The organism is Alteriqipengyuania triglochinis, assembly GCF_054655655.1.
The window spans coordinates 52830-110500 of the sequence record NZ_BAAHNC010000004.1 but is presented as its reverse complement, the minus strand read 5'-3'; the positions used below and the strand labels follow the sequence as shown (position 1 = coordinate 110500).

The following is a 57671-nucleotide window of genomic DNA, read 5'->3' as shown; positions in this document are numbered from 1 at the left end:
GCCAACTGGCAGCAAACGTACTTTCCGGTGCAGCCGACAGAAACGCACCGATCATATCTTTCTGTTCGAGAAAACGCGCGTACTCTTGGGCGACGATGATGTCGCCGAGAAGGGTATCCATCGAAAAGCCGCTCGCCGGACCGCTGTGGTTCGCCAGTCCCGCCCCGAGTGCCCGCTTGACGTAGATGTCGCCACCCACGATCGCTCCGTCGATATCTGCCAAGCCGAGAAAGGTGCCGTGAGCAATCAGCTTTTCCGCGCCGTTATTGCCGGAAAACTTAGCCGAAATCGCATCTTTGTCCGTCGTCGAATAGGGTCGGTAGACATAATCGCGCTTGCGCATGCCGTAATTGCCGGTCTGCACCGAGCCGGGATCGAGCAGCTTGCCCCCCGCCGCTTGAAGAACTGCGTTGAAATTGACCGAGACCGCTTCGGCAAGACCCTGCGCAGCCTGCTTGCTTCCGCCCTTTCGCGCATAGACGTTGGCGATCTGGAACCGGCCCTCGCTCTCGTTCCACACAACATCCGCGCCAGACCTCGGCGTTCCGCCGAAGATCGAACCGATCAGCCCCCCCAGCAGTGTATCGACGATCGTGACCACCGCGACGACGGCAACGGCGATGATCGGATTGGCTGCCGCAAAGGCAGCCGCGGCCTTTGCAACTGCTGCAAAACTGGCGGTGCCGATCGCGACGCCTTGCAGAGACGCAAGCGCTACGGTCGATGCAAAACCGGCGTAAATTCCTCCGACAGCTGAACCGATCTGTCCCCCGACCGTCTCGAAAGTCTTGATCTCCGAAGCGAGCTTGGACCCGATATAGGATCCCACGGCATTCGTGATCTGGGAGGCACTGCCGACACCATTGAAGATCGATACCGGATCGCTCGAGCCTACGTTTCCGGCGATGTTGGAGAGGATATTGTTGATCACCGCGCCACCGACCGAATTGGCGAGTTCGCCCGGGACCCCGTCCAGCCCTACCGCGTCGATCAGCTGCGCCGTCAGATAAGAGGACAGCGCCCCGACGCCCCCGCTGATCACGTTCTTGCCCAACGCGTCGACCAGCCCGTCGAGGCCGCCTCCGAGGAAATTGGTGGTGGTCGTGGTCGACCCGAAAATTTCCTTGTCTACGAATTCGCCCAGTGCGCCCAGCCCCGTCTTGAGTACCGCAGACGCACCGATCTGCCCGAACGGGTCATCCGTCAGCCGCCGGCCAAGCACTGCCCCCAGCGCGATTCCGAGCTGACCGCCATCGATGGTGGTGAGGCCCTCGACAATTCCTTCTGCGTACTCGAACAGTGCGTCGAATGGGGCAAACTCCATTCCGCCCACGACAATTGGCGGAATTTTACCCTCGAATTCCTTTCCGACCCGTATTAAATCCTTTGTGCCATCCCCATTCAAATCGACGAAGTCTTTTTTATCCACCTCATAGTGCGACATATCTGACCCCCACGGGCCATTCGCGGTAACATCGTAGTCGTCAGGTTGTCGGCGAAGCTTTACGAAGCCTTGGGCTTTTAAATCTTGCAAAATATTGGCAGGGATCGAAAAGGAGGAATCGCTCTGCCGTCTTAAAAACGCGGCTTCCACACCCTTGTTTACCGCATCGATGCGCTTGTTCTCATACTGCTCCGCAGCAGTCACCAAGAGTCCGGTCTGGTCGTGGTTGAACAGTGTCTCGATGTCTGAGCGACTTACGCCCACCGCGCCCGAGTCGTATTCGACCCCATTCAGGGTAAATTTATCGCCCCCTCCCCGAGATGAAATATACTCATCAAGCTCTGCGAGCGTTGATAAAAAATCATATCCAGCACGGTAAGAAGGGTCATCTAAGATAACGTCACGGGTTACTGGCTTTAGTAGCGTACCCCACGTATCGCCTGGACCTACTACAAACTCATGAGCCCCAAAGACACCATGGGAAAGTTCGTGAAAAAAGCTCCCAAGCCGCTCTGCATTATTGACGCCAGAACCTGTCGCGACGAATGATTCAAGTTCGCTATCAACGAGAGGGCCTAGCTCGCCGTTGACCAGATCCACGTTGGACTGACCGCCTGCACCATCGTTAGAGGATTTTCCTGCGTCGAAAACCGGAATGACTTGATACCCACGTCCGGTGATAGCATCAAAAATTTCCAGTACAGCCCGCAGTCCGACAATTGGCAGATTATTTTGCGCCCCATAAGCTATAAGAGCGAAGGCAGTGTCTAGTTTAGCCGCTTCATTTGAGCTAAATCCTATTAGCTCTATTTTTGGGATAGCATACAAGGATCCATTATATGTCAGCTCGCCAAAATCGTACGATCTGATACTTATAGTCTCAGAAGGATTATCACCATCCTCCTTTTTATATCTCCGAGTCGTTCTGTTCGTAGGGTAGTTATAGTATTGGTTCTTTTTATTATTGACCGCATTCAACCCCCCGAGTTCTCGAATGTAATCGTAAGCTTCACGATAAGGTATGTCGGTTCTATCTGGATCGTACAGTCGCCTAGGATCCGCAATAACGACGATCTCACCGCTCGGTACATCAGTCCCATGCCCGCTTTGAGACGTGTTTTCTTGGCCGTCCTGCTCACTCATCCCATACACTCCGAACGAATTCGCCGCACTTCTCGGCGGTATCTAAAATGCTGTAATCTTTACCGAAACGAAATTTCGATAGATCCGGATTCGACAGATCGCCGATTTCAGCCATGCGGCCGTAAACGGCCTGGTCTGTGCCCTCGACAAGGTCGATGACCTCGCCGTCCGCAGTTTCGAACCTGTGTGCTATGATGATCGCGCACACTGGGAAATCGACGATCATCGAATGATCCAGCGGCACTCCCAAGCACTCGTCGAATGTATTGCAAACCGGCGACAACCGCTCCGAACGATAGGAGAGGTAGCGCATGTCGCCTGTCAGCTCGCGCTGCGCGCCCGGACCGACAAGCCGCCCTTCGAGAGCGACATCGTCGCAGTGTACGAGCGTATCGCCACCCATCACGGCCGCAAGATGCCGCTCCCAGAGCGTGCACAGAGTCCCGTCGGGCAGCAGCTTCTTGCCGGAGCGCGGATCGATGTAGCCAACGATACGCTGCCCGGTCAGAAACAGCGCAAGCGAGCGCGATCCGCGGTATTTCAACGCAGCGCTGTCGATCAGAAACGCGCTTGCCGGAACCTGATATGTCGGGTCGAAATTCCGCTCGCCCCCGGGGGCCTCGAAGGCGGGAGTGGCCTCGCTGCCCGCCGACCGGGTTGCTCGCTCCGCATCGCTCGCCGGCAGAGCCACCGACGCGGTTCCTCCGTTCGCCGTACCACTGCAGCCGAGCAGGAGGACCGCCATCATTGCCGACGCCAAGGCGCTCGCAAATCGACTGTGGCGCGGACAAGGCGACCTCACAGCACGCCATCCCTCATTCGCAGAAGTGCATCCGCATTGCGAAACCGGCAGATCGCCTTCAGCCCGTCGATGTCCTCAAGATCTCGCAGATACCGCCTGCTCAAGCTGCCACAGACACGATGCAGGAACCGGCAGTTTGACTGGCCGCAAGCGATATCGCCGTGAGCGTTGGAGAAGAGCCGCTGCGGTGCGAACAGTTCGACGGCAATCTGATCGAGGTAATTGATGCCCGCACCGTTCAGCGGCGCACGTATTGCGCGTGAACGCACGAAATCCAGCTGCGCCTTCGCCGTGTTCGAAGCCACCGGATCACCTATGACCGAGACCAGTGCATCGAGCAGCCCGTTCGCATCGCGTTCGGCCTGCGAGTCCCCCGTGACCTTCCCGGCACCGGAGGCCATGATGCATTGCAGTTCGATTTCGCTTTCATTCGATGCGCGCCAATCCGCCGGGATGTCTCGCCGCCTGCGAGGGCCCACGGCACCGTCCAGATATCCGCCCTTCAGATCGACCGCCTGTTCGGCCACCCACTCGGCACAGGGATTGCCGTACAGCGCGATCTTGCGCAGTGCATCGCGAAGTTCGGCTCGCCCGGCATCGTCGAGCGCGGCGCCGGTTCGATCCGGGCCGGTATAGACCGTCTGCGCCTCAACTCCGTTCGATGTCGGCACATAAATGGTCTGCGCAGGCCCATCACCCATAGGCGAGCATGCACTGGCGACCATTACTGCACTCGGTAGCCACGAATGCTTGGCCAACCTGTGGAACAGAGTTCGCCAGGATGGAGCAGCATTGCGAATATTGCGCGCACGCCCCTCGCACATCTGCCCGATCGGAGTGCCTCGGCGCTTCGCGTTCGACGCTAGCCCAGCCCGGCACGACAGCGACACTGGCGACAGCCCGCCGCGATTTCGAAGGCGCGCGAACATCGGCCGGAGACCGATAGCAGGCAGGAATTCGTGATAGAAAACCACCCTCATCGCACGAGACTACCTCAGCACTTCCTCACAACCCGATGGTCGGAAGAACTTCAAACGGGAGACGCACTTTCAAGGGTGAGTCGCAAATGCTTGACTACTGCTTTTTGCCAATAGCAACAATACACTATTTGCAGAGGAGTATCGTTTTCAACGCTCTCGCCCGGACTCGCTTACCGCCTGACGTATCGGGGACAGCAAATACTGAATGATCCGCCGCCGCCCGGTCTTGATCTCGGCCTGCACGGACATGCCGGGCTGCACCTGATCGCATAGCGGATGGCGCGCGGCGTCGCCCGCGCCGCAGGCCAGTTTGATCCGCGCGGCATAGACCAGCCCCGGCTGCACCGGCCGACCGTCGGCACCGCGCACGCTGCCCGCGGGTTGCTGGCTCTGGTCGATCGCGTCGCGGCTGATGTCGGCCACGGTCCCCTCGATCAGGCCGTAGTCGGTGAAGTTGAACGCCTCCAGCTTCACCGCCACCCGCTGGCCGGTCTTTACGAAGCCGATATCCTTGTTCTGTACGAAGGCCTCGACCGAGACACCGCCGTTGCAGTTCGCCGCACTGCTCGCATCGCCCGACCTGCACGGGACGATAACCATCAGCGGCTGCGCGGCCTGCACTACGCCGCCGACGGTGGTCACCGCGAGTTGCTGGACCACGCCATCCACGGGCGCGCGCAGTTCCTGGTATTGCCGTCGCCGCTCGGCCTTGCGCAGTTCCTCGCCGGCAAGGCCGGCACGATCGCTCGCCTCCGCCAGATCGGTGACTGCAGTCTTGCCGAAGCTGGCGCGCAACGCCCGCAGTTCGGCGTCCAGGCGGCCGATCGAGGCCTCGGCCTGGTCGCGGTTGGCGCGCTGGACTTCGATGTTGCGGATATGCTCGGCGCGAAGTTGTTCATATTCGAGCAGCTGGAGCTTCGAATAGAACCCCCTCTCCGCCAGTTCCGCGCGCGCGCCCAGCTGCCGGTCGATAAAGGGCAGCGCCTCTTCGAGCTTGGCGATCTCTGCATCGGATGCGGCCAGCCGCGCGCGGTTCTCGGCCCGCTGCTGGCGCAAGCCGGCGGCCTGCGCTTCGTATTGGGCGATGGCGCTGTCGATGAAGGCCTGCTGGGTTCGAGCGATATCGGGCGAGGTGCCCTGCGGCGCGTCGAAGCGCGTCGGGCCGCCTTCTAGATGGGCAATCAGGGCATCGTTGCGCGCCTCGATGATCCGTGCCGATTGCAGCGACTGCGCGCTCTGTGCCTCGTCCGCACTCGCCAGGGTGGGGTCGAGCTCGATCAAGAGGTCCCCTTTCCTGACGAACTGGCCATTGGTCACATGGATCGCGCGCACCGCGCCAATCTCTATCGGTTGAACCAGCTTCACATTGCCACCCGGCACGGTCTTCCCCGCCGCAGTCGCCACGACGTCGACCTTGCCGAAGACCGCCCAGATCAGCGCCAGGACGAACAGCCCGCAGGTGAGGAGCAACAGCCACCGCATCCCCGGACTGGGCGGCTTTTCCATGATTTCGAGCGCGGCGGGCAGAAACTCGTGTTCGTCCTTCGCCTTGAAGGTCCTGTCCGCCTCGTTCTGCGAGCGCCACGCCTCCCGAAGCACCCGAGCATGCTTCGACAACGTAGGGAAGCGGTCCGTCAGCCAGCCCATCACGCACGCTCCCGAATGCCGGTCTGCTTGGCGTGGAGCTGCGCATAGCGCCCGCCTGCCTGCAACAGTTCCTCGTGGGTGCCGATCTCCGTAATCTCACCCGCCTCCACGGTAATTATGCGGTGGCACGGGCGCACGGCGGAAAGGCGGTGGGCGATGATCATCACCGTACGCCCCTGTGCGATCCGGCCGAGATTGTTCTGGATGATCTCCTCACTTTCGGCATCGAGCGCGCTCGTCGCTTCGTCGAGGATCAGGATGCGCGGATCGGTGATGAGCGCGCGCGCGATCGCGAGCCGCTGCCGCTGTCCGCCCGAAAGGTTCGCTCCGCGCTCCTCGATCAGGGTATCGTAGCCATGAGAGAGGGTCAGGATGAACTCGTGTGCGCCCGCCAGTTGTGCGGCGGCAATCACCTTGTCCATCGAGAGGGTGGGATTGGACAGAGCGATATTCTCGCGCACGGAGCGGTTGAACAAGATGTTTTCCTGCAGCACGACGCCGACCTGGCGCCGCAGCCAAGCCGGATCGACCAGCGAAAGATCGGTCCCGTCTACCAGCACACGGCCCTGTTCGGGCACGTAAAGGCGCTGGACGAGCTTGGTGAGGGTCGACTTCCCGCTGCCCGAGGGCCCGACGATGCCGAGCATCTCGCCCGGCCGTATGTCGAGGCTGACCCCGCGCAGAGCTTCGGGTGCGTCCGGCCGATAGCGAAAGCGAACCTTGTCGAACCCGATACGCCCCTCGATAGGCGGCAGGCTGGCCCGGTTGGGATTGTGTTCCGGCTCGGCGGGCGCGTTGAGGATGTCCCCCAGCCGATCGACCGAGATACGGACCTGCTGAAAGTCCTGCCAGAGCTGCGACAATCGCAGGATCGGCTGCGCGACCCGTCCGGCCAGCATGTTGAACGCGACCAGCGCGCCGACCGATAGATCGCCAGAGATCACAGCTTTGGCGCCGAAAAACAGGATCGCGACCGTGGTCAATTTGCTGACCAGCTGGATCAAATGGCTGCCCCAGGTAGACAGTACGGTCACGTCCCACCCGGTCTTGATGTAGCCTGCGAACTGCTTCTCCCACCGGTCGCGCATGCGCGGCTCCACCGCCATCGACTTGAGCGTACCGATCCCTGTGACTGTCTCGACCAGGAATGCCTGGTTCTCCGCCCCGCGTTTGAACTTCTCGTCGAGCCGGGCCCGCAGCGGAGGGGTGATCAGGAACGAGATGAGGACATAGACCGGAATCGTCAGTGCCACGATCAGCGTGAGCAGCGGCGAATAGAGGTACATCACCGCGAAGAAGACGATGGTGAAGAACAGGTCGATCACCACCGTCACCGCGTTGGAAGTCAGGAAGTTGCGGATATTCTCCAGCTCGCGCACGCGGGCCACGCTGTCTCCCACCCGCCGCGCTTCGAAATAGCTGAGCGGCAAGGCGACCAGATGACGGAACAGACTGGCGGAAAGTTCCGCATCGACGCGGTTGGATGTGTGCGCGAAGAGCCAGTTCCTGAGCCCCGACAGGATCGTCTCGAAGATCAGCATTGCTGTCAGCCCGATCGCCAGAACTTCCAGCGTGGTCATCGCCTGGTTCACCAGGACCTTGTCGATAACCAGCTGGAAAAAGATCGGCGTCGCAAGCCCGACCAGCTGAAGAAAGAAGCTGCCGATCAGCACATCGCGCAAGGGCCTGCGATACTTGACCAGCGCCGGGATAAACCAGCTGATATCGAACGCGCGCTTCTGCCCTGCGATATGTTCTCGGCTGGTCATCAAAAGCAAGTCTGCCTGGTCGTCAGAAAGCTCGAACCGCTGCTCCACTTCTTGGGCGGACCATATTTCCGGGCGCTGGCCGCCGGCCTTGAGCACCATGTAGCGCACGCCAGCGTCGCCCGTGTCGTCGGTTTTTAAAAGGATAGCGGTCCCGCCATCCGAGAGCCCAACCAGGGCGGGCAGCGGCAATTTCGACAAATCCGATATCGCAGCTTGCTTGCGCCTGGCGCTAAGCCCCAGCTTCTTTGCAATACGGATCAGATCATCGAAGTCGTACGGACGATCTCCCTGCCCTCGGTCATGATGAATTTGAGCCGGTTCTGCAGGTACGCCGAGGAACTGCGCCAACAGCACAAAGCTAGCCAGAGCCTCGTCAACGGAACCCATCCCGGATTCAGCGCGCGAATTGTCCATTTGAATTTGCGACCCCGGCCATGACAACATGCATGGTGAGCGCTTGGGTTTAATGGGTTAATTCAGAGGGAACAAGGGATTACTTGCCAGACAAGCATTCGGGCAGTTCCTTGCGCCACCCACCAGTATTCCGGTACTTCGTGACAGCCCGTTTAAACGTGGAGGATAAACCCTCGGCCCAATCAGGGTTGTCGATACGTCCCGACACGAAGGCCGGCGCGGGCGCGCTCAGAAATCCACTTGCGCCCGCATTGCCAGCGTGTCGCTCGCAAAGCGGTTGCGGCCGAGCGCAACGGCTACAGGGCCGTTTTCGTAGATGAGATGCCCGTAATTCACCAGGAAACGGACATTGCCCTCCGGGTTCCAGGTCAGGCCGAGTGCTACCAGATCCTGCGTCCCGCCCAACACGGCGCCGTCGTTCAGATCCAGCCGGTCGTAGCGCAGATTCACCTGCAAGGCGCCGGCACCGCCCTCACTGAGAGAGCGTGCCGGTTTCGTGCGCGCGAACGTCCCGGCTTTGTAACCCCGCGTCTCGCCGGTCAGAAAATATCCCGCCTCGACATAGCCGCCGAAGAACGTCGGATCCTCGCCGCTGGCGCGATCTGCCGTCAACCAGTGCGCCTCGCCCACGGCGTGGAACGGGCCGCGGATGACGGCCAGTTCGGCACCGAAGCTCGTTTCGCTTTCGATCGCCAGTGCCGGTGTCGCCACAAAGCGCCTGTCGGTGAGATGGAGAAACGGACGCTGACGATAACGCACGGCGCGCTCGCCGCTCAGATCGCGATGATGGAAGGACGCGCCGAAGTGCAGTTGCGACGCGCCCAGCAGCGGGGCGTAGACCAGACGCGCATCCGCGCTGACCGCATCTTCATCGTCCGACAGATCGGCGGTGTTGGCGGAGAAGACGCCGCCGCTCGCGATCACCGCGCCGCTTTTATAGGTCATCGATGCGCCCACCCGGCGTTCGAAGCCGAAGGCATCGGTAAACGCCGCACGTTCCATGAAAGAGGTGAAGCGCGAACTGGTCAGCTCTTCCAGCGACTGGAAGCTGTTATGCTGCCCCAGCTTGATGGAGACGCTCTTGCCGACCGTCCAGTTGATATAGGCGTCGGCCAGTTCGACATCGGAATTGGCCATATCGACTTCCAGACGATAGCCGAAATCGCGGCCGACCTTGCCCTCGGCGCCGAGCCGCGCGCGACGTATTTCGGTTCCGAAGCCCAGTCCCGCATCGTCTGTCCCGTCGGGCCGACCGATCCAGCCGGCATCCAGCTGCAGCCGCCCGCGCGGTTCGAAGGTGACGGCGGGGGTGGCTCCGGCCCGCTCCGGCGACGGCAGATCGGCAGCCTGTCCGGCCCTTGCAGGGGCGTTTGCGGCGATCAGGGCGTCGACCTGCGCGCGCAGCGTTTCCACCTCCGCCCGCAGCTCCTCGATTGTCGCGTCCCTTTGCGAGTCCGCCGCTGCCGCCGGGCCGGGTTGGGCCGCTGCGACGCCAGGGACGAGCAGCAGCGCGCCGCCGGCGATCAGAACTGACTTTTTCATGTGCTTGGCTCTAGTTTCGTCCGGTGCCGGACTTAAAAGGATGCCCATTCGTCACTGCCGGTCGACCGTGCTGCGGGGATTGCGGCGGCGGGCAGCGACTTGACCTGCTGCGGCAGGATCGACGTCGCCGCAGGCCGGGGCGAGGCAGCGGAGGCATCGTCGCCGACGCGGAACGTCGCGGCGCGACTGGCAAGCGAGGTCACTTCCTCGTCGAGACTGCGTGCTGCTGCCGACATCTCCTCCACCATCGCGGCGTTGCGCTGGGTCGAATTGTCCATTTCCTCGACGGCGGTCGATACTTCGCCGATGGTCGAGGCCTGCGCCTGGTTGGCCGCAGCCAGGGATCTCAGCAGCTCTTCCACTCCGCTGACGTCGCTGGTGATATTGGCCAGCGCATCGTCGACCTTGCGGACAGCCCCCACCGCCGTGTCGACTTCCGACTGGGTAAGGGTCAGCTGTTCGCGCGCACGACGGGCTTCCTCTTCCGCGCGCATCGCCAGCGCCGAGACCAGGTCTGCAACGACGGCGAAGCCGCGGCCCGCTTCACCCGCTCGACCGGCTTCGACTGCGGCGTTCATCGCCAGCACCCGCGTCTGGAACGCGATCTTGTCGAGCCCTTCGATCACGGTATCGATACCCTCGGCGTTCTCGGCCACGCGGCCCATCGCGCGCACCGCCAGATCCACGACCTCGCGGCCCTGCCCGACCGTGCCCATCGCCTGTCCCGCCCGGGCAACCGTATCGGCTGCCGACCCGGCGCTCTCGCTCAGGCGCTGGTTCATTTGCGTGATCGCTGCCGAAGTCTCCTCGAGGCTTGCTGCATCGCTCTGCGTGCGTACCGCGAGGTCGCTCGACGCGCTGGCGATCTCCGACGATCCGCTGCGGATTTGCGCCGCGCCAGAGATGACCGCACCGATCAGTTCGCGAAGGCTGTCCAGTGCAGCGTTGTAATTGTGGCGCAGCGCGGCGTAGGCCGGGGGGAACTCGGCCTTGATCGACCCGGTCAGGTCACCCTCGGCAAGGCTGCCGAGATGCTTGCCCAGCGTATCCACCACTTCCTTCTGTTCTATATTCGCGCGCCGCTTTTCCGCTTCGGCGGCTTCCTGTGCCAGCGCATTGTCGCGGAACACCAGCACTGCGCGTGCCATGTCGCCCACTTCGTCGCCGCGCTTGTCGCCGGGGACCTGGATGTCGTTGTTGCCCGCCGCGAGATCGCCCATCACCTCGCGCAGTCGCGCCAGCGGACGCGATATGCTCATCCGCGCCAGAGGGATGGCAATGCCCAGCCCGACTGCCACTGCGATCAGGCTGTAGATCAGCAGCATCCGCGCATCGCGCTTCACGCCCGCTTCGATCTCGGCGGTACGCGCGTCGCCTTTTTCGACCCGTGCGTAGGTGGTTTCGGAAACGGTATCGGTGAAGTTATCGAGCTGCTCGCCCGCTGCCGTCAGCGCCACGCGGGCTTCGGCGACACGCCCTGCATTGGCGAGCTTCAGGACGTCGCTGGCAAGCCCGTGCGTCTCATCGAAATAGCCGCGCATCTGGGGCACGCTGTCGGCGAAGGTTGGATCGGTTTCCAGCGCATCGGACAGGTTGTTGCCGCCGCGTTCGTATGCCGTGGCCAAGGATTCCTGCAATTTCCGGCTTTCCGCCGATCCGGGTTCGAAAGCCAGCGACTGGGCGGCGATGTAAACCAGTTCGATCGCGCGGCGGTTTGCGCGGGCGATGTCCGTCGTGCCCGGCAGGGTTCGCTCGACCAGGCCGTTATAGCTCTCGCTGACGCCCTTCGCGGTGTTGTTGCCGACAAGGGCGATGCCGAGCAGCAGCGCGCCGAGGAACAGCAGCAGCGCCGCGACCTTCGTCGCGATATTCAGGTTTTCGATGAGCCGCATGGAATTTTCGGACCTTCTTCCAGATGGATTTGGTCCAATTTAGAGAGTTTTATGCGGCCGCGCGGCAGGAAGGCGCCTTTTTTCGGATCGCCAGTGCCGGAAGGTGCGAGTGCGGCGCTCCTCAAATGGTACAGCAGCGGCTCGCCGCAGGATCGCAATTGCGATGTTTCTGGGGGCTAGCGTGGTTCGAACGTTGAGACGCTTCGACCAGAGAAACGGAAGGCAGTTCTACCCCAAGGTCGCCGCTGAACCTCGCCAGGATGATGGCAAGCCGTCGTTCGACGCGGGCGGACGTGTGCGTGCGATTGCCCAAGCAGGCCGGACAAGATCGATCCGAACCATTGAGATCGCAAATGCCGGACCAAGTCGCTAGAGGCTCCCCCTTCTATCGAGCAATTCGGACAGCAGTACATGGCACGCAAACATTCCAAGGCTGGTGCCTATTATGAGGAACCACCTCGCGAGGATGACGAGGAGAGGGCTGCACCTGTCCCGTGCTGGCTCTGCGGCCGTCCTCTCGGCAAGAATATCGTCTTGCACCATCCCGTGCCCAAGAGCCGCGGTGGGCGCGATGTCGTGCCGATGCACCCGATCTGCCAGCAAACGCTGATCGCCAATTTCAGCAATGCGGAACTGCAGCGCCACGCGCTCGACGTCGAGGCGATCCTGCTCAATCCCGACATGCGCAAATTCGTGGACTGGGTCGCCAAGAAGGATCCCGATTTCCACGCCAGCACGGCCAAGAAGAAGCGCTGATCTTCGGCCGCGCAACCCAATATTCTACGGACAAATGACCATGACCACGCCGATCGACGCCAGCGCCCGACCGATTTGTGTCGCCGCATTATACCGCTTCGCCTCCCTCGCGCAGTTCGAGGAATTGCGCGAACCGCTGAAGCGCTTGTGCGACGAACAGGGCATCAAGGGCACGCTGCTGCTGGCGAGCGAAGGTATCAATGGCACGATTGCAGGTTCGCGGGCCGGGATAGACCAGGTTCTCGATCATATTCGCGGCTGGCCCGATTGCGCCGAACTCGATGTGAAGTTCTCGAGCGCGACCACCATGCCGTTCCACCGCATGAAGGTGCGCCTGAAGCAGGAAATCGTCACCCTGGGGCAGCCCGGCATCGATCCGGCCGCCAATGCGGGCACCTATGTCGATCCACAAGACTGGAACGCGCTGATCGACGATCCCGATACGATCGTGATCGATACGCGGAACGACTACGAAGTTTCGATCGGCTCTTTCGCAGGGTCGATCAATCCGATGACCGGCACCTTCCGGGATTTTCCGGAATGGTTCACACGCGAGCGCGAACGCATGCTCGGATCCGAAAAGCCGCCCAGGGTCGCGATGTTCTGCACCGGCGGCATCCGCTGCGAAAAGGCGTCCGCATTCCTGAAGAAGGAGGGGCTGGAAGACGTGTTCCACCTCAAGGGCGGTATCCTTGCTTATCTGGAGGCGGTTCCCGAGGAAGAGAGCCGGTGGCAGGGCGAATGCTTCGTGTTCGACCAGCGCGTGGCGGTCGGACACGCACTTTCTGACGGCACTCATGAATTGTGCTTCGCGTGTCGTCGCCCGGTCAGCCCGGCGGACAAGCAATCGCCGCTATACGAAGCTGGCGTCAGTTGTGCGGCCTGCCATAGTGAGAGGGACGACGATCGACGCGCGTCCTACCGCGAACGCCATCGGCAGGAAATACGCGCCGCAGAGCAAGGTCGCGCCCATATCGGGGCGGTGTTCGCGGCGACAGGGAGGGACGATGTCGACTGAGCGCATACTCTACAGTTTCCGCCGCTGTCCTTACGCGATCCGCGCAAGGCTTGCACTGGCGATCAGCGAAACACCTTACGAACTGCGCGAAGTACGTCTGTCGCGAAAGCCGGCTGCGATGCTTGAGGCTTCCCCCAAGGGCACGGTCCCGGTCCTCGTCCTCGCCGATGGCAGCGTCATCGACGAGAGTTCCCAGATCATGCGCTGGGCGCTCGACCGGAACGATCCCGAGGGGTGGCTGGAACGGAACGAAGACGCCCTGATCGAACGCAATGATGGGCCGTTCAAACACGATCTCGACCGATACAAATATCCGGAGCGCCATGACTCAGACGCTCAGGAGCACCGGCAGCGGGGGATGGAATTCCTGAGCCTGCTCAACACCCGCCTATCTGAACACGCGCACCTGTGCGGTTCACAGCGCGGGCTGGCCGACGCAGCGATCATGCCCTTCGTGCGTCAATTCGCAGGAGTGGATTCGGAGTGGTTTGCGGCCCAACCGATACCGCATTTGCAAAAATGGCTGGCCGACCAGCTGTCATCACCGCTGTTTTCGCAAGTAATGCTTCGCGTCGATGCCTGGTCGCCTGGAGACCCCGCCGTGGTGGTTTCGGGCGTCGTCCCCGGCCAGCCGGAAGGCTAGGATTGGTCAGGCTGAGCCGCAACTTGCGCGGCACGCATCAGCCGCAGGACGTTGCCGCCGGTCATCTTGCCGATATCTTCACGCGAATAGCCCGCTTCGAGCAATCGCCCGGTCACGACCGGCAGCGATGAAATCTCCATCAGCCCTTCGATCCCGCCGCCGCCATCCCAGTCGGCGCCGAAGCAGACATGGTCGACGCCTGCGACATCGATCATGTGCAATAGCGCTTCCATGTAGCGGTCGAGGTCTATGTCCCAGAGCGGCTGCGTCTTGTCGAGTTCGCGCCATTTGCGGATGAGCTCGCGCTGCTCGGCGGCGGACATGCTCGCGATGTCCTCGTACTGGTCGAACAGCTCGCCGCGTTCGCCGTCGAGGTTGATCTCGCTCATGAAAATCGTCGACATGCAGATCGCCCCGCCCTGCGCGGCAAGCTTGCGGATGCGCCCGTCGTCGAGATTGCGCGGATGGTCATACGCCCAGCGCGGCGATGTGTGCGAGAGGATGATCGGCGTGCGCGACAACTCGAGCAGTTGGTCGAACACCGCATCGGAGGCGTGGCTGGCGTCGATCACCATGCCCAGCCGGTTCATCTGAGCCACCCACTGCTTGCCGAGCGGGCTCAATCCGTTCCACTTTGCTTCACCGGTGGAGGAATCGGCCAGCTGGTTGGTCGAGGAATGCACCGGCCCGGCCATCCGCACGCCGCGATCGTAGAACTCCTTCAGCAGGCCCGGATCCTCGCCCAGCGGGTAGCTGTTCTCGATCGACTTGAACGCGATCAGCTTGCCCTGCGCCGTCAGCCTCTCCGCCTCGGCCACGGTGGTTGCGGGACGGATGAGATCGGGGAACTTGGCGAGCTCGCGGTCGATCAGGTCCGATCGGGTCCGCGCATGGTCGAGCGCGTCGGCATAGCCCTTCGCCGTCAGCGGGCCCTGCTCGGTATAGATGACGAAGAAGCCGCCATCGAGATTGCCCGCTGCCATCCGGCCGAGATCGACCTGAGCGATGTCGTTCTGCTCGGTATGCGCTTCGGAGAAGTCCCACCCTTCGCGCCCGAAATTGAGCGCAGTGTCGAGGTGCGTATCCAGCACCAGCAGGTCGCGATGGACCGCCATCGGATCAACGTCGTCCGCAGGCACGGTAGCGCATGCGGTGAGTGCCGTCGCGCAAAGTGCTGTGATGAGTGTGCGCTTGATCATTCCTGGTTCTCCTTGACCGGACGAAGGTCCAGATCGCGATAGTCGTAGCTGAAATCGGCCAACGACGAGGCCGCCTCCATCGCCACGCGTTCGACATTGCCGCGCGCGTCGAGCCCGAAGGTCACCAGCGCAGGTTCGAGCGAGGGATCGGTCAATTCGGTCCTGAAGGTATCGTACTGGTAGTGGACCAGCCGCCCTTCCATGCGCGGATTGGTGGTGAAGTCGATCCACAGGCCACCATCGCGCTCACTCACCACGACATCGCCGTACCACGGATCGCGATAGGTGGCGGCGTAGCTGGCGACGGGGAGCGAGGGGCCAACATCGGCGGGCTGTTCGTCACGCTGCGCAAGGAACGTCCTCCCCCCTTCGAGCCGCTGCGCAACGAAAGCGTCCCATTTGGCGGGCCAGTTATTGGCCGGAAGGCCGAGGTAGTGGTCCAGCAATTCGTAAAAGAGCCCGCGCCGCAGCGCCGCCTCTTCGGAATTGATCATGATCGCGATGCCGACATCCTGATCGGGCAACAGCGCGACGAAGGTTATCGCGCCGAACACCCCGCCGCCGTGCCAGATCAGCCGCGCGCCGCGATAGTCCTGCACCTGCCAGCCGAGGGCATAGGCGGTGTAATTGGGATTGGCCGGGGCCAGATCGCCGGGCCAATCCTCGTTCGGCATCGGCGTGACCGGCGTCCACATCTCCTCGGCGGCGGCTTCGCTGAACAGCCTGCCACCGCCCGGCATTGCACCATGCGCGAGCTGGATCTTGAGCCATTGCGCCATGTCGGTCGCACTCATCGCGAGGCCACCGGCGGGCATCGCGTTGCGCCCCAGTTCATCCCGCTCGTCAAGGACGACGTTCGGCCCCAGCCCGCGCAGCGCTTCGGTCGTGCGAGCGTGCGGCCTTGCCCGGTTTTCCACGGCGTAGCGCGTGTCGTAGTCCGATGTAGAATCGACCATGCCGCCCGCGCGCAGCACGTCCTCCAGAACATACTGCTCCCACGTCCTGCCGGTGATCTCGTCGATCAGCTGTCCCGCCACGATGTAGAGAATGTTGTCGTAGGCGTAGGACGAGCGGAAGCTGGTTGCAGGCTCGATATAGCGAAGGCGCTCGACCGTTTCCTTGCGCGACAGATTGGAGCGGGGAACGAACAGAAGATCGCCCGCACCCAGCCCCAGTCCGCTGCGGTGAACCAGCAGGTCGCGCACGGTCATCTCGGCGGTGACCCACGGGTCTTTCATCCGGAACCACGGCATGTGGTCGATCACCTTGTCGTCCCACGACAGCCGCCCTTCATCGACCAGCGTGGCGAGCGCGGCGACCGTAAAAGCCTTGCCGGTCGATCCGGTCGCGAAGATCGTGTGCGCATCGACCGGGGCACTCTCGCCCAGCTCGCGAACGCCCCACCCTTGTGCGAGCGTGGTCTGTCCCTGCTCGACAATGGCGATCGCGATGCCCGGCGCGCCCGACTCTTCGCGCAACGCCTCGACGCGCTGCTCGAAACCCTCGGGCGGCGCGGCTTGCGCGGCCGGCGCGAAAGCGAGGAGGATCAGGGCTGCAGCGTATGGAATCGTCCTAGACATGGTCTGCTCCGGTTGCTGGAGTTCGTGGGCCCCGGGCGGACCAGAGCCGGTAGGCCCCGATGGTCAGCAGCGGCAGGATGAAAGTGGCGAGGAAGACCCACGCCATGATGCGGTATCCTTGAGCGATCAGGTCGACGAGGCCGATCGCACTGGCGACGAACATGCACCCGGCAAGCACACACAGCGTCAGGGTGACGCGGAACCGCGGCGACACCGGGCGCTCCGGATCGTCCCTGCGCCGCCACGCGACCGCCCGCTCGTTCAGGGCGTGGATCACCCCCACGCCGCTTTCCAGCAGCGCGCCGAACACCATGATCTGAAACACGAAGCGGAAGGCCGGGCTGCCGAGCCGCTGGAGGACGTAGTCCGAAGGCAGCGTCTCACCCAGAATGGCGGGATAGAAGCCGAGCATCGCGATGAGAAACGCCAGCGCAGGCAGCATCGCCATCGGCCCCGCGATCAGCCCGGCGACCAATGCCTGACGCCGGGACGTCAGGTGACGCAGCACTGGCAGGATCATGATCGCGGCGACGATATTGTAGACGCCGTAGGTAAGGCCGTTGACCGGCCAGCCGGGCTCGACCGCGGCCCCCGCAAATGCATCATCCATCCGTCCCCCGACCCGGCTGAGCGCCAAGACGAGGAAGATGGCATAGACGAGGTAGAGGAACACCGAGACGTACTTGAACATCATCTCGACCGCCCGCTCTCCCAACCCGGTGACCAGCGCGATCAACGCCGCAAGCGCCAGCGTGCCGACCAGAGTGGGAAAACCGAACAGGCTCGCCCCGACCTCGCCGGCAGCAGCGCCGAAAACGGCCAGCAGCAGCACCGAGAACAGCAGGAAGCAGATCTCGAAGATAATCGCGCCCCGGCCCAGCAGGCGGGCTGTAAAGGCGCGGTAGTCGTAGGATCGGGTGTGGTGCGCGAAGGCGAAGGTCAGCGCGGAAACCACCGCCCAGATCGCCGTCGCCAGCGCCATCGCGAGAAAGGCACCCCGCGGGCCCTGGCTGAGGAAATACTCGACCAGCTCGCGGCCCGTGGCATAGCCGCCACCGATGATGACCCCTTTCAGAGCGAAAGCGGGCAGGAGGTAACGCTGGAAAAACGTCCCCCTGCCCGCTTCGCGCTTACCCGTCATACCAGGCAGCTGTCGATCAGGCGCTCGAAGCCCCGCCCGCCGCGGATCGGATCGGCCACCGGCATTCCGTGCAGCCGCTCCGAATGTTGGGCGAGCACCTTCTCGGCCTCATCCTCCGAAAAGCTCGAGGTGTTCATGCTGATCCCGGCGCAGCGGATCGCGGGATTGGTGAGCGAGCCCAGCCGGATGGTGAGGTCGATCACTTCCTCCACGGTGGGAAGCTTGTACCCTTGCAGCCCGATGATCGTCTCCCGGGTGGGGTCGTGACAGACGACGAAGACGTCGGGCTGGGTGCCGTGCAGCAGGCCGAGCGAGACCGCGGCATAGGCCGGGTTGAACAGCGATCCCTGCCCCTCGATCACGTCCCAGTGGTCGGGCGACGCATCGGGGGACAGCACTTCGGCGGCACCGGATTCGAAGTCGGATACGACAGCGTCCATGGGGATGCCGCTGCCCGAAATCATGATGCCCGTCTGGCCGGTCGCGCGGAAATCGACGTCCTGCCCCCGCTCACGGAAGGCGCGGGAAATCGCGAGCGCGGTGTATTTCTTCCCCAGCGCGCAGTCGGTGCCCACGGTCAGTAGCCGCTTGCCCGATCTCTTGCGCCCCGTCCCGACCGGAAGATCAGGCGGCGGGCGGCGGATATCGATCAGTCGGCGGCCGGTTCGCTTCGCGGTTTCCTCGAGCAGGGGGATCGAGCTCAGCGGAGTATGAAGGCCACTCACCACATGGAGGCCGGCCTCGAGCGCTTCGGCCAACGCGCCGCGCCAGCTTTCCGGGATCACCCCACCCTGATTGGCGACGCCGATGACCACCGATTTGGCCCCAGCGCGGACGGCCTGTTCCGGGCTCATCCGTTCCAGCCCCGCAGTTACCGTCGCGCCTTCCACCGCCAGCTCGCCGACGCACAGTTCCGGTGCCCAGTCGACCAAGCCGAACGCGGTCTTGGCGAAGCTCTTCTCCGTCGTGTCTCCCAGAAACAGCAGATAGGGCTTCGGAAGCACCGTCGCCTGCGCCTGGGGTGGGATCGGTGCGTTCATTGCGCCCGGCCGATCAGAATTCGGCACCGACCGTCACACCGAAGGTGCGCGGTCTGATGGGAGCGGCAGACAGGGTCGTGCCTGGGCGCAGCAGGAAGCTGCCCAGGCTCGTCAGGCCGCGCGAATCGGTGACGTTGCGCACATAGGCATTGATGCTGAAACGCTCCAGCTGCACGCCTGCGCGCAGATCCGCCGTGGCATAGCCGTCCAGCTGCAGGCGGTCGCCGAAAGTCGCCTGATAGTTCGGATCGAAATTGCCCGCCCGATCGCTGATCAGCGTGACATTGCCGCCCACGAAAGCCGTCGCTTCGCCCCCGATCGACCATTCGTAATCGGCCGCCAGATTGGCCGTCCACTCGGGGGCATAGGGCAGGCGGTCGCCCGCAAAGCCGCCATTGCCATCCGGCAGATCTTCATCGAGGCTTGCGTCATTATAAGCAACGCCGGCCACGACCTCGAAGCCGCGCGTCGGCCGTACGGTGGCCGTGATTTCGGCGCCCTTGCTGGTCGCGGTGTCTCCATTGCCGTCCGCGCTCACCGGGCCGATCGCGGTGTTGTAGGTGACCAGCACCTGGATGTCGCTCCAGTCCAGATAGTAGACGGAGGCGTCGAGCGAGAATTCGCGGCCGGGCGTCTCCGCCCTCACGCCTGCCTCGTAGCTGATCAGCGTATCGGCGTTGAACTGGGTCGGAAAGTTCGGGCCGGCCCCCGGCGGCACCACGTTCGGCCCGCCGGGGCGATAGCCCTTCGCCACCCGGGCATAGAGCGTGGTGAAATCGGAAATCTCGAACCGCGGTGCGACCGACCAGGTAAAGACGTCCTCGGACGAATTGCCCGCAACGATCTCCGGCACCTCGTCGGGCGTCGCGCCGGACAGGACCAGCAGCGAGCCATTGAGAACCTGCGACGTATCCTGCTCGTTATGGCTGTAGCGCGCGCCTGCCGTGATATCGAACCGGTCAGACAGGTACAGGGTTACACTGCCGAACGCGGCATATTCCTCGTACTCGGAATCCAGCGTTGCCGTCAGGAAATCGTCGTAGACGAGCCCCGGCGCGACTTCGAGCGTGGGATCGAGCAGGCGCGGATCCTCGAGCGGGAAAGGCATGTACGCCTGGAGAAGAAGCCCCGTCTCCTTCGTGTAATACCCCCCAACCAGCCATTCGAAGCTGTCGCTGGCCGCAGAATCCAGCCGCAGCTCCTGCGTGAACTTTTCCTGCGACGCCGATGATGGGAATACGACCCCCAACGGCCCGGCGTCGGGATAGAGCGCGCCGAAGATGGCGTCCGCAATGCCCGGCAACTGGTAGGTGACATCATAGGCCTCGCTCTGGTCGAGCGTTCCGTAGCTGGTCACCGATGTGAGCGAGGCAGCCCCGAAATCCCAGCCGATCGTGCCGCTGTAAAGGCGGTAGTCGACGTCATTCCTTTCGGGGAAATACTCGGTGCGAACCAGACGCCCATCGAGCTGATCGCCGGTCGCCGGATCCTGCGCGATGGGATCGTGCGTGACCGGATCGACGTCGAAAGCGGCCTGCGAATTCGCACGGATATTCTGCGCCAGCGCGGTCAGGCGGACCGAAAGGTTCGCAGTCGGCTCGAACAATAGCGATGCCCTGCCGCCGTAGCTTTCGAAATCATTGGCGTCCTCGCGGTCGATCCCGATCGTGTCGATGAAACCGCCCGACTTGCGATAGTAGCCGCTGGCACGAAGGGCCAGGCTGTTGCCGAGAGGGACGTTGACCACGGCATTGCCGCTATAGCCTTCGCTGCCGCCATCGGTGAGTTCGAACCCGGCGCGAACCCGCGCCTCGAATTCGCCAAGCTTGGGCTTCACGGTGACGAATTTGACGAGTCCGCCGAGCGAGTTGGCGCCGTAGAGCGTCCCCTGCGGGCCGCGCAGGACTTCGACCCGTTCGATGTCGAAGGTGTCGATGTCGCCTGCCAGCACCGCGCCGTTGCTCTGCCCCGTGCTGGGGCTGAAGGGCGTTTCGTCGACATAGATCGCGGCCGTCGGGCTGGCTCCGCCGGTGTTTACGCCGCGCAGGATGACGCGGGTCTGGCCGGGATTGGACTGCTCGAGGCTAAGGCCCGGAACCTGCGCCGCATAATCGACGAAGCTGGTCGCCTGCTGCTGCTCCAGCTTGTCCCCGCCGAGAACGGAAATCGACTGCGGGATCTGCGCAAGGGTCTGCTCACGCTTCTGCGCGGTAACGATGATGACGTCGCGACTGTGCGTGGCGGTTTCATCCTCGCCCGCGTCCGCTTCCTGCGCATGGGCGGCAACGCCCGATGCCAGCATGGCGATGACCAGCGCACTGCTGCCGAACCGCAAAGACCTCATGATGATTTCCTCCCGCCCCTGTAAGGAGCCCCTCGTGTTGCAGCCGGACTGGAGACCCGGAACTTTCACAATAAGACACTATTGTCCTGATTGGAGAATTGTCAACCTGATAGAGATGCCTCGTCCGGGTAGCCCCATATCTGCGCGGGGCAGGCGATCCGGCCAGCGGAATACTCGACCGAAGGACTGCGATCCTTCTGCAGGAAGGTCGGGCCATCGAGATCGACGATCTGGCACAGCTGCCCCACGAGGTAGGACGGCGCCATCGACAGGCTGGTGCCCATCATGTTGCCGACCATCACATCGAGGCCGAGCGCCCTGGCCCTGCGCGCGATGGCGAGGCCTTCGGTCAGGCCCCCGCATTTATCGAGCTTGATGTTCACGACATCGAACCGCCCTGGCAGATCCTCGGTATCCGCGAGGGTCAGCGCACTTTCGTCCGCGGCGATCGGGATCGGACTTTCGAAACCGTCGAGATCGCTCTCGCGCCCGCGCCGAAGCGGCTGTTCGAGCAAGCTCACGCCCACTGCTTGAAGTTCGGGCAGAAGCCGGGCGAGCGCGGCAATGTCGTAGCCCTGGTTGGCATCCACCCCCAGCCACGCATCGGGCCGCGCCTGCCTGATCGCCTTGAGCCGCGCGACATCATCGCTCAGGCCACCGGTCAGCTTGACCTTGACCGGTGCGTCGGGGTCCAGGGCAAGCGAAGCCCGCGCCATCGCCTCGGGCTCGTCTGCGCCAAGGGTCAGCGTGGAGAGCAGCGGGCGGGGCGCATCTAGTCCGGCGATCCGCCACACCGGCCGGCCTGAAAGCTTGGCCTCCAGATCCCACAGCGCGCAGTCGATCGCGTTGCGCGCGCCGCCGGGAGGCATGAGCGATTGCAATTCCTCCCGCGTCGCCCCCGCCTCGACGGCCACGCGCGCCGCCTCGGCCTGGCGGACCATGTTGTCGACATCGTCACCCAGATAATAGGCGCCAGCACCTTCGCCCCTCCCCTCCCGATCGGCCTCTTTCACCGATGCGACGAGTACTGCGGTCTTGTCGAACACATGGCCCGAGATGCGAAACGGCTTCTTGTAGGCAAACTCCTCGATCGATAGCGCGAGCGTTCTGCTGCGTTGCTCCGGCGAACGCATCAGTAGGCCATGCTATAGCCATAGAGGTGCTGGGTAACGGTGACCCAGCACAGGATCGCCCCGGCAAACACCAGCAGGACCGCGCCAAGCTTCATCGTCCAGGCGCGGTGGCCCCTGAAGCACAGGACAAGGTGCCAGATCGCGGTCCCCAGCAACCCGAAGGCCGCGATCGGCGTCAAGGTGCGCAGCAGGTTGAGCAGCCAGTCGAGATCGCCACCCAGCGCGCCGCTGTCCGCAGAGAACGCCTGCACCAGCATGACCCACCCGAGCACCACGGCAAGCACCAGCCAGCAAAAGGCGCGCGTCACCCGATAGGCGAGCAGCGGCCGCCCGGTCAGCGCGAACTCGGCCTTGTACCTGCGCCGCACGATCGCACGGATCGGCCAGGCCAGCGCGGCAATCGCTACAATGGCCAGCGCGATCAGGAGCGCGGGCACCAGCCACGCGGGATTGGTCCCGGCGGGCGCGGGGGTCAGCACCATGAACGGGGAAACCACGTCCATGCTGACGCGCACGACCTTGCCGTCCTTCACCTCGGCCGCGAGGCGCTCTCCCGAGTTGAGGTCACGCCACAGGAACGGCTCCACCTCCACCCAGTCGCGCGTCCCGGCAGAGACGAGATCGAGACTTGGCATGCTGATCTTGCCTTCGGGACCGACGGAGATCTTTGTCGCCCCGATCAGCCCGAGCATTCTCAGCCAGCTGTTGAAGAATCCCCTGCTGGAAACATAGGTGCCGGCCAGCATCTGCGCGTGTTCGCGCGCGGTCTCTTCGTCGATCGGCGTCACGTCCGCAGGGTCTTTGGCGGCAGGGAAATAGCGGTCGGCGAATTCATGGATGATCGTGCCGCGCAGACCATAGGCCGACGCATCCTTGCCCGCGCTGTTCATCGAGATGAACAGGCCGACGTCGGTACCGGGGAACATCCACAGATCGCTATGGAAGAAGTCGGTATCGCCGCCGTGGCCGATGCTGCGCTGGCCATTGATACGCTGTTCGTAGAAGCCCAGCGCCATGGTGTTCAACGGGCCGAGGCCCGGCGCGCGGAAGTCGTGCATCTGCTTCGCCGTCTCGGGCTTGAGCAGCGGGCCGCCGTTTTCGAGATGCGCGATCATGAACTTCGCCATGTCCGCCCCGCTGACCGAAAAACTGCCCGCCGGTTCCGGGATGACGATCTCGAAAGGCTCGGACGCGCCGTACATCTTCTGGTAGCCGCCCGACGCGAAAGGCCTGAGCCGATCGGGCAGCGGCTGCCGCGCACTGGCATAGCTCATGCCGAGCGGCCGGAAGATCTTCGCTTCGATATAGGAATGGTAGGGCGTGCCGCTGACCCGCTGCACGATGTAGCCTGCCAGCGCGGTCGCGTAGTTCGAATAGGCAGGCGTCGTGCCCGGTGCGAACACGCGCGCGGGCAAGGCCTTGCGCACATACTGGTCGAGCGGCAGCAGATCGTCCGGGTCGCTGGAGATCAGGTAGCGCACCGATTCCTCGAAGCCCGCAGTGTGCGTCATGATCTGGCGCAGCGTAATCGGCTTGCCTTCGTAGGGAGGAATTTCGAAGTCGAGATATTCGTTTACGTCGGTATCGAGATCCAGCCGCCCCGCCTCCACCTGCTGCATGACCGCGGTCCAGGTAAACAGCTTGGAGATCGAACCGATGCGAAACAGCGTGGCGTCGGGGTCGACCGGCTTGCGCTGGGCGAGGTCGGCATAGCCATAGCCCTTGTTCGCCAGCACCTCGCCGTCCTTCACGACGGTCACCACCGCGCCCGGGATGTCGCCATCGGCCAAGGCATAGGGCATGAGCCCGTCGAGCCAGGCACCGACATCCTCGGAGGTCATCGGGACGGCTTGCCGACTGGTGGACGCGGCAGGCGCACGCGTCTCCGGCGCATCCGCCAGAGCCGCCTTTGGAGCCAGCCCCAGCAGCGGCGCCAGACCGAGCAGCGCCAGCACCATCGCGAGCTTCTTGAACATTTCCCGTCCCCTTCTTCGACCATTGCCCGTCTTGCGAGCAGGCGCGTGTCGTTTTACGCTATAACAATAGCAGTCCTCGTCGGGACATAATGATCCTGATTGGAAAATTGTCAAATGAAGAGATCGAAACGCCATGGTGGCCCCGAGTAAGCGCCCGACCCTCGCCGACGTCATCAGGGGCATTCGCACGCGAAACGGCTGGACGCTCAAGCAGATGAGCGACAAGTGCGGCATTCCCGTCTCGACCCTCTCCAAGGTCGAACATGGTCGCCTGACGCTGACCTACGACAAGCTTCAGCAGGTCAGCGACCGGCTCGACTTGCGCATGTCGGACCTGTTCGCGGAAGAGAATGACGATTCGGCCGCGATGGTGACCGGCAGGCGCTCGATCGGCACGATCGAGAACGCGGTCCAGGTCACGACCGACAATTACGACTACCACTACCTGTGCACCGACCTGCGCCAGAAGCGGATGATCCCGATCATCACGCGCATACGCGCGCAAAGCGCGAAAGAGTTCGGCGACCTGGTCAGGCACCACGGCGAGGAATTTATCTACGTGATCGAAGGCGCGATCGAGGTCCATTCAGAGTTCTACGACCCGGTGACCCTGAAGCAGGGTGAGAGCATCTATCTCGACTCCTCGATGGGCCATGCCTACGTGACCGCCGCGAACTGCGAAGAGGCCGTGGTGTTGGGCGTATGCTCGAGCTCGGACGAAGGCCTGCTCGATTCCCTCATGAATTTGCGTACGGGTGAGGGCGACTAGACTGGCATTTTCGACCAATGGGCATCCAGGCCCGGTCCGCACTCCCGCCGTTCTTCCGCATCATCTGGGCACGCACTCGTCGCGCGTTGCCAAGGCTGGAGAACCCCAATCCCTCAGCCGTCGGCATCCTTCTGGCCGTATTGCCGGAAGGCGCCGATGATCCGCTCCATCTCAGCTTCCTCAAGCAGCTTCGGTCCACCCAGCGCGAGGGTTCCGCAATAGACGGCGGCCTGCTCCTCGATCTCTTCGGCGATCGCCATGGCGAGCGGGAGCGCAGGGGCCAGCGCGATCAGGCCGTGGTTGGCCATCAGGCAGGCATAGCGCCCGTCGAGCGTCTCGGCGACGCCCGCAGCAAGTTCCTCGCTGCCGAAGGTTGCATAGGGCGCCACGGGCACGCTGGCCGCCCCACTCACCGCGACCATGTAATGGAGGGGCGGAATTTCGCGGTGAGCACAGGCAAGGATCGTCGAATAGCGCGCGTGGCAATGGACGATCGCGTTCGCATCGGCGCGACGCCGGTACAGCCCCATATGCATCCGCCACTCGCTCGACGGGCGGGCCGATCCTTGCGCAACGCTGCCATCGCCGTCGACGAAAACCATCAGCTCGGGCGTCAGGCGATCCGGCGTCACGCCAGAAGGCGTCACGAACATGCCCGAGCCGAACCGCATCGAAATATTGCCCGAGGTCCCGCGGTTGAGCCCTCGCGCATCGAGTATGCGCATCGCATCGACCAGCTGCTGGCGGGCTTCGTCTTCGGTCATCGGCTTTGGTCCTTCACCGGCGTTTCGCGCATGAATGCAAGCGTGGTGTCGTAATCTTCAAGCACGCCGAGCGTGCCCACGCCAAGCGCGACCTGCGCCGCGGTCGCCATGCCGAAACGCAGCGCCTCCGCCTGATCAAGGCCGCGGGCGCGACCCGCGATATATCCGGCGCACAGGCTGTCGCCGCAACTGGTCGTATCGACCGGATCGATCCGGTGCGCGGGCGCATGGATCTGTTCATCGGGCAAGACGAGCAGCGCGCCATCGCCGCCCAGCTTGACGAGGCAGCCTTTCGCGCCGCGCGCCATGAAGCGGCGCGCGCCTTCGACCGGATCCTCCGTCCCCGCAAGTTCGCGCATTTCGGCAAGGCTGGGCATGAACAGGTCGACATGCGGCAGCAGCGTGTCGAGATCGGTCTGCGCAGCGTCCGTCGGTGCGATCAGGTCGCACGTGGTGAACACGCCGCGCGCCTGCGCCTCCCGCAGGTACTCCGCGCCCTTCCCCATGGTGCCGGGAAAGCCCACGCCAGCCCAGTGGACGTTGCGGGTGCGGTCGAGCGCGGCCAGTTCCGCTTCGTCCACGGGCGCGAACACGCTGGCCCCCATCATGTGCCAGTTGGGCCGATCGCCATTGGGCCGGATCGGAAGGACCGTGGTCGATGTCGGCCAGTTTGGATCGACCGCGAGCATGCTCGTATCGACCCCAGCCCCGTGCAGCATCGAACGCACGATCTGCCCCTGCGGATCGTCGCCGACGGCCGAAGAGAGCGCGGTGCTCAGGCCCAATGCCTGCGCGACGTAGACTGTGCCCCCCGCCGTGCCGGCTGGCGAGAGGGCGATCTTCTCGACGATCTGCCCCGCTTCGCCTTCAGGCAAGGACTCCACCGGACGAACCGTGATGTCTAGCGTCGTGAGGCCGACGCACAGCAGGTCGATCGGCGCGGCCATTATGCCGATGCCGCGGCCATTGCGGTCATCAGCGGGTGCGGCGGAATCTCGTCCAGCTTGCCCGCCAACGTGGCGAAGGCGTCCTCGGCCGCGGCGATGGTGTCCTCGATATCGCCCTCGGTCATCGCTGCGCACAGGAACATGTTGTGCCAGGGATGCAAGTAGAACCCACGGGCGAGCATGTCCTGCGTCCACGCATAGCCGACGCTGAAATCGGCATCGTCGGCGAACATGATCTGCGGCATCTGGACCGGGCCCGACTGGCGCAGGGTGAAGCCGTGCTTCTGCGCTGCGGCGTCCAGGCCCTCGCGCAGGCGTGTACCGAGGCGCTCGGAGTGTTCGAGATAGTCGCTTTCACGAATGATCCGCAGCGTCTCGATCGCGGCAGCCATAGGCACTGCCGAAAGCCAGAACGAGCCCGTCGCATAGATCGACCCCGCGCCTTCGCGGCAGCTGTTCGAACCGAGCAGCGCCGAGATCGGGTGGCCGTTGGCGAAGCACTTGCCCCATGCGCTGAGGTCCGGCTGAACGCCCAGCGCGCTCCAGCTGCTGCCGCGCGCGAGGCGGAATCCGGCGCGCACCTCGTCGACGATCAGCATCGCGCCGGTCTCGTCGCACAATTCGCGCGCGCGGCGGGCGTAGGCAGGCTCGGGCTCTTCCTGATCGATGAAGGCGTCGTGCTTGAAAGGAGAGGCGAAGATCGCGGCCAGATCGTCCCCCGCCTCGGCCACTGCGGCCTCGAGGCTGGCGACATCGTTATAGTCGTAGGCCTTCAGGTGCGCGCGGTCTTCGGCCACGGTGCCGGCCGGGATCGGCGTGCACCAGGGGGCGGCCCCGTGATACGCGCCCTTGGCGACCAGTACGGTGCGCTTGCCGGTCTGCGCCCGCGCGCTGCTCATCGCCATCGTGGTGGCGTCGGTGCCGTTCTTGCAGAACATGGCCCAGTCGGCATGGTCGACCATCGCAACCATGGTTTCGGCAAGCTCGACCAGCAGGGGTGAAGGCCCGGTCAGCACATCGCCGATCTCGGCCTGCGCCCGCGCCGCCGCCTCGACCCGCTCGTCCTTGTAGCCCAGCAGGTTGGGGCCGTAGGCGCACATGAAGTCGAGATAGCGATTGCCATCGACATCCCAGATATGCGCCCCCTCACCCTTCTCGAAGAACTGGGGGAAGCCTGCTGGCATGATCCGCACCGACTGGTGGCCATACATGCCGTTGGGAATGACTTTCAGCGCACGCTCACGCAGCGCGGCATCCTTCGTTCGGTTCATAACCGTCTCACTTGCCAATCAGAATTTGAGGACGGCCTGCACGCCATAGGTAGACGGATCATTGTAGTTGATCTGGTCCATGGTCACGACAGGCGAGATGTAGGTGATGTATCGAGTGCCGGTGACGTTCTTGCCCCACAGCGCCAGCTCGAGCTTTTCGTCAGCCGACAGCCAAGAGAAGCGCACGTTCGCAGTGCCGTAGGGCTCCACGCGATTGGCCCGAGCGTTGTCGGGGGTGAGGAAGGTTTCCGACTGGAAACTGCCGTCCGCGCGCAACTGCAGGGCGCTCCCGCCCGCCAGCGGCTGGGTGACCGAAAACCCGGTCGAGATCGAGAAATCGGGCGCGTTGACCAGATCGTTGCCGGAATAGTCCTCCGCCGCCAGCGCGATGAAGTCCTTGTACTCCGCATGGAGGAAGCTGGCGTTGACGAAGGCGTTGAAATAGCGCGAGGGCTGCGCCCGCAATTCTACTTCCAGGCCATAGATCTCGGCATTGCCCGCATTGAGCTTGCGCTGCACCGGGAGCACGCCGGAGGTGTCGAAGACGAATACCTGGAGATCGCGGTAGTCGTAGTAGAAAGCTGCGGCGTTGAAGCGCAGCTTGCGGCCCAGCAGATCGCTCTTGAAGCCCGCCTCGTAAGCGTAGAGCGTTTCGGAATCGAACGGCTGCAACTGCGCGGGATCGCTGGACGAACCGCCCGCGAAGCCGCCGCTGTTGTAGCCTTTGGACGAGGACGCATATATCATCACGTCGTCGCTCGCCTTGAACGACAGCGCGGCGCGCCACGACAGGTCCCTGAACGTCTCCGACCCCTCGAAATCGAGCACCGGCACGACGACCACGTCGTCGAAAAATGCCTCATAATCGAAGTCGATGCTGTCGACCGAATAACGCAGACCACCGGTCAGCGTCAGCCGGTCGGTCAGCTCGACATCGGCCTGTGCGAAAGCAGCCCAGCTCTCGGTCTTCTGGGTGTAGGGATAGGCGTAATTGCCGATCGAATTGACGGGATCGAGCGTACCCAGGAGATCGTCGGGATCGCGAAGGACGCGCAGGATATCGAACGAACTGTCCGTCACCAGCTTGTCGTGGAAATAGAAGCCGCCGAGGATCCAGTTGACCGGGCCACTGTCGTTCGACTGGAGCCGCACTTCCTGGCTGTATTGCTCGGGCCGGTCGATATAGGTCGCCGTCAGCACATCGTTCGGGCTGGCGTCGGTATCTTCCAGCGTGTTGCGGCGGACCTGCTCGTAGGCCGAAATCGAGGTGAGCGTAACGTCGCCGATATCGATCTTGCCGGTCAGCGACGCGCCGAACACATCGACGCGTTCCTGCCCTTCGATATTGTAGTCGCCCGCATCGATGTCGCCATCAGTGTCGGCATAACCCAGCCCGTCCAGCGGCACTCCGTCGACGACGATCGGATTGCCTTCCAGATCGATGCCCGAACCACGGTGCTGGAATTGCCGTGCGTCGCCGCGGTTCTGACCACCGTGAACGATCGCGCGGACGAGGACATCCGGGCTAGGCGTGAAATCGACGATCGCGCGCCCCGCCCACATGTCGAGCGCGTTCAGCTTGTTGCCGGTCACCCGATTGAGCAGCCAGCCGTCGCGCCGCAGGTAGGTGCCGGCAACGCGGGCCTTCAGCACATCGCCGATGATCGGACCGCCCACGCCCGCTTCGGCCTGCACCTCGTTGAAGCGGCCATAGGAGATCGCGGCATTGGCGCTGAACTCATCGGTCGGCTTGCGCGAGGAAAAGCGGATCGCGCCTGCGGTGGTGTTGCGGCCGTAGAGTGTCCCTTGCGGACCCTTGAGAACCTCTATGCCCTCGCTGTCGAACACGTTGAACAGCTTGCCCGCATTCGCACCGAGGAACACGTCATCGACATAGACGCCCACTGCGCCCGTCGTGTTCGAGTTGAAGTCGCCGATGCCCACGCCGCGCAGGAACAGCGATGTCGTGGTCGAGGATGTCCCCGCCTGAACCGACAGGCCCGGCACGAGAATCGTCAGATCACGCGGATCGCGGATGCCGACTTCGGTCAGTTCGTCGCCGCCGATGGCAGTGACGCTGATCGGAACGTCCTGAATGTCCTGCTCGCGGCGCTGCGCGGTCACGACGATGACATTGAGACCGCCCTCGTCGCCGCCCCTCGCAGCCTCCGGCTCGCCGGAAGCCGCATCACCCGCTTCTTGGGCAACCGCAGCGGCAGGCATCAGAGCCAGCATCGAGACCGACAGGACTGCAAAGGTACGCTTCATCGACTCCCCTCCCCAGGAATAATCCGATATTTGTCCGGTTTAGAGAGCAAGGCGGCGCGGATGAGTCAAGGGCGTTCGGTTTTTGGCCCGAATAACCGGATAAACGATTGCTTTTTAGCCAGACGTGCGGAAGGATGCGAGCAACAGGAGCGCAGATGAGCACCAGCGAAACAACCCGAGCGGAAATCCGCCGACCCTCGCAAAAACGCAGCCAGGCGCGGTTCGAGGCGATCCTCGACGGGGCCGAGAGGCTGCTCGAGAATTTGCCGCCTTCCGCAATCAGCATCCACGCAATCGCTGCAGAAGTCGGGATTTCGCCGCCGTCGATCTACCACTTCTTCCCCGAGCCGCAGCTGGTATTCAGTGCCCTGGCGGAGCGGTATCTGAAGCGCTTCGAAGCGAGCGTGCTCAACGAGGCACCGAAGGATGTAGAGAGCTGGCAGGAGCTTCAGACGCTGCAGTACCGCGCCGGGCAGAAATGGTTCAACGAGCACCCCGCCGCGCGCCAGGTTCTGCTCGAAGGTCCGGCCTGGTCGTCGGACATCCGCCTGCAGGATCTCGACAGCAACCTCGTCACCGCAGGCCGCAGCATCGAGCTGATGACGCAGACCTTCGTCATGCCCGAAATCCCCGACCTGCATGACCGGCTGGTCGAGATCATCGTGATCAACGATGCGATCTGGTCGCTGTCGATCCACCGCTACGGCCTGATTACCGACGCGATGGAAGAACAGGCGCGCCGGGCGCGGATCGCCTATTCGCGAACGTTTCTGCCGGAGTACCTGCCCCTACGAGCAGACCGGAAGACGCCGAGTTGACCGCCGCGCTCGATCCGGTGACCCGCAGGACGCTGGCCACCTCGATCCTGATCGGGGCCTGCGCCCTGCTCGTTCTCGGCGTGCATCCGATCCTGCTCGGCGCGATGGTGGAAGAGGGGCGGATTGCCGAGGCACAGGTCGGCAATCTCGTCACGATCGAGATGATCGCGATCGTGGTCGGCTCGCTCGCCGGCATCTGGCTGCTCCGCAAGATGGGGCCACGCGTGGTCGTTGGCGGGACGGCGATCGCCCTCACCGCCATCAACCTCTTCATGACCGAGCTTTCGGGCATGGCGGTGATTGCGACCTGTCGCGGGCTCGCGGGCTTGAGCGAGGGCGTTCTGGTTGCCTCCACGCTCGTCGCGATCTCCCGCGTGGCGCGGGTCGAGCGGGCCAGCGCCATTTTCCTCGCGGTCCAGACATTGATGCAGGCGATCGCGGCGGCCTCCCTCCCCTTCATGGCGCTGGGAAGTTCGCGCACCGGGACCGCCCTGCTAGTCCTTGCCTTCGTCGGCGGGATTGCGACGCTCTGCGCCCTGGCCCTTCCGCGAGAGCTACGACCAGCTCCGTCGAACGGCGAGCATGGCGCGCTCACGCCCGCAAGCCTGGCTGCCCTTGTGGGTGCAGGCCTGTTCCTTGGCGCGATCGTTTCGGTGTGGAGCTATTTCGGCCTCTGGCTGCTCGGCAATGGATATCCTCCCACGTTCGAGGGTACGGCGATATCGCTGTGCCTCGTCGCGCAGGTGGTGGGCGCGCTCACCGCCGCGCAGTTCGGTGAGCGATTGCCGAACCGCCGGACTATTATCGCCTGCGCTCTCGCTGCGGCAGTCTCTGCGATGCTGTTCCTGATGGTCGGCGATGACTCGGTGGCAATTCTGGCGGTCAGCGTCGCGTTCGGCTTCTTCTGGCTGTTCACCCTCCCGTTCTTTGCGGGATGGCTGATCGAAATCGACCCCTCGCGCCGGGCGGTGCTCTACATCACCGCCTTTCAGCTGGGCGGAGCCGCGCTGATGCCATCGCTCGCGGGAATTGCCGTCGGCAGATTCTCGGTCGATGCAGCAATGGTTTTCAGCGCCGGCGTATTTCTCGTCCTGGCCGCGCTGGCGTTCCTCAATAGAGCCTCGCATCCGTCAGATCGCCCTTGCTGAATTTCGAATAGAGGCGGGACGAGGTCGGGTCAGAGGACGATAAGGCCTCCTTCGGCTGGCCCGGTGCCCCATTCACAAGGAGCCCGCTCCGCCGATTTTCACTATTGGTCGACTTCCTCCGGTACGCGAGGGCCGTCTTCGAAGGCGTCCCAGATATCGAACCGGAAGGTCGGCTGCGGGCGCTCGTTCCGGATTTCGAAGATCAGGGCTTCGGTGGCCGGCGCTCCCTGCGGGCGGCGAACCGACACGATGGCCCTGTGCGTTCCCACAGAAAGCCCCTCCGGAATACGAAAGCGCCACAGGTGCGAACTTTGGGCGGCAGCGGCCCCCTCTGGTCGTGGCGGCGCCGGGGTAAATCGGTCCAGACGCCCCTGGATGTACCCTTGATTGGTAGCGATGCCGGACTGGCTCTGTATTGCGGCGCGGGCGACATTAAGTTGTCGCTGGAGCGCGAAGGGGTCGGAGAACTCAGGGCCGGTGCGGGCGGCTTCCCCCCGCCCCTCCTGCGTCCTCGTCATCGCTTCCGGCTCGCCACCGTCGATCGATATCATGGCGCTCGTATCGCTATCGCCAAGCCAGATATTGGCGGTGAGCCAGCTACCCGCCTCGATATCCGCAGGCGTCAGCAGTTTGACATCCGGCAGGTCCTGCACGCTCAGGGGCGGGACCTCGTCGTTCCTGTAAGCCTCCGAATCCCGCCATGCGAGCAGCCTTTCGGCCCATTCGCGATATGGGGGCGTGTTTATCGACAGCCACATCGCCTTGTCGGCTGGCTGCCCCGACGCAAGATAGTCGAGGCTGTAATCGGTCCCGCGGACCTCCATGTCGATATAGCCACGCGGCGATCCGTCGCCCTGCAGGCTCATCGGGATGCCCGAGATATCGAAGTCGCCGCCCCACCATGCGCCTGCGACAGCGCCCGCCACGACATGACGGAAGGGGATAGTCTCGACGCCGACCGATTCCTTCCACCCGGCGAAGGAATCGCCCGGAGCAAGATTTTCCAGCGTGTGGCTGTGCCCGGACAGATCGAGCGCCTTGCGGCCCTGCAGGAGCGCGTGCAGCTGTGCGGCGTTATCGGTCTGATGCTGCCAGCTCTCGCGATTGTCGAAGCCGACCAGCGGGATGTGATGGCCGATGACGATGAGGCGGTCCTGCGGCGTGCGCTCCAGCAGGTTCGCGACGAAGGTCATCTGGTCGTCGGTGAAGCGGCCATTATACGTCTTGCGCGGATCCTCGCCGCAGAAATCGCGCCCGAAGTCCCGGTAATCCGCGAGCCCGCAGGGATAGATCACGTTGTCGAGCCCGATGAAGACGACATCGCCGATTTCGAACGCGAAGGTGGCAGAGCCATATTCCCGGCGCCAGGTGTCCGAACTGTCGCTGTCGCGATCCGCATCGGAATCGTAGTCGTGATTGCCTTGCACCCACCACTGTGGAATCTCCGCCGCGCCCATTACATCCGCCAGACGCGGGATGAGCCCCAGATCGTCGCCCACCAAGTCGCCCAGAGCGAAAATGCAGGCGGGCGGATTCTCGCGTCCCTTGAGTTCCTGCACGATCGTATCGCGGGCATAGCCAACTTCCCGGCTTGCGGTGACCTGAGTATCGCCCAAAATCGCGCAATTGAAATTGGCGCCGACGGGGCTTTCGATCAGCGGAAAATTGATCGCGGCAGGCAAAGGGCCGGTCGGGGCCAGCCCGCCGAAGCGCAGCGGCTTCGGGGACCCTGCGGGCTTATGCTGGTATGCGAATTGCGGGACAAAGTTCTCGTCGGTCGGAACCTGCCAGCCCGAGGGCTGGATCACGAATAGGCTCATGTCGTCGAGCACCGGCAAATCATATCGGCCCGCGTCGTCGGTGACTGCGATGTCCCGGCCGTTGGAGACTTTCACGCCCGCAATGCCGCTTTCGTCGCGATCGAGCTTCCCGTTGCGATTTGCATCCTCGAACACGCGCCCGGTTGCCTCGCGAGGGGCTGGGGAGGAGCCCGAGACGACATCGATCCCAGCGAAATAGGGCGGCTCCGGCGACTGGGCCGACGCCCCCGCACACGACTGCGCGATTATTACTGCACTGCCACTCGCAAGCACATGGCGTACGCGCCGGCCGATCGTCTCTCTACCCATGTAGCCACCCACAAAATCAACAGAAAACGCACACATTACGGAAGTCGGAGCGATGCCCGCCATCCCGAGTCGAGACAGAGTCTCGCCGTGCCGCCCACGACTCAATCGGCTCTATTGCCGGATTTTATTGCGAATTTATGGCAGCCCATGCCGGCAATGAGTCGCTCAAGACGAACCTCATGCGTCGCCAGCCCCTCAGATGGATGACCGCTCACCCCAACGCTGATGTTGGATAATTGTCCGACTGTCACAAAAAGTGCACGCATCGCCACTAGCGGCCTCTCGCGGACCAGGAGTTGCCGGACGGAGGCAGGCTGCCGGGTCCTCACGGACAGTTCAGCCAGGGGACAATCGATGACCAAGTTCATGAAAACGAAGCGGCACGCCGCCGTCTGTCGCGCCGCATTTTTGCTCGGCGCCTCTTTGCCGGTAATGATCGGCGTAACAGCCGAAGCGCATGCCCAGGACTACACCAATGTTTCCGCGTCCGGTCGCGTGGCCGACGAAAGTGGCATGCCGATCGCGGGTGCCACGGTCACGCTTACATCGAGCGACCGCGGCGTCGTTCGCACCGCCACCACTAGCGATACAGGTGCCTACACGATCACGCAGATCGCCCCGGGAGACTATGATATCACGGTCACCGCTCCTGGTTTTGCGCGCTATGAGGAAGCAGGCGTCTCCCTTACCCGCAGTAGCGGTGCGGCGAACAGCTTCACGCTGGTCCCCCTGCCTGAAAGCGACGAGACGACCATCGTCGTAAAGGGAACACGCCAGGCAATTACCGACTTCGAAGACGCGACAACCGGCGCGACGATCAACCTGGCCGAGATCGATCAGCGCGTCCCGATAGCGCGTTCGTTGCAGGACATCATCCTGATGTCCCCCGGCACTGTCCGCGGCTCTTCGGGCGCCAACGGCGGGTTTGCCGATCAGGTGGCGATCAGCGGGGCATCCTTCATCGAGAACGCCTATTACGTAAACGGCCTCAATATCACCAACTTCCGCATGGGCCTGCAGCCGGTCGAAGTGCCCTACGACTTCTACGAAACGGTCGAAGTGAAGACGGGTGGCATGCCCGCAGAGTTCGGTCGCGCGACCGGCGGCGTAGTCAGCGCCGTGACCAAGTCCGGCAGTAACGATTTCCACGCCAGCGTGCTCGGTACGTGGGAACCGCAAGATATGCGCGAATCCTCACCCGCAACCTACTCCACCAACAACGAAGATGCGACGCAGGACCGCCACGAAATCGTCATGCAGGGCAGCGGTCCGATCATCCGCGATCGGCTGTTCGTCTACGGTCTCTATACGGTCCGCAAGTTCGACCGGCTGACGCCCGACGAAGACCAGGACAATGCCACGCGGGTCGAAAATGACAGCCCATTTTGGGGGGGCAAGGTCGACGGTTACGTGACCGACGACCACCATCTCGAATTCACGTATTTCGACACCAGCAACGAAACACGCACCCGCAGCATCGAGTACGATCGGGAGACTGGGGAGGAAGGCGCTGAAACCGGCGGCACCAATTCGCGCGGAGGGGGCACCAACTATGTTGCGCGCTATACTGGAACCTTCGCTCCGTGGCTGACCGTCTCGGGCGCCTACGGGGTGAACAAGCTGCGCGACGGCACGCTTCCGCTGGATACCGATAACGAGCGCGTTCTTGATTATCGCGAAAACGATGCCGGGATCGATATCGGTTTGAACAAGGTCACCGATGCTTACGGCTACACGACGGACGAGCGCGAGTTCTTCCGCGGCGACATCGACCTGACCTTCGAAGCCGCCGGGTTCCATCACCTGCGGCTGGGCTACGACCACGAAACCGATACTTCGGAGCAGGTCCACCAGACGATGGGACAGGGCTTCTTCAAGATATATACCGCCAACACCGACATGGCGGAACGGCTGGGGATCGCCGAGGGCACCGACTATTACACGACGCGCGTCTATCGCAACAACGGCGTCAGCACGGTCAAGAACGAGGCGTTCTATATCGAGGACGACTGGTCGCTTCTGGACGACCGGCTGCGTCTGCAGCTGGGCCTGCGCAACGACCGCTTCTCCAACCAGGGCGTGAACGGCGAATCCTATTACGAAAGCGGCAACCAGTGGGCACCGCGCGTGGGCGCCTCGTACGACCTTTTCGGCGACGGACGGACCAAGCTCTACGGGTTCTATGGCAAGTATTTCCTGCCCCTTGCCGGCGACATCAATCTCAACGTCATGGGCGGGCGCGTTACCTATACCCGGTACAACCTGCTCAACGGGCTCGATGCCGCCAAGGGAACGCCACTGGAAGGCGCGCCGATCACCGGTGCCGAGGGCTTTGGCGCCTGCCCCGATACCGGCACAATCAATTGCGAGGTCCAGGCCGATGGCTCGCCGTCAGATCCCTCAGGTGCGATTGCGGAAAACCTCTCGCCGCAATCGTCGAACGAATTCATCATCGGGGCCGAGCATCGCTTCAGCAACCGCATCAAGGTGGGCGCCTATTTCACCCATCGCGAACTGGACAACGTGATCGAGGATCTTACGGTCGATTTCGGCGCGCGCGCCTATTGTATCGAACAGGGCTTTTCCGAGAGCGACTGCACCGCCGCCTATCCGGGCGGGAGCAACTGGGTAATCGCCAATCCCGGACGCGATATCACCGTGCAGATCAATCCGCTGCCCGACGGCTCCACCCCCACGGTGACGCTGGCCGCCGAAGACTTGCTCTACGACGAGCCGAAGCGGAACTACAACGCGGTGACCTTGACTTTCGACCGCGAGTTCGACGGCGCATGGGGCCTGTCCGGCACGTATACTTGGGCGATGGACAAGGGCAATTACGAGGGCGGCATCCGCTCCGAAAACGGCCAGCTGGCGGTCAACCGCGTGTCCGATTTCGATTCGCCCGGGTTCCAGAACGGATCCTACGGCTACCTGCCCAACGACAGGCGCCATACCGTGAAACTGTACGGCAGCTATCGCCCGTTCGAGTTCCTCGACCTGGGCGTCAATTCGCTGGTGCAGTCGCCGCGCAGCTATAGCTGTATCGGCACGGTGCCGCAGGAGGTGGACCCCTATGCCCACGGCTATCACGGCTACAGCTACTATTGTAACGGCGAGCTCGTCCCGCGCGGCAGTGCCTTCAAGGGAGACTGGCTGTACCAGTTCGACGTTAGCGCGGTTGCCCGCCTTCCGCTCGATGGGCTCGACGCATCCTTGCGGTTCGATGTGTTCAATCTATTCAACAGCAAGTCGGTGACCGCATATAACGAGTTCGGCCAGTTGGGGAACGATGCCCCCAATTCCAACTACAGGAAACCCGAAGCCTACCAGACGCCGCGGTATGTGCGTTTGCAGTTCCGGCTTGGGTTCTGACCCTTGCAGCAACTCCCGCCCGCAGCCTGCACGCGGCGGGCGGGAGTCTATTACCTCGCAATTTTTCAATCGGAGATTGCGGGAAACCCCGCAGGTTTGCTTAACCCGACGACCGAGGAGAGCCAGAGTTGAAACGATCCGCCCGCCAACGTGAAATCGTCGCGATGCTGCGCAGCGGGATCACGCTGTCGGTCACAGGCCTCGCCGAGGAACTGGCAGTTTCGGACGAGACCATCCGGCGTGAGCTTCGCGTGCTGGAAGAACAGGGCGCGATCCTGCGTGAGCATGGCGGTGCCCGCCTCGCTGCACCGACGCTGGAGGGTCCGCTGAACCAGCGGATGGAGGAAAACTCCGATGCAAAGATTCGCATCGCACGTGCTGCGGCGGACTTCGTCTCCGATGGCGATATCGTGTTCATCGATTCCGGCACGACCTCCTGCTATATCGCGCGCCAGCTGGTGGATCGCCGATCGCTTACGGTGATTACGAATTCGCTCCAGGTCGCGTCCGATCTCGGCGGGATCAACAACAACCGCCTGTTTCTCGCCGCTGGCGAGATGGATTACGAATACCGCGCCTTTTCTGACGCCTCGGCTCAGGAATATATATCGGGCTTCACCCCCCACCTTTCGATCCTCTCGGTCGGCGGGATCAGCCTCGATCGGGGTTTGTCGGACTTTCACCCCGGCGAGGCTGCGGTAAGCCGGATCGCCTATGCCACCTCGCAGAAAGTCCTCCTGGCCGCGGATTCATCGAAATTCGGCCGTCATGGCCTGATCCGCACGGCACCACTTTCGAGCGTCGATGTCTTGGTGACGGAAAAGCCACTCGATCCAGAGTTCGATCAGGCCTTCGCTCACGCGGAGGTGGTGGTCGCATAATCGCGGCCGCTCGTGGCGATCGCGAACAGCAGGGCCACCAACGCCACACCCGCCCCTGCACACGCGATCAGGCTATGGAGCAACCAGAAGCCGGTGCTTTGTCCGGCATCGAAGAACCTGCCTGCAAACCCGACCCACAGACTTGCGAAGAAGCCATGCAGGTAGAACAATCCCACCCACAGCCCGACCTGCCGGTCCGGCGCGAAGCTCGTGACCAGGCTTAATCCCGAAGGCCAGACGAGAACGATCCCCAGGTCGATCAGCGCGAGATAGAGCACCACCCAGATCAGCGGCGTATCCGGCCCTGACGCTGCTTCGGCCCAGGCGAGCACCGAATAGCCGGCAGCGCACGCGACGCAGCCCAACGCGATCTGCGACAGCGCCCCGATTTCGATGCCTCGCCGCTGCAAGGCTCGAAAACCGGCCTGCGTTGCGAAGATGAGCGCGATCGTCAGCAACCCGTCCATCGCCAGCAACCAGCCGACGGGCATTTGCCAGGTACCAATCGAGAGATCGACCCTATGCCGGCTCCACACCAGCACCATATTGCCGATCTGCCCGTAGGCGGCGAAACAAAGATAGACCGCGATGATCGCGAGTCCGAGCAGGAGGGTTCTCGAAGGGGCGGAGCTGTCGGATTGGCCGGGTTGGGGTGCCACACCGTCAGCTGGCTCACCAGTCCGCTCGTCAAGCGCCGCGCGACCGAGCATGAGGACGTAAGTGACGATTGCCATCGCCACGCCGGCGGCAGCCATCAGCACGGCCGACCGCCAGCCAGCTGCGAAAGCGACCGCCCCCAAGGCCAGAGGACCGCAGATCACCCCGAGGTTCAGGAAGAGAAGATAATACGAGTACGCCCGTCGCCGCTTCGCCTCCCCTTCGAACAATTTGCCCACCTCCACCGACAGGTTGCCCTTCAGCAGTCCGGTGCCGAAGGCAAAGAGGAAGAGGCCCGGCAGGAAGCCCCAGAGCGACGCGACCAGCAACAGCCCGGCAAGCATGCAAAAGCCGCCCGTGAGCACCGATGGCCGCCGTCCGATCAGCAGATCGCCAATCATTCCGCCGATTGGAATGGAGAGATAGACCAGGGCAGTGGTCAGGCCGTAAATCTGGGAAGCAAGGCCGACATCATCGGTTTCACTTCCCAGCAGGTTTCGCAGTCCGCCCAGGCCGGGCACCTCGTCGTTGTGGGGAAGAACCTGCTCGATCAGCAACAGGGTCAGCATCGATTTCAGGCCGGCAAGTGCAAACCGTTCCCAGAATTCAGTCAGCGACAGACCAAGAAAGACCGACGATCTGCGTACGCGACTTGTCTGTTTCGCCAGGCTGATCCGCAGAGCGTGCATGCGCGTTCTCCGTTTCGCAGGCCGCGCCTATGAAACCTCTAACCTAACAGGATTGTGACACCGCATGTGAGGCGGGACACGCACGGGCGTGCTTCGCCTCGGACAGTTGAATGCAAGAACTGCACCTCTTCTTCCGTCATCGGGCTGAGACCTGGGTTCTCGCCTAGTCTCTGGTTTTCGTCGGGAAGCTCGTGCTGCGGTCGAGCATCTCGATCTCTCACTCAAATCGGTCGATGCACAAGACCATCGAGGATCTGCAAAGAGATGGAGCGAATGCTGCAGACGCCGCACAGGCGTCGCAAATGACGGAGGAGAGTGGATCGGCCTGCAAAAGCCAGTGGCGGAGCGAGAGGGATTCGATGTAATCACCGATGAGGCTGATTTCGAAGTCAAAATAAGAGCCGGCATCACCGTTACCCCCCTACTCATACCCCGCATTTATCTACGAACTTCGGAGCAGGTCGATCCTGTATCGGTTCTCATCCAATTTCAGACTCCGGTTCCAGGGGGAGGCGTCTGTAAAGAGATTCGAGGCTTCGATACCGTCTATCGGAAGATCGTTGTGACCCGTCCAGTTGACCAGGAGACATTCACCTCCTTTGCGAAGCGAGCGATAGCAAAGGCGCGAGGTGGTTTCGATTTCGGCGGCTGTAAGAAAATATAGGACCTCCGAAAGAACGATCAAATCGAATGAACCTTCCGGCCACTCCGAGGGAATTTCCCCGAGATAGAACACGACATTACGGCTCGCCGCCAACCGTCGGCTCGCCCGTTCGATCGCTGCTTCGGCCACATCGATCGCGATAAGGCTTTTGCAACGGGGGGCGAGTTCCTGAGTCAACGTGCCGATCGAGCATCCTACCTCCAATGCTCGTTCGTATCTCTTCCGTGACAGTGCGGCGATCGTGCTACGGCGCTTCTGCCGTTCGTACACGCTTGTTTCGTAGTCCCAAGGATCGGGATCGTTCGCATAAAGCGCGTCGAACGTACTTCGCCGGTCAGGCGTTGCGCTATTCACGAATGAAAATCTCCGCGTGAGAGCGGAAGTGCTCAGCCAACGCCAGGGGCATTGCGAAGCCCTGCGGATCGTCGTCGATCAGGTTCGTTAGCTGGGACCGATACGCTGCCATGGCCTGCCCCTTCGCGGTCAGGAATCGATCGTTGCGGAAAGTGCGAATGGCCGATGGCACTTCGCCGTTACCGAAGCGGCCCCAGACGGCGAAGCTCCAAGAGGGAATGTCGAGATCCTTCGCAATAGCCCGCGCAATGTGCGCCGCGGCTTGGTGGTCGCAATGCGGATCGCCCTCCCACGTGGACCACACCGCCGCCGGGGCCATGCTGCGGGCGAAGTTGCAGGTGTATTGGATAAACTCCGGCCGGCCAGCTTCAGCGGTGCTGTTGCCGTCGGTTAGCTGCGCACGCTCGACAGTGGTGTCATGGCCAGGCGCGAGCGAGTGTAACGCTGTCTGCAATTCCTCGCGTCGAATCGCGATGAGCTTGGCGCGTGGGTAGCGTCGCGAATGGGGATGGGAGTTTTCGCCATCGGTCAGGAGCAGGATCGCGATCCGCCTTCCGGCTGCGGCAGCGCTCGCCAAGGCCATGCCGCAGCCGAGCGTCTCGTCGTCGGGGTGCGGCGAGACGATCAACAGTCCGCCGGGAGGGGCCAGCGCTTCGATTTGGATAGCGGGCGCAGTCGCCGCTGCGTCAAGCAGCGCGCCTTCGGGTTTGTCGGGAACGCTCACAGGAATTCTGCCGTCGTGCCGCGTGCAATCAGCGCCTCGGCGGCACGGGCGCGTTTGGCGTCGGGCGCGGCCTGGCAGAGGAACAGCCGCAGGTCGCGCGCGATGCGTTCGACAGCGGTACCCGCTTGGTGCGCGCCCATTCCCAAAGCCTGCTCGACGATGCGGAGAACATCGCGGCAGCAGGTCTCGGTGACCTCGCGCGCGAGAAGAGAAAGGATCGCCGCATCCGGGTCGGCGTTTGCCGCCTCCACCGCATCTGCCGCCCGTTGCAGCCAGAGGCGCGGGGTCTCGATCGCAATCGCGCCTTCGACGATCCGGCGCTGCTGATGCGGATCGTCCGCTCGTCCGCGCGCCACGAGGACGTCTCGCATCAGTCCGAACAGCGCCTCGCCTGCCCCGAGGTGTGCTGTACAATAGCGCCATATGCCACCTTCGAAAAAGGGTTCGCGCAAATAGTCGCCGGGCTTGCCGAAGGTGCGCTCGGCAGACACGCTCTCTCCGCCAAAATCGTAACGACCGGATTGGGTCGCGCGCATCCCGTCCATCGCCCACGCCGAAAAATCGGCGCGAGCCAAATCCTTCGTGGGTAGCAACAACAACCTCAGACCTGCCTCGTCCTGCGCGGTGACGACCGCCTGACCCACCAGGCCGAGACCGGAGGCGAACCGCTTGCCCCCCCTCAGGTGCAGCCGGTCGTCGCGCTCGACGAAACCGAACGGTGCAGCGGGATCGTCTGCTCCCCAGACGCCCAGCAATTCCCCGTCCGCTACGTCCGCGAAGGCCGCTTCGCTCAGGCTGTCCGAACCGTAGAGGTGCAGCAGCTTAACTGCATTCATATGCCCTTCGAAGAGTCGCGCGACCGAAAGGTTGGCCCGCCCCAACGCGCGAAGCGCATCGAAGGCCGGCCGCGTGCCTTCGGGCTCGGTGCCCCAGCCCTCGCCTCCTCTGGAGCGCGGAAGGCACGCGGCGAGCCAGCCATCGGACCTCAGGAGTTCGATCTCATTCGAGAGTTCGCCATCGTGGACGTCAGCTTCGCCCGCGCGCTTGGCAATCACGCTTGCGACCATTTCCAGGTGCGCATCCTCAGGCAACCGCCCGGTCTCCGTGTGCAAGGATACGCAGCGCCAGCGCCAGTTCGCGTTCCACCTCACTTAGTCGCATGGGTGGGCTAGCATCAAGGCTCGCCAGCGATCCATCGGCCGCGCATTGCCGCAGCGCCGCAATCGGGAGGAGCGCCGCATCGCAGTCAGGGTCGGCAGCGATCGAGCGAGTTGTTAGTGCTTCGCCGCATCCGCCGCTGGCCCGCCCTTGAAGTCGGGCCGACGTGCGCGTTCCGAGATCATTGGCTTGCGCGACTGCGTATCCGCGCTCGACCATCCGGGCGCACAGTGCCGAATCTTCGCCGTGAGCGGGCAATGGGAGGCGGCCGACGTCTGTATAAGCGCGGCTGCGTATCGCTATGCTGGCGCCCGAGGCACGGAAAGCGAAAGCGCCCGCGCCGCCGCTTGTCCAGCGTTCCCACAACTGCGAGAGCGCCGCGAAATACGCGCGTTCGACCTCGCCGGTGTGGCGCACCTGACGGGGCAGGAGGGCCAGCTCGCCTTCGTCCAGCCGAACGTCCTCACAGATCATGTCGAACCCGTTGGCGAGCAAGGCACGGGCCTGCCCGATCCAGTTCGCGCCCACGTAGCTATCCGCATCGGTTGTGAGCAGATCGCCATCGGGAGCGATCGCGGCACCAACATCCATGGCGATACGCCGCGAATGAGGTGCGTTGCGGATGAGGCGGGCGAAGGTAACGTTCAGCACAACGCACGAGCAGCCGGTTTCACGCGCCCACGCACGAAGGAGCGTAGCGGAACCGTCCGTGGTATTGTTGACTGCGAAGACGAGCGTACCGGCATCGACGTGCGAATCCATCGCGACCCTCAACGCGGCAAGGGCACGGGGCAGCAACTCGATCTCGTCGCGGACCGGAACAGCGACGGTATAGGCCGGGTGGGAAGGATTGATCCATTCCGCGCCCGACAGGCGCGTTCGTTCCGCAAAGGGTGGTGCACCGAGAATGGAGCCAAGGCCGGGTATCGGCCGTGCATCGGAAGCATAGCCGTTCTTCAGCCCGCGGACGGGCCTATCGTCCATGAGGGCCTGCGCTTTCATTGCTTCGCTGGTTCGGACGAACAGCCGATGATCCGACTACAGGCCGTATTACAGAAGCGGAGCATTTGTCTTTCCTTCGCGCTTTGGCATGTCATCCGCTCGCGCGTGACGTTTTAAACGCTAAGGATGAGGGGCGGGATGGTTCCTGAACTAAGCCTTCGTTAGGAAAAGGGCATCATTTATCAGTTTTACATGATCCACACCCAGGAAAAATTCCGTCCAGATGAAGATTTTACAAACCCGCAAATGTTATTATTCGACGCCTTACTGCGAATGCGTCAAGAATATTTGAGACGGGACGCAACCTAAGACGAAAGGCTCCGTTGGAGAGGGATTACCCCTCAACCCGGGAGCTTTTCATGTCCGACAAATTCGACCTGTCCAAAGGCGGCGCGAACCATCAGAAGCCCATGGGCGACGACGATGTTATGACCACCGCGCAAGGTCATCCGATTGCCGACGATCAGAACTGGCTGACTGCCGGTCCGCGCGGGCCACAGCTGCTCGAAGACCAGATCGCCCGCGAGAAGATCTTCCATTTCGACCATGAACGCATTCCCGAGCGCGTGGTTCACGCTCGTGGTTATGGCGTGCACGGTCACTTCGAGCTGAAGAAAGCGATCCCGCAATATTCCCGGGCGCGGATCTTCAATGAAGAGGGCGTCAAGGTACCCACCTTCACGCGCTTTTCGACCGTGGCGGGCAACAAGGGTTCGCCCGATCTGGCGCGCGACGTGCGCGGGTTCGCAACCAAGTTCTACACCCAGGAAGGCAACTGGGACCTCGTCGGCAACAACATCCCGGTATTCTTCATCCAGGATGCGATCAAGTTCCCCGACCTGATCCACGCGGCCAAGCCCGCGCCCGATCGCGGCTTCCCGCAGGCACAGACCGCGCACGACAATTTCTGGGATTTCATCTCGCTCAGCCCCGAAGCGATGAACATGGTCATGTGGATCATGTCCGATCGCACGATCCCGCGCTCGTTCCGGTTCATGGAAGGCTTCGGCGTCCACACCTTCCGGCTGGTGAACGAGAAGGGTGAGAGCCACTTCGTCAAGTTCCATTGGAAGCCGAAGCTGGGCCTCCAGTCGGTCGTTTGGAACGAGGCACTGAAGGTCAACGGGATGGACCCCGACTTCCATCGCCGCGACATGTGGGATGCGATCGACGCGGGCGATTTCCCGCAATGGGACCTGGGTATCCAGGTGTTCGACGAGGAATTCGCCGAAAAGTTCGATTTCGACGTGCTCGATGCGACCAAGATCATCCCCGAAGAAGAGGTGCCCGTCGAGATCATCGGCACGCTGACGCTCGACGCCAATGTCGACAACTTCTTCGCCGAGACCGAGCAGGTCGCCTTCTGCACGCAGAATTTGGTGCCGGGCATCGACCATTCGGACGATCCGCTGCTGCAGGGCCGCAATTTCAGCTATCTCGACACGCAGCTGAAACGTCTGGGCGGCCCCAATTTCACCCATCTGCCGATCAATGCCCCCAAGTGCCCGGTGCGCCACTTCCAGCAGGATGGTCACATGGCGATGACCAATCCCAAGGGCCGCGTGAATTACGAGCCCAATAGCTGGGGCGATGGCGACGGAGCGGAGGAAGATCGCGGCCCGCGCGCCTGCCCGATAAAGGGGTTCCAGAGCTACGAAGCTCCGGTCGAAGGGCCCAAACTGCGCGTGCGCAGTGAGACCTTTGCCGATCATTACAGCCAGGCACGCCAGTTTTATGTGAGCCAGACCCCGGTCGAGCAGACGCATATGGCGAACGCGCTGACCTTCGAGCTTTCGAAGGTCGGCCGCATGAGCATTCGCAAGCGGATGATCGGCCACCTGCGGCATATCGACGAAGGCCTGGCGCAAGAGGTTGCCGACGGCATCGGCCTTACCGAGCTGCCCGAGAAGGTACCGGCGGCGCGCGACCCGATCACCGATCTGGCGGAAAGCCCCGCACTTTCGATCCTCAAGAACGGCCCCGGCAATTTCAAGGGGCGCAAGCTGGGCATCTATATTGCCGAAGGCGCAGATGCGGATGTCGTCAAGGCGCTGAAAGACGCCGCGACCGGCGCAGGCGGCATGGTCGAAATCGTCGCACCGCACATTGCCGGTGCCAAGCTGTCCGACGGCAAGATCATGGAAGCCGACGAGAAGATCGATGGCGGTCCTTCGGTCACCTACGACGCGGTGGCCGTGGTGATGAGCGAGGCTTCGGCCAAGCGCTACAACACCGACAAACCCAGCATCGACTTCGTCAACGACGCCTTCGCCCATGCCAAATTCGTTGCCTACGTCCCGGCGGTCAAACCGCTCTTCGAGACGGCGGGCGTGTGGAACTGGATGGACGACGGCTTCGTCGATGTCTCGTCCGGAAAGGATGCGGCGAGCGCTTTCATCGAGAAGTGCGGCGAGCTGCGCTTCTGGGACCGCGAAAGCGTGAAGCAAGACTGAGCGGAAAGGATACCGACATGAAAAACAATCGAGAAATCGGCATTGCGGGCGGTGTAGCCGCCGCGGGCGTGGCGCTGGGCGCCGTCGCCTTCGGGGCCTTCCTGTCCCGCCGGCATGATGGCGGCAGCGACGATGCGCCGAAGATCGCCCGCCGCAAAAACCAGGGTGAACACGCGCTGGTGGGGCGGACGGTCACCATCCGCAAGCCCGCCGCCGAGCTCTATGCCTATTGGCGGGACTTCGGAAATCTGCCCGAGTTCATGGAGAACGTCGAGCAGGTCACCGAGCAAGGTGGCCCGAAGGGCCGTGCGAACTGGACGATCAAGGCGCCCGCCGGGACAACGGTCGACCTGAAAACCGAGATCACCGACGATGTCGAGAACGAACGGATCGCTTGGGCATCCGTCGAAGGTTCCGAAATCGAGACCACCGGCGAGGTTATCTTTACCGAGGCACCCGGTGATCGCGGTACCCGCGTATCGCTGCGGATCGAATACGACGCACCGGGCGGTGCCATCGGACGCGGGATTGCAAAGGCCTTCCTGCGCGAACCCGAAGTCCAGGCCCGCCACGACCTCAAGCGCTTCAAGATGCTCATGGAAACCGGCGAGATCGCCACGTCTGCGCATCGCAAGAGCGAAACGCGCCAAGCAAAACAGCAGGAGAACGCATAATGCGCGCACTCACATGGCACGGAACGCACGACGTCCGCGTGGATAGCGTTCCCGATCCCGAAATCATCAATCCGCGCGACGCGATCCTCAAGATCACCTCGACCGCGATCTGCGGTTCGGACCTGCACCTCTATGACGGGGTCATTCCCGGCGTGGTCCCGGGCGACGTGCTCGGCCATGAATTCATGGGCGAAGTCGTGGAAACCGGCAAGGACAGCACTCTGAAGAAGGGCCAGCGCGTGGTCGTTCCCTTCACGATCAGCTGCGGCGGCTGCTTCCATTGCCAGATCAAGCAATATTCCGCGTGCGAGAACTCGAATCCGGTGGAAAAGCAGGACATGTCGGCCACGCTCTACGGCCATCCGATGGCCGCGCTGTTCGGCTATTCGCACCTGACGGGCGGGTATTCGGGTGGTCAGGCGGAATATGTCCGCGTGCCGTTCTCCGATGTCGGACCGATCGTGATCCCCGACCATCTCGAGGACGAGAAAGTGCTGTTCCTGTCCGATATCCTGCCGACCGGCTGGATGGGGGCGGAGAATGCGGACATCCAGCCCGATGACACGGTCGCCGTGTGGGGCTGCGGCCCGGTTGGCCTGTTTGCAATCCAATCCGCCATCATCATGGGCGCGAGCAAGGTGATCGCGATCGATCACTATCCACACCGGCTCGAACTGGCCAAACAACTCGGCGCGGAGGTGATCAATTTCAAGACGACCGAAGTGCGCGAGGCGCTGATGGAAATGTCGGGCGGGATCGGTGTGGACGCGGTGATCGATGCGGTCGGCATGGAATCGCACGGCTTCGCGGTCGACAACATGCTCGACATGGTCAAGCAGACCGTCGGCATGGGAGCGGACCGTGCAGCGGCGCTCAAGCAAGCGATCCTTGCGGTGCGCCCCGGAGGGCGCGTTTCGATCCCCGGCGTGTATGGCGGAATGACCGATAAGTTCCCGCTGGGTGCGCTGATGGAGAAGGGGTTGCAGGTGCGCGCCGGCCAGACCCACGTACAGCGCTATACCAAACCGCTGCTCGACAAGATCGAGGATGGCACCATCGATACCACCTTCCTCATCTCGCACCGCTTGCCGCTGGAAGACGCCGCGCGCGGCTACAAGAACTTCCGGCAAGAGCAGGACAGCTGGACCAAGGTGGTCCTCAAGCCCGGCATGGATGCGGGAGCCACCGCATGAGCAAGAACCCGGTCAAAAAACTTTCGGGTCTGTGCGTCGTCACCGGTGCGTCCAGCGGTATCGGACTTGAGCTGGCGAAGCTCGCGGCGACGGACGGATGCGACCTGCTGCTGGTGGCGGATCGCGATCTTGCCTCCGCCGCCGGTGCCGTACGCGAGTGCGGCGCTGCTTCGGTCGAGTATCTCGAGACCGACCTCGCCACGGAAAGCGGCGTCGACGAACTGATGAACACGGTCGGGGATCGGCCCGTGGATGTGCTGATGGCCAATGCTGGCCAAGGACAGGGCGGCGCTTTCCTCGGCCATTCGTGGAGCGATATTAAAGCCACGATCGATACCAACATCACCGGTACGATTTCGCTGATCCACAAGATCGGGGGTCGGATGGTTCTGCGCGAGGAGGGCCGCATTCTTGTGACGGGTTCCATCGCCGGGAGCATGCCAGGTCCCTTCAACCTGGTATACAACGCGACCAAGGCGTTCATCGACAACTTCTGCGTGGGTCTCGCGAACGAACTGAAGGTAACCCCGGTTGTCATCACGTGCCTGCTGCCCGGGATCACCGACACCCGCTTCTTCGAGCGGGCGGACATGGAGGACACCACGCTGGGCCAGTCGAAAAAGGCGGACCCGGCCAAGGTCGCGCGCGATGGTTACGAGGCGCTTCTCAAAGGCGAAACACAGGAAGTCAGCGGCTTCATGAACAAGCTGCAGGATACGTTCGCAGATATCCTGCCTGACGAGCTTGTCGCGAAAATGCACGAGCGGCTGGCGAAGCCTCGGCACGATACCTAGGCTATAGGCGGAACGGCTACTGGGCCAACGCCCCGATGGTCGCTTCTCGGATCGCGCGCAAAGGATGGCGCACGATCGGCTCGAAGGGCAACGCTGCTCCGTCCGCTCCATAGCCCCATTGGCTCGCCCGGTTGATCTGGCCCTGCCTCATGCGGGGAAGGTCATCGTAATCTGTGTTCCCATCGCGCAGTGCGACCGCTGTCGGCACGCCGGGATCGAGACCGAGGAATCCGAACAGGGCGGGCCGCAGGTCGCGTGCCACGAGATCCTCGTACCGGATCACCAATGCCGAATGCAGGTAGAGCAAATCCTGAGCGACGATATCGTAAGCGTCGAGCCCGTAGTCGATCAACTCGGACGCGTCATCGGCCATCCACTTTCGCAGCGCTGCCGCCATCGCTGCGGGGTGGCGCAGGATGATTACAAACTGACAGGTTGGGAACAGCTGCTGGTATAATCGCATGCGCGTCAGATTGACGGGCGATTTCTCGACCCGCCGAGGCGAACCCGCGCCGAACCAGCGGGCCCAGTCCGACTCGATGCGCTGCTTGGTCTCGAGCGTATCGAACGCGCATCCCTCGATCAGATGCTGCGCAGGGTCGGTCGCGAAGTGGCCGGGTCGTCCGTGGAGAGCGGTATGCGGTATGGCGCCCTGAAGATAACAGCCCTCGTTTTCCGGGACCGGCGCGTTCTCGATCGCGGCAATACGGGAATGGTCCCCGAGCAATCGTGCCAGAAGACTCGTTCCAGTTCGATGGAGCCCCGCTACAAAAACATAACGCCCCGGATAGATGCTCACTTCGCCATTTGTCCTTCGTCCGCTTCCTTGTTCAGCGCCGAACCGACCTCGAGCCCACCTTCGCCGTAGAGGTAGGCTGGGTTGAATCGTGCCATTTCCTTCAGGCGATCGGCATTGAGGATCGTTATTCTTCCGCGACGGAAATCGACCACTTCACCCTCGCGCAAATCGCGGACCGAGCGGTTGACGTGGATTTCCGACAACCCGCAGATATGAGCCAAATCCACTTGCGTGAACGGAGTGTTGAAGCCCGACGAATTGCCCAACCCAACCATGCGCAGGCGATACCAGAGCTCGGTAATAACATGCGCTATCCGGCCCACCGCGCGCAATCGCACCATCTTGGACAGCCACTCTCGATGGATCGATGCATCAAGCAGGGTTCCGAACCAGAACAGCCGCGCCAGATGCGGCTCGTTCTCGAGCACATCGCGCAGGCGCTCGTGTGGGACGATCCCGAATTGCGTGTAGCCAAGTGCGCACAGGTCGTGATCGAGGCGTTTGAGCGCAAATCCATGCAGATCGACGAAATCACCGGGAACCTGGAAGCCGACGATGCTGCGGTCTGTTCCATCTTCGATGACGCGTGTCATGAAGCCCTTGATCAGGATGGTGGAGTATTCGCAGAAATCGCCACGCGAAAGGATCTTCGTGTACCCGTTCGTCTCACGCACCTCTTCGACCAGGCTTTCGAGAAGCTCTTTCTCCATCACGGTCATGGCATGACGCAGGCGGCTTGCCAGAAACCGCCCGGTCATCGGAAACTGCGCGAGTTCATCGCGCATCGTACCCCTATCATCCCTCATAGCGTTTTTACGCGCGTTCGCACGGCGCGTTCCAACTCTCACACAGGTTAACTTTTGTCCGTCTGTGGAGCCAGTCAGACTGCAGACGGTTCTGGTTGGGAAGATCTCCCATCTCCCGGAGTACGCCTGTGAAGATCGCCGTTGTCGGGCATATACGCCACCCCATCTCCCCCCCTTTCATGGGCGGTATGGAATCCCACTGTCATCAGCTGGTGGGTGCGCTGGAACGGCGTGGGCACGAGGTAACTTTATTCGCCGCGCCCGGCAGCGATGCGGGCCAGCTCTATCCCATCTGCGAGGTCCCCTACGAAACCTGTCTCCCCTGGCGCGACTGGCATGGCACGGACCGGCTGCAGATGTTTCAGGACGATGCTTTCGGCCGGGCGCAACGAGCGATCGAGCGCGGCTCATTCGACATCGTGCACAACAATTCGCTTTCGCCAGCGATGATCGAGTGGGGCTTGGCCAGCGGCCATCCCATCGTGACGTCGCACCACGTTCCACCCTTCGCGACGATGAGCGCTGCGGTGTCGAGCGGCCGCAATTCGCGCTCGTCGCACTTCACCGTGACATCGAACCACCAGCTTCAGCTGTGGAGCGGGCGGGCGGGTGACAATATGCACGTTGTTCCAAACGGCATTGCGCTGGAGGATTGGCACGAGGCACCGGCACGGTCCGAATACCTACTATGGTTCGGGCGAGTAACCCCGACCAAGGGTCTGCGCGAGACCGTGGCTGCCGCCAGGATCGCGGGGGTCAGTCTCAAGATCGTAGGCGCCATCGAGGACCGGCCCTATTTCGAGGACCATGTCGAGCCGTTCCTCGACTATCGCATAACCTACGAAGGCCACCTTGGCGGTAGCGCATTGGCCGCGATGGTCGCGCAGGCCCGGGCGGCAGTGGTCACCCCCATGTGGGACGAACCCTTCGGCCTCGTCGCGGCGGAGGCGATGGCGGCTGGCGTTCCGGTCATCGCCTTCGATCGCGGCGCGATGCGCGAGGTGCTTGGCCGATGCGGGCGACTTGTGGCTGCGGGCGACGTCGCTGCGCTTGCACAGGCAATGGCTACAGCGGACCAGCTTGATGGAGCGCCCTGCCGCGAGAGGGTGCGCACGCATTTTTCCGTCGGACGGATGATCAAGCGCTACGAAGCGATTTACGCGCTCGCGATCGCCGGTGCAGAGGCAGCTTCCGGGCCGCCGCCCGCGTGTGGCGAGGCTGCTTTGGCCTCAAGCCAGTCGAGCACGGTAGAGCTGCTCGCATAGGGCGCACTTTCTTGCTGACGGGTCAGTTCGAGGTCGCTTTCTTCGGGCTCGCGCAGCTTACGCCACCCGTCGCCGGTTCTCTCGACCAGACCCATCAGGACAAAGGCGCGAAGCCAGTGCTGCATCGTCGGCTCACCCCACTTCGCCGCGAACTGACGGGCATTGGCGAGCACGCTGTCCAGATGGTGCACCGGCGGCATGTGATGCGGGTGATACTGGTGGAAAGCCTTGGCTCCACGAACCCACCATATTGGCAGCTCATGTGTCGCCACGGTCCGGCCGAAATCGGTGTCTTCGCCGCCATATCCGACGAACCTCTCGTCGAAGCCCCCGGTCCGCATGAAATCATCTTTCGTCATAGCGAAATTGAGCGACCAGAAACAGCGATAGTCGCTGCAAGGAGCGTGAGTGCCCTTCGGTGCTCCAGCGCGTTCGGAGTGTTTTACCCCGACCTGCTCGAACCGGGCCTCGTCTATCCCGCGCATGGCGGCCCCATCGGGCAGGTAGGCGACCTCGCCCATCAGCAGCCCGCCTAGGCCTTCGGCGTGGCACGCGTAGTCCTCGACGCAGCGCGAAGCAGGGATGCAATCCACATCGAGAAACACCAGCAGGTCGCCCATGGCTTCGGCCGCCGCCCGGTTGCGCCCTGCCGCCAGCGGTATGCCATCTTCGCCCAGCATGATCTGCCTGACGGGAAAAGGCGCATCCGGCAGCCGGAAGGGCGCACTCTGCATGGCGGCGATCACCAGCTCGTCGGGCATGCGCGTACTGGCGCACAGCCCCCGCACGAGATTTGCGAGATGTTCTTCGCGGCCGAAGGCGAGCGTGCAGACCGAGATGCTCACTGCGTGCTGGCTCCGGAGGTTGCCCGAATGGCCGAGAGAGGTCGGTCGACCGACCAGAGTCGCGCAATCAGGCTTTCGATTTCGCCGGCCACCTTTCGGTCCGCCCCCTTGCTGACCAACCCGCGCTGGTTTTCGGGTTCGATTCCCGAAGCCGCCTGCCAGTACCCCGCCCATTCCTGCGCGCTGGAAGGCCAGATGCGCGCGTGTGCCGCTGCGCCAGCTCGATCCAGCGCCTCCGCTTTGCAGACCTGTTCTCCGAAATAGCGCCATTCAGGCACCACGATCCACGGCTTGGCTGCCGCAGCAACGAGGTGGACCGTGGTGTTCCCCGCGCTCGACACGATCCGGTCCGCCGCCGATATCCAGTCCTCGGCGTTCTCCACCCAGCCCAGATGGGTCAGGTTCGCGGGTGGCGTCTCGTGCCATTCGCTCTCGATTTTTCCGAGTGTTACCCATTGGGTGTCGGGCTCGGCCCGTGCGCCAAGCGTAAGAGGAGCCGAAGACAGGCCGCGACCACCGCCGCCGCCCACGACCACTATGTATTCCCTATTGTCCGCCAGCCCTAGCCGACGTCTGGCGGCTGTCTTGTCTCCCAGCCTCGCGGTATCCACACCGAGGCCGGGTGCGTGGATCGTCTTGGCACGCTTCCACCCCGGCTCATTGGGCTGGTCGAGCGTGCTGTCGTATGGAGCCAGCAGCGCGGCTGCACCGCGATAGGCGGCCACGTGACCGGGATCGTCCCGCAACCCGTGCTGCAGTACCGCAACGTGTGGAACCGATGCGATCCGCGCAAGCTGCCCCAATTCCGCCGAGACATCCGTGATGAACAGCGCGGGGCGCGCTTCGTCGAACCACTGGATGATCTGTGCGATCGCGTTGGTGATCTGCGGCCATCCGACCGGGGCGCAGTGCAGCGTATCGGGTGTATCCAGACCGGCTAGTCCGGACGGCGACGGCTCTCTTTCTTCGAAAAGTGATGGGATGACACGGCACTCGATGCCATCGACCAGTTCGGGGAAGATGTCGTCGCGCGCGCAAAACAGCGTCACCGGGCGTTTCGGCGCGAGTGCATTGGCGATCGCCGCGGCCCGTTCCGCATGGCCGCGGCCCTGGTGGTGGACGAAGTACCCGACCGGGCCCTGTTCTCTGCTCATGCCGCGCTCCTCGAAATGCGCTTTTCAGTCACCGCGAGCAGTCCTTCGAGGACGCCCGCAGAATAGGGCCGGGTCGCCATGAAAGCGCCCGGGTGATTGCGGCCCTGCTCGATAAGGGCAGGCTCGCTGTTGGCGACGATGATGGGACTGCGGCACACGCGAACCATGTCCGCATCATTGCCGCTATCGCCCGCTACGATGAGACACTCGTCGGGCAGCCCGAGGCGCCTGAGGACGTGCCGCGCGGCTTCGCCCTTGCCCGCCCTTGCCGGAAGGATGTCGAGCAGGCGCTGGTGGCTGTAGATGACCTTGGCGGGCAGGCCCTCGCGCATCAAGTCGTGTTCGATCTGCCCCGGCAAAGCGGGATCTTCACAATAATAGCTGCGCTTGAAGCGCCGCTGCTCGATGGGAGGCTGCGGCGGGACGTCCGCGCGCTTGCTCAGCAGTCGCTCGATCCGCGACGTGCTCCATCCCCCTGATATGCTGGCATCGTACTCCATGTCTGCGCGCAGACCGTGCTCGTCGTCCCAATAGATTTCACTGCCGACAGAAGTGATCAGGACGCTGGGCGCCGGCAGGTTCCATTCCAGCAATAGCCGTCGCGCTTCTGGTAGACTGCGCCCGGTAGCGACGCCGAAGGTAATGTCGGACCGGGTTTTCAGGTAATCGGACAGTTCGCGGGCGGAGCGGCGGCACCCGGTCAGCGTGTTGTCGATGTCACACAGCAGGATCCTGCGCGAACGGGGCATATCCACCACGCGGGTGGGGCCCTTGCGGAGCGTGCGCAGGATCGCGATGCACTGGTCGGCGTAGCGGCCCCACGTGACCTTGCCGATGTTGCGCGCAGCGTTGCGGGCGCATTCGGCGTAGAGTTCGCGATCCGACAGCAAACGATGGAGGCTTGCGCCAAGGGCCGCGGGATCGCCCGGGTTAACCAGCAGGCCGTGGCCGATCTCGCCCAAGATGTCGCTCGGCCCGCCACGGTCGGTCGCCACCACAGGAAGCGCATGAACGGCCGCTTCGAGGATGGTCAGACCGAAGGGTTCGAACATTGCCGGGTTGCAGAAAATGCCGCCGGATTTTGCGACCAGCGCGTAGAGCCCGCGCACGGCCGACGCGTCGTGGTGCCTGGGGTAGGCGACCGATCCGTGCAGGTCGTGCCCGTCAATCAGATCGATCAGTTCGCGCATAACCGCGACCTGTTCGCTCTCGCCGCTCTCGACTGACCTGCGCAGCCCGGGCAGGATAACGAGGTTGGCCATGTCGCGCAGCTGAGGGTGGTCAGCGAAGGCCTGAACTAGCCCGGCGAGGTTCTTTTTGTGAACGGGGCGCGCGATCGCGAGGATGATCGGCCTGCCGGGATGGCGCAGGAAAGGTTCGATCAGGCTGCCTGCGGCCCGTTCGTCCGCCAGGCTTGCCCGGGTCTGGTCGATGCCAGGATGGACGCGCCATATCCTTTCCGGGCGGGCGCCGGGATAGGAGGTGACCTGCCGCTCACACTCGTCGCGCGACGATGCGATCACGGCATCCGCCCCTGCGATGGCCCGGTCTTCCTCCGCCAGCCGGTCGGCAAAACCGCGTGACACGGCGCACCCGGCGTCAAGCTTGTCACGACCCAGCGAGTGGGGCGTATAGATCACGGGGATCCCGAAAATCTCGCGCACACGCAGGGCGACATCCGCCGCATCGGCAAAATGGGCGTGAATAGCATCCGGCAACCGGTCTCGCTGATGCAGGTCGGCGATCAGCGCCTTAGCAAACGCGTCGCGATCCGCGGCCAGCGCTTCCTTGGCGAGGTAACGCCTGTCGCCACTATCAATCCGCGTAATTGTCAGTTTCGGCGCAACGTGTTCTCTCGGTTCCGCGTGGATCGTACCAAGCCGATCGTCCTCGAAAAGCCGCGTCACGATCTCGCACTGGCCTACGTCCCGGCGCCGCGCCATGGCCTTCGCCTCACCCAGGATATAGGTGATGTGGCCGCCGGTATCCTCCGTCAGTCCGTAGCGGGGGGCGCCCCGCAAACAGCCGCCCAACGCGATATGCATGATGAAAAGTGATTGCATCCAGGGCCATAGCCGATGGCCCTTATATGCGTTCCCCAACCCATCTTTTGACGGGAGCGGGGATGCACGATTTAGCGCCAATCGCGCATTGGTTCGGCCACGTCCTTCATGGCATCACACCCTGTCAGAGACGCTTCTTGTGTCGGAATTACCGAAAGCTGGCCGTTGGTTTCCAAGACCACCCATTGTGCGCCTTCCAGATCGACGATCCCATTCTCACGCAACGCCATGCGGACTTCCTCTTCAGAGATGCGAGCATGTTTCATCGTTTTACGGAGCATCTTGCCTTCACGGAGCAAGAGAGCAGGCACCGCCTTTATGATCCTTCTGGCAATCCGAGTACGGATAACCGCGAAGGTGACGATCCACTGACACAGTGCGATCACCATCATTGCGATGATAGCATCCAGCAGCAGGACATTGTCGAGCAGGATACAGTTGGCCATCAGGCTGCCAACGACGACGGTGATGGCCAATGGCGGAGCGGGAGGGATTCGAACCCTCGATACGGGGTTACCGTATACACACTTTCCAGGCGTGCGCCTTCGACCACTCGGCCACCGCTCCGCATCGCCCGTTCGGGAAGCCAGCGCACCTAGCTTTGTTCCTCCCGCTTCGCAAGGCGTCGTGTCGGCGCTAGGAACATCCCATGCGAAATTTCGGTCTCCCCATTACGCTCGATGAGATGGAAGCGCTGGGCCGTGCGGCGATCGCCGCGCTGCCCGATGCCTTCCGAGACCAGTTGGGCGATGTCGTCTTCGCGGTGGAGGACTTCGCCGACGAGGAGACCCTGCGCGATCTCGGCATGGAGAACCCGTTCGAACTGACCGGCGTCTACGAAGGCCACGCCCTGACCGAGCGCAGCATCGAGATGTCGGGCCAGCTGCCCACCCAAATCCGCCTGTTCCGCCGCCCGATCCTCGACGAATGGGCCGAGCGCGGCGACGAAACGCTGGAGCATCTCGTGCGCCATGTCGTGATTCACGAGATCGGCCATCACTTCGGCCTGTCCGACGACGATATGCACGCGCTGGAGAACCTGGTCGACGAACAGGCGTAGCAAAGCGGTTTGCGATGCCAGGTTTTGGTGGCAAACCTTGCCGCATGAAGCACGCCATCACGCTCTCCGCCGCCGCAACATTCGCGCTTGCCACCGCATCCTTCGCGCAGGAGGCCCAAGCCCCCGCGCTGTCTCCGGGCGAGATCGTCGATACCGCCCCGAGCGACGCATGGGTCGCGATCGATGCCGAGAACCTGGTGGTAATGACGCTCCCCCCGCTGGAGGATGGCACCGAGCGAAAGGTTGTGATGCAGCTGATCGGCGCGCCCTTCAGCCAGGGCTGGGTCGAAAACATCCGCACCCTCGCCCGCGCAGGCTATTGGGACGGCAGCGATATCCTGCGGGTTCAGGACAATTACGTGGTCCAGTGGGGCCAGCCCGATCCGGACATGGGCGTCGAGCCCAAGCCGGTGCCCGAAGGGCTGAATGTGATGGATGAGGGAGATTACACCGTCAGAATAGCGGCCCTGCCTCGTAGCGGTCCCTC

At 63.0% G+C, this 57671-nt stretch carries 45 protein-coding genes and 1 tRNA gene (2 of these 46 cut by a window edge); 15 read left to right on the top strand and 31 right to left on the bottom strand.

Features of this window, described 5'->3' with window-relative positions; translation table 11 throughout:
• The 7 genes from ACYQ0L_RS13370 to ACYQ0L_RS13340 all read right to left on the bottom strand — a co-directional run.
• Positions 1-1324: the beginning of a cadherin domain-containing protein gene (locus ACYQ0L_RS13370; protein WP_459789796.1), read on the bottom strand. Its footprint begins 12086 nt before the window's first position; the window shows 1324 of its 13410 coding nt (coding positions 1-1324); it begins with the start codon at positions 1322-1324; the stop codon falls past the left edge of the window.
• 1255 nt (positions 1325-2579) lie between these two features.
• Positions 2580-3335, bottom strand: a complete 756-nt coding sequence (locus tag ACYQ0L_RS13365) for a hypothetical protein (RefSeq protein WP_459789795.1) — start codon at positions 3333-3335, stop codon at positions 2580-2582.
• 50 nt (positions 3336-3385) lie between these two features.
• A complete protein-coding gene (locus ACYQ0L_RS13360; RefSeq protein WP_459789794.1) occupies positions 3386-4090 on the bottom strand; it encodes a hypothetical protein in 705 nt (234 codons plus the stop codon).
• 426 nt (positions 4091-4516) lie between these two features.
• Positions 4517-6016 carry an HlyD family type I secretion periplasmic adaptor subunit gene (locus ACYQ0L_RS13355; protein ID WP_459789793.1) on the bottom strand — a complete coding sequence of 500 codons (1500 nt, stop codon included), beginning with the start codon at positions 6014-6016 and terminating at the stop codon, positions 4517-4519.
• A complete protein-coding gene (locus ACYQ0L_RS13350) occupies positions 6016-8172 on the bottom strand; it encodes a type I secretion system permease/ATPase (RefSeq protein WP_459789791.1) in 2157 nt (718 codons plus the stop codon). The genes ACYQ0L_RS13355 and ACYQ0L_RS13350 overlap by 1 nt, the downstream gene beginning before the upstream one ends.
• A 255-nt stretch (positions 8173-8427) precedes the next feature.
• Positions 8428-9741 carry a porin gene (locus ACYQ0L_RS13345; protein WP_459789789.1) on the bottom strand — a complete coding sequence of 438 codons (1314 nt, stop codon included), beginning with the start codon at positions 9739-9741 and terminating at the stop codon, positions 8428-8430.
• 32 nt (positions 9742-9773) lie between these two features.
• The gene (locus ACYQ0L_RS13340; RefSeq protein WP_459789787.1) at positions 9774-11633 is read right to left on the bottom strand and encodes a methyl-accepting chemotaxis protein; all 1860 of its coding nucleotides are present in this window, start codon (positions 11631-11633) and stop codon (positions 9774-9776) included.
• 411 nt (positions 11634-12044) lie between these two features.
• Between ACYQ0L_RS13340 and ACYQ0L_RS13335 the strand changes: the two genes are divergently transcribed.
• From ACYQ0L_RS13335 to ACYQ0L_RS13325, 3 genes are read left to right on the top strand one after another with little or no spacing between them, the layout of a single operon-like run.
• Complete coding sequence (locus tag ACYQ0L_RS13335; protein WP_459789785.1) at positions 12045-12389, top strand: hypothetical protein; 345 nt, start codon at positions 12045-12047, stop codon at positions 12387-12389.
• A gap of 40 nt (positions 12390-12429) precedes the next feature.
• Complete coding sequence (gene trhO, locus ACYQ0L_RS13330) at positions 12430-13407, top strand: oxygen-dependent tRNA uridine(34) hydroxylase TrhO (protein WP_459789784.1); 978 nt, start codon at positions 12430-12432, stop codon at positions 13405-13407.
• On the top strand, positions 13397-14050 hold the full coding sequence (locus tag ACYQ0L_RS13325) for a glutathione S-transferase (protein ID WP_459789782.1): 654 nt from the start codon (positions 13397-13399) through the stop codon (positions 14048-14050). The genes trhO and ACYQ0L_RS13325 overlap by 11 nt, the downstream gene beginning before the upstream one ends.
• Here the strand turns inward: ACYQ0L_RS13325 and ACYQ0L_RS13320 are convergent.
• The 7 genes from ACYQ0L_RS13320 to ACYQ0L_RS13290 all read right to left on the bottom strand — a co-directional run bounded on the left by ACYQ0L_RS13320 (position 14047) and on the right by ACYQ0L_RS13290 (position 24463).
• Complete coding sequence (locus ACYQ0L_RS13320) at positions 14047-15249, bottom strand: dipeptidase (RefSeq protein ID WP_459789781.1); 1203 nt, start codon at positions 15247-15249, stop codon at positions 14047-14049. The genes ACYQ0L_RS13325 and ACYQ0L_RS13320 overlap by 4 nt on opposite strands.
• On the bottom strand, positions 15246-16829 hold the full coding sequence (locus ACYQ0L_RS13315; protein WP_459789779.1) for a serine hydrolase: 1584 nt from the start codon (positions 16827-16829) through the stop codon (positions 15246-15248). Before ACYQ0L_RS13315 ends, ACYQ0L_RS13320 begins: the two co-directional genes overlap by 4 nt.
• On the bottom strand, positions 16822-17970 hold the full coding sequence (locus tag ACYQ0L_RS13310; RefSeq protein ID WP_459789778.1) for a YkvI family membrane protein: 1149 nt from the start codon (positions 17968-17970) through the stop codon (positions 16822-16824). Before ACYQ0L_RS13310 ends, ACYQ0L_RS13315 begins: the two co-directional genes overlap by 8 nt.
• Positions 17967-19010 carry an N-acetyltransferase DgcN family protein gene (locus tag ACYQ0L_RS13305; protein WP_459789777.1) on the bottom strand — a complete coding sequence of 348 codons (1044 nt, stop codon included), beginning with the start codon at positions 19008-19010 and terminating at the stop codon, positions 17967-17969. Before ACYQ0L_RS13305 ends, ACYQ0L_RS13310 begins: the two co-directional genes overlap by 4 nt.
• A 13-nt stretch (positions 19011-19023) precedes the next feature.
• Positions 19024-21354, bottom strand: coding sequence for a TonB-dependent receptor (locus tag ACYQ0L_RS13300; protein ID WP_459789776.1), 2331 nt, complete (start codon positions 21352-21354; stop codon positions 19024-19026).
• A gap of 101 nt (positions 21355-21455) precedes the next feature.
• Positions 21456-22487 (bottom strand): dipeptide epimerase, encoded by a 1032-nt coding sequence (locus tag ACYQ0L_RS13295; RefSeq protein WP_459789775.1) that lies wholly within the window; start codon positions 22485-22487, stop codon positions 21456-21458.
• Entirely contained in the window at positions 22487-24463 is a 1977-nt protein-coding gene (locus tag ACYQ0L_RS13290) for a serine hydrolase domain-containing protein (protein WP_459789774.1), read from the bottom strand. The genes ACYQ0L_RS13295 and ACYQ0L_RS13290 overlap by 1 nt, the downstream gene beginning before the upstream one ends.
• 133 nt (positions 24464-24596) lie before the next feature.
• Between ACYQ0L_RS13290 and ACYQ0L_RS13285 the strand changes: the two genes are divergently transcribed.
• Positions 24597-25232: a helix-turn-helix domain-containing protein gene (locus tag ACYQ0L_RS13285; RefSeq protein WP_459789772.1), complete on the top strand. Its 636-nt coding sequence runs from the start codon at positions 24597-24599 to the stop codon at positions 25230-25232.
• A gap of 113 nt (positions 25233-25345) precedes the next feature.
• On the opposite strand, the gene ACYQ0L_RS13280 is transcribed toward ACYQ0L_RS13285, so the two are convergent.
• Genes ACYQ0L_RS13280 through ACYQ0L_RS13265 form a run of 4 tightly spaced genes read right to left on the bottom strand, consistent with a single transcriptional unit; the run spans position 25346 to position 30482 of the window.
• Positions 25346-25996, bottom strand: a complete 651-nt coding sequence (locus ACYQ0L_RS13280) for a class II aldolase/adducin family protein (RefSeq protein WP_459789771.1) — start codon at positions 25994-25996, stop codon at positions 25346-25348.
• Positions 25993-26943, bottom strand: a complete 951-nt coding sequence (locus tag ACYQ0L_RS13275; protein WP_459789769.1) for a carbohydrate kinase family protein — start codon at positions 26941-26943, stop codon at positions 25993-25995. The genes ACYQ0L_RS13280 and ACYQ0L_RS13275 overlap by 4 nt, the downstream gene beginning before the upstream one ends.
• On the bottom strand, positions 26943-28214 hold the full coding sequence (locus tag ACYQ0L_RS13270; protein WP_459789768.1) for an aminotransferase class III-fold pyridoxal phosphate-dependent enzyme: 1272 nt from the start codon (positions 28212-28214) through the stop codon (positions 26943-26945). Before ACYQ0L_RS13270 ends, ACYQ0L_RS13275 begins: the two co-directional genes overlap by 1 nt.
• An 18-nt stretch (positions 28215-28232) precedes the next feature.
• Positions 28233-30482 carry a TonB-dependent receptor gene (locus tag ACYQ0L_RS13265; RefSeq protein WP_459789767.1) on the bottom strand — a complete coding sequence of 750 codons (2250 nt, stop codon included), beginning with the start codon at positions 30480-30482 and terminating at the stop codon, positions 28233-28235.
• A 155-nt stretch (positions 30483-30637) separates the two neighbouring features.
• Between ACYQ0L_RS13265 and ACYQ0L_RS13260 the strand changes: the two genes are divergently transcribed.
• Both ACYQ0L_RS13260 and ACYQ0L_RS13255 read left to right on the top strand, forming a co-directional pair.
• Complete coding sequence (locus ACYQ0L_RS13260) at positions 30638-31300, top strand: TetR/AcrR family transcriptional regulator (protein ID WP_459789766.1); 663 nt, start codon at positions 30638-30640, stop codon at positions 31298-31300.
• A complete protein-coding gene (locus tag ACYQ0L_RS13255; RefSeq protein ID WP_459789764.1) occupies positions 31297-32448 on the top strand; it encodes an MFS transporter in 1152 nt (383 codons plus the stop codon). The genes ACYQ0L_RS13260 and ACYQ0L_RS13255 overlap by 4 nt, the downstream gene beginning before the upstream one ends.
• Positions 32449-32549: 101 nt before the next feature.
• On the opposite strand, the gene ACYQ0L_RS13250 is transcribed toward ACYQ0L_RS13255, so the two are convergent.
• Entirely contained in the window at positions 32550-34577 is a 2028-nt protein-coding gene (locus ACYQ0L_RS13250; protein WP_459789763.1) for a calcineurin-like phosphoesterase C-terminal domain-containing protein, read from the bottom strand.
• Positions 34578-34931: 354 nt separating this feature from the next.
• On the opposite strand from ACYQ0L_RS13250, the gene ACYQ0L_RS13245 reads away from it, so the two are divergent.
• Together ACYQ0L_RS13245 and ACYQ0L_RS13240 are read left to right on the top strand one after the other, a co-directional pair.
• A complete protein-coding gene (locus tag ACYQ0L_RS13245) occupies positions 34932-37949 on the top strand; it encodes a TonB-dependent receptor (RefSeq protein ID WP_459789762.1) in 3018 nt (1005 codons plus the stop codon).
• A gap of 128 nt (positions 37950-38077) precedes the next feature.
• Positions 38078-38830 carry a DeoR/GlpR family DNA-binding transcription regulator gene (locus ACYQ0L_RS13240; RefSeq protein WP_459789761.1) on the top strand — a complete coding sequence of 251 codons (753 nt, stop codon included), beginning with the start codon at positions 38078-38080 and terminating at the stop codon, positions 38828-38830.
• Here ACYQ0L_RS13240 and ACYQ0L_RS13235 read toward each other — a convergent pair.
• The 5 genes from ACYQ0L_RS13235 to ACYQ0L_RS13215 form a co-directional block, all read right to left on the bottom strand.
• Complete coding sequence (locus tag ACYQ0L_RS13235; RefSeq protein ID WP_459789760.1) at positions 38806-40176, bottom strand: MFS transporter; 1371 nt, start codon at positions 40174-40176, stop codon at positions 38806-38808. The genes ACYQ0L_RS13240 and ACYQ0L_RS13235 overlap by 25 nt on opposite strands.
• A gap of 442 nt (positions 40177-40618) precedes the next feature.
• Positions 40619-41194: a class I SAM-dependent DNA methyltransferase gene (locus ACYQ0L_RS13230; protein ID WP_459789759.1), complete on the bottom strand. Its 576-nt coding sequence runs from the start codon at positions 41192-41194 to the stop codon at positions 40619-40621.
• Entirely contained in the window at positions 41187-41918 is a 732-nt protein-coding gene (locus ACYQ0L_RS13225) for a PIG-L deacetylase family protein (protein ID WP_459789758.1), read from the bottom strand. Before ACYQ0L_RS13225 ends, ACYQ0L_RS13230 begins: the two co-directional genes overlap by 8 nt.
• Positions 41915-43009, bottom strand: coding sequence for an acyl-CoA dehydrogenase family protein (locus ACYQ0L_RS13220; protein WP_459789757.1), 1095 nt, complete (start codon positions 43007-43009; stop codon positions 41915-41917). Before ACYQ0L_RS13220 ends, ACYQ0L_RS13225 begins: the two co-directional genes overlap by 4 nt.
• Positions 43002-44078, bottom strand: coding sequence for a glycosyltransferase family 2 protein (locus ACYQ0L_RS13215; protein WP_459789756.1), 1077 nt, complete (start codon positions 44076-44078; stop codon positions 43002-43004). Before ACYQ0L_RS13215 ends, ACYQ0L_RS13220 begins: the two co-directional genes overlap by 8 nt.
• 359 nt (positions 44079-44437) lie before the next feature.
• Here ACYQ0L_RS13215 and ACYQ0L_RS13210 point away from each other — a divergent pair, with 359 nt between their 5' ends.
• The 4 genes from ACYQ0L_RS13210 to ACYQ0L_RS13195 are packed head-to-tail and all read left to right on the top strand — an operon-like array spanning position 44438 to position 49192.
• Positions 44438-46531, top strand: a complete 2094-nt coding sequence (locus ACYQ0L_RS13210; protein WP_459789755.1) for a catalase — start codon at positions 44438-44440, stop codon at positions 46529-46531.
• Positions 46532-46548: 17 nt separating this feature from the next.
• Positions 46549-47205, top strand: a complete 657-nt coding sequence (locus tag ACYQ0L_RS13205) for an SRPBCC family protein (RefSeq protein WP_459789754.1) — start codon at positions 46549-46551, stop codon at positions 47203-47205.
• Positions 47205-48398 carry a zinc-dependent alcohol dehydrogenase gene (locus ACYQ0L_RS13200; RefSeq protein ID WP_459789753.1) on the top strand — a complete coding sequence of 398 codons (1194 nt, stop codon included), beginning with the start codon at positions 47205-47207 and terminating at the stop codon, positions 48396-48398. The genes ACYQ0L_RS13205 and ACYQ0L_RS13200 overlap by 1 nt, the downstream gene beginning before the upstream one ends.
• On the top strand, positions 48395-49192 hold the full coding sequence (locus ACYQ0L_RS13195) for an SDR family NAD(P)-dependent oxidoreductase (protein ID WP_459789752.1): 798 nt from the start codon (positions 48395-48397) through the stop codon (positions 49190-49192). The genes ACYQ0L_RS13200 and ACYQ0L_RS13195 overlap by 4 nt, the downstream gene beginning before the upstream one ends.
• Before the next feature lie 16 nt (positions 49193-49208).
• Here the strand turns inward: ACYQ0L_RS13195 and ACYQ0L_RS13190 are convergent, their stop codons facing one another.
• Together ACYQ0L_RS13190 and ACYQ0L_RS13185 are read right to left on the bottom strand one after the other, a co-directional pair.
• Entirely contained in the window at positions 49209-49991 is a 783-nt protein-coding gene (locus ACYQ0L_RS13190; RefSeq protein WP_459789751.1) for a sulfotransferase family protein, read from the bottom strand.
• Positions 49988-50776, bottom strand: a complete 789-nt coding sequence (locus ACYQ0L_RS13185; protein ID WP_459789750.1) for a Crp/Fnr family transcriptional regulator — start codon at positions 50774-50776, stop codon at positions 49988-49990. Before ACYQ0L_RS13185 ends, ACYQ0L_RS13190 begins: the two co-directional genes overlap by 4 nt.
• A 209-nt stretch (positions 50777-50985) precedes the next feature.
• Here ACYQ0L_RS13185 and ACYQ0L_RS13180 point away from each other — a divergent pair, with 209 nt between their 5' ends.
• Positions 50986-52062 carry a glycosyltransferase gene (locus ACYQ0L_RS13180; protein ID WP_459789749.1) on the top strand — a complete coding sequence of 359 codons (1077 nt, stop codon included), beginning with the start codon at positions 50986-50988 and terminating at the stop codon, positions 52060-52062.
• On the opposite strand, the gene ACYQ0L_RS13175 is transcribed toward ACYQ0L_RS13180, so the two are convergent.
• From ACYQ0L_RS13175 to ACYQ0L_RS13155, 5 genes are all read right to left on the bottom strand, one after another.
• Complete coding sequence (locus ACYQ0L_RS13175) at positions 51954-52907, bottom strand: galactosyltransferase-related protein (RefSeq protein ID WP_459789748.1); 954 nt, start codon at positions 52905-52907, stop codon at positions 51954-51956. The two genes, ACYQ0L_RS13180 and ACYQ0L_RS13175, sit on opposite strands and share 109 nt — an antisense overlap.
• Positions 52904-54061: a glycosyltransferase family protein gene (locus ACYQ0L_RS13170; RefSeq protein ID WP_459789747.1), complete on the bottom strand. Its 1158-nt coding sequence runs from the start codon at positions 54059-54061 to the stop codon at positions 52904-52906. The genes ACYQ0L_RS13175 and ACYQ0L_RS13170 overlap by 4 nt, the downstream gene beginning before the upstream one ends.
• Entirely contained in the window at positions 54058-56124 is a 2067-nt protein-coding gene (locus ACYQ0L_RS13165; protein ID WP_459789746.1) for an HAD-IIB family hydrolase, read from the bottom strand. The genes ACYQ0L_RS13170 and ACYQ0L_RS13165 overlap by 4 nt, the downstream gene beginning before the upstream one ends.
• A gap of 71 nt (positions 56125-56195) precedes the next feature.
• On the bottom strand, positions 56196-56600 hold the full coding sequence (locus ACYQ0L_RS13160) for a DUF421 domain-containing protein (protein ID WP_459789744.1): 405 nt from the start codon (positions 56598-56600) through the stop codon (positions 56196-56198).
• Positions 56601-56691 (bottom strand) — tRNA-Ser (locus ACYQ0L_RS13155).
• A gap of 82 nt (positions 56692-56773) precedes the next feature.
• Here ACYQ0L_RS13155 and ACYQ0L_RS13150 point away from each other — a divergent pair.
• Both ACYQ0L_RS13150 and ACYQ0L_RS13145 read left to right on the top strand, forming a co-directional pair.
• Positions 56774-57184, top strand: a complete 411-nt coding sequence (locus tag ACYQ0L_RS13150) for a metallopeptidase family protein (RefSeq protein ID WP_459789743.1) — start codon at positions 56774-56776, stop codon at positions 57182-57184.
• A 44-nt stretch (positions 57185-57228) separates the two neighbouring features.
• Positions 57229-57671, top strand: partial view of a peptidylprolyl isomerase gene (locus ACYQ0L_RS13145; RefSeq protein ID WP_459789742.1) — the beginning only. 619 nt of this gene lie beyond the right edge of the window; only the first 443 of its 1062 coding nucleotides appear in the window; the start codon lies at positions 57229-57231; its stop codon lies off the right edge, out of view.

Coding starts and splice junctions, on each gene's coding strand:
- ACYQ0L_RS13365 (WP_459789795.1), bottom strand. CDS start 3,335: ATGATGGCGGTCCTCCTGCTCGGCTGCAGTGGTACGGCGAACGGAGGA.
- ACYQ0L_RS13360 (WP_459789794.1), bottom strand. CDS start 4,090: ATGGGTGATGGGCCTGCGCAGACCATTTATGTGCCGACATCGAACGGA.
- ACYQ0L_RS13355 (WP_459789793.1), bottom strand. CDS start 6,016: ATGGGCTGGCTGACGGACCGCTTCCCTACGTTGTCGAAGCATGCTCGG.
- ACYQ0L_RS13350 (WP_459789791.1), bottom strand. CDS start 8,172: ATGGGTTCCGTTGACGAGGCTCTGGCTAGCTTTGTGCTGTTGGCGCAG.
- ACYQ0L_RS13345 (WP_459789789.1), bottom strand. CDS start 9,741: ATGAAAAAGTCAGTTCTGATCGCCGGCGGCGCGCTGCTGCTCGTCCCT.
- ACYQ0L_RS13340 (WP_459789787.1), bottom strand. CDS start 11,633: ATGCGGCTCATCGAAAACCTGAATATCGCGACGAAGGTCGCGGCGCTG.
- ACYQ0L_RS13335 (WP_459789785.1), top strand. CDS start 12,045: ATGGCACGCAAACATTCCAAGGCTGGTGCCTATTATGAGGAACCACCT.
- trhO (WP_459789784.1), top strand. CDS start 12,430: ATGACCACGCCGATCGACGCCAGCGCCCGACCGATTTGTGTCGCCGCA.
- ACYQ0L_RS13325 (WP_459789782.1), top strand. CDS start 13,397: ATGTCGACTGAGCGCATACTCTACAGTTTCCGCCGCTGTCCTTACGCG.
- ACYQ0L_RS13320 (WP_459789781.1), bottom strand. CDS start 15,249: ATGATCAAGCGCACACTCATCACAGCACTTTGCGCGACGGCACTCACC.
- ACYQ0L_RS13315 (WP_459789779.1), bottom strand. CDS start 16,829: ATGTCTAGGACGATTCCATACGCTGCAGCCCTGATCCTCCTCGCTTTC.
- ACYQ0L_RS13310 (WP_459789778.1), bottom strand. CDS start 17,970: ATGACGGGTAAGCGCGAAGCGGGCAGGGGGACGTTTTTCCAGCGTTAC.
- ACYQ0L_RS13305 (WP_459789777.1), bottom strand. CDS start 19,010: ATGAACGCACCGATCCCACCCCAGGCGCAGGCGACGGTGCTTCCGAAG.
- ACYQ0L_RS13300 (WP_459789776.1), bottom strand. CDS start 21,354: ATGAGGTCTTTGCGGTTCGGCAGCAGTGCGCTGGTCATCGCCATGCTG.
- ACYQ0L_RS13295 (WP_459789775.1), bottom strand. CDS start 22,487: ATGCGTTCGCCGGAGCAACGCAGCAGAACGCTCGCGCTATCGATCGAG.
- ACYQ0L_RS13290 (WP_459789774.1), bottom strand. CDS start 24,463: ATGTTCAAGAAGCTCGCGATGGTGCTGGCGCTGCTCGGTCTGGCGCCG.
- ACYQ0L_RS13285 (WP_459789772.1), top strand. CDS start 24,597: ATGGTGGCCCCGAGTAAGCGCCCGACCCTCGCCGACGTCATCAGGGGC.
- ACYQ0L_RS13280 (WP_459789771.1), bottom strand. CDS start 25,996: ATGACCGAAGACGAAGCCCGCCAGCAGCTGGTCGATGCGATGCGCATA.
- ACYQ0L_RS13275 (WP_459789769.1), bottom strand. CDS start 26,943: ATGGCCGCGCCGATCGACCTGCTGTGCGTCGGCCTCACGACGCTAGAC.
- ACYQ0L_RS13270 (WP_459789768.1), bottom strand. CDS start 28,214: ATGAACCGAACGAAGGATGCCGCGCTGCGTGAGCGTGCGCTGAAAGTC.
- ACYQ0L_RS13265 (WP_459789767.1), bottom strand. CDS start 30,482: ATGAAGCGTACCTTTGCAGTCCTGTCGGTCTCGATGCTGGCTCTGATG.
- ACYQ0L_RS13260 (WP_459789766.1), top strand. CDS start 30,638: ATGAGCACCAGCGAAACAACCCGAGCGGAAATCCGCCGACCCTCGCAA.
- ACYQ0L_RS13250 (WP_459789763.1), bottom strand. CDS start 34,577: ATGGGTAGAGAGACGATCGGCCGGCGCGTACGCCATGTGCTTGCGAGT.
- ACYQ0L_RS13245 (WP_459789762.1), top strand. CDS start 34,932: ATGACCAAGTTCATGAAAACGAAGCGGCACGCCGCCGTCTGTCGCGCC.
- ACYQ0L_RS13235 (WP_459789760.1), bottom strand. CDS start 40,176: ATGCACGCTCTGCGGATCAGCCTGGCGAAACAGACAAGTCGCGTACGC.
- ACYQ0L_RS13215 (WP_459789756.1), bottom strand. CDS start 44,078: ATGAAAGCGCAGGCCCTCATGGACGATAGGCCCGTCCGCGGGCTGAAG.
- ACYQ0L_RS13210 (WP_459789755.1), top strand. CDS start 44,438: ATGTCCGACAAATTCGACCTGTCCAAAGGCGGCGCGAACCATCAGAAG.
- ACYQ0L_RS13205 (WP_459789754.1), top strand. CDS start 46,549: ATGAAAAACAATCGAGAAATCGGCATTGCGGGCGGTGTAGCCGCCGCG.
- ACYQ0L_RS13200 (WP_459789753.1), top strand. CDS start 47,205: ATGCGCGCACTCACATGGCACGGAACGCACGACGTCCGCGTGGATAGC.
- ACYQ0L_RS13195 (WP_459789752.1), top strand. CDS start 48,395: ATGAGCAAGAACCCGGTCAAAAAACTTTCGGGTCTGTGCGTCGTCACC.
- ACYQ0L_RS13185 (WP_459789750.1), bottom strand. CDS start 50,776: ATGCGCGATGAACTCGCGCAGTTTCCGATGACCGGGCGGTTTCTGGCA.
- ACYQ0L_RS13180 (WP_459789749.1), top strand. CDS start 50,986: ATGGAATCCCACTGTCATCAGCTGGTGGGTGCGCTGGAACGGCGTGGG.
- ACYQ0L_RS13170 (WP_459789747.1), bottom strand. CDS start 54,061: ATGAGCAGAGAACAGGGCCCGGTCGGGTACTTCGTCCACCACCAGGGC.
- ACYQ0L_RS13165 (WP_459789746.1), bottom strand. CDS start 56,124: ATGCAATCACTTTTCATCATGCATATCGCGTTGGGCGGCTGTTTGCGG.
- ACYQ0L_RS13150 (WP_459789743.1), top strand. CDS start 56,774: ATGCGAAATTTCGGTCTCCCCATTACGCTCGATGAGATGGAAGCGCTG.